Origin of the sequence: Heyndrickxia sp. FSL W8-0423 (genome assembly GCF_038009395.1) — a bacterium.
Lineage (GTDB): Bacteria > Bacillota > Bacilli > Bacillales > Bacillaceae_C > Heyndrickxia > Heyndrickxia sporothermodurans.
This window is the reverse complement of sequence record NZ_JBBPBE010000001.1, coordinates 230,686-288,356: the sequence shown is the minus strand read 5'-3', so window position 1 is coordinate 288,356 and position 57,671 is coordinate 230,686. Positions and strand designations below refer to the sequence as shown.

The 57,671-nt window shown below is 36.8% G+C and carries 55 protein-coding genes (1 of these 55 running past the window's edge); 38 read left to right on the top strand and 17 right to left on the bottom strand.

Annotation, left to right across the window (positions count from 1 at the left end; translation table 11 throughout):
• Nucleotides 1-317: 317 nt before the first annotated feature.
• From MKY81_RS01325 to MKY81_RS01310, 4 genes are all read left to right on the top strand, one after another.
• Nucleotides 318-1,892 (top strand): hypothetical protein, encoded by a 1,575-nt coding sequence (locus MKY81_RS01325; RefSeq protein ID WP_328018627.1) that lies wholly within the window; start codon nucleotides 318-320, stop codon nucleotides 1,890-1,892.
• Between the two features lie 232 nt (nucleotides 1,893-2,124).
• The gene (locus tag MKY81_RS01320) at nucleotides 2,125-2,562 is read left to right on the top strand and encodes a hypothetical protein (protein ID WP_341116325.1); all 438 of its coding nucleotides are present in this window, start codon (nucleotides 2,125-2,127) and stop codon (nucleotides 2,560-2,562) included.
• A 159-nt stretch (nucleotides 2,563-2,721) separates the two neighbouring features.
• Entirely contained in the window at nucleotides 2,722-3,003 is a 282-nt protein-coding gene (locus MKY81_RS01315) for a hypothetical protein (RefSeq protein ID WP_325947608.1), read from the top strand.
• A gap of 127 nt (nucleotides 3,004-3,130) precedes the next feature.
• Nucleotides 3,131-3,304: a hypothetical protein gene (locus MKY81_RS01310; protein WP_341116322.1), complete on the top strand. Its 174-nt coding sequence runs from the start codon at nucleotides 3,131-3,133 to the stop codon at nucleotides 3,302-3,304.
• A 36-nt stretch (nucleotides 3,305-3,340) separates the two neighbouring features.
• On the opposite strand, the gene MKY81_RS01305 is transcribed toward MKY81_RS01310, so the two are convergent.
• The 4 genes from MKY81_RS01305 to MKY81_RS01290 all read right to left on the bottom strand — a co-directional run bounded on the left by MKY81_RS01305 (nucleotide 3,341) and on the right by MKY81_RS01290 (nucleotide 6,468).
• Nucleotides 3,341-3,553 carry a hypothetical protein gene (locus MKY81_RS01305; RefSeq protein ID WP_108073315.1) on the bottom strand — a complete coding sequence of 71 codons (213 nt, stop codon included), beginning with the start codon at nucleotides 3,551-3,553 and terminating at the stop codon, nucleotides 3,341-3,343.
• 55 nt (nucleotides 3,554-3,608) lie between these two features.
• The gene (locus tag MKY81_RS01300) at nucleotides 3,609-4,898 is read right to left on the bottom strand and encodes a replicative DNA helicase (RefSeq protein WP_325947605.1); all 1,290 of its coding nucleotides are present in this window, start codon (nucleotides 4,896-4,898) and stop codon (nucleotides 3,609-3,611) included.
• Entirely contained in the window at nucleotides 4,891-5,499 is a 609-nt protein-coding gene (locus MKY81_RS01295; protein WP_341118724.1) for a DnaD domain protein, read from the bottom strand. The genes MKY81_RS01300 and MKY81_RS01295 overlap by 8 nt, the downstream gene beginning before the upstream one ends.
• A 492-nt stretch (nucleotides 5,500-5,991) precedes the next feature.
• Entirely contained in the window at nucleotides 5,992-6,468 is a 477-nt protein-coding gene (locus tag MKY81_RS01290; protein WP_108073320.1) for a sigma-70 family RNA polymerase sigma factor, read from the bottom strand.
• Nucleotides 6,469-6,754: 286 nt separating this feature from the next.
• Here MKY81_RS01290 and MKY81_RS01285 point away from each other — a divergent pair, with 286 nt between their 5' ends.
• The 6 genes from MKY81_RS01285 to istB all read left to right on the top strand — a co-directional run bounded on the left by MKY81_RS01285 (nucleotide 6,755) and on the right by istB (nucleotide 14,864).
• Nucleotides 6,755-7,261, top strand: coding sequence for a competence protein ComK (locus tag MKY81_RS01285; protein ID WP_325947602.1), 507 nt, complete (start codon nucleotides 6,755-6,757; stop codon nucleotides 7,259-7,261).
• A 178-nt stretch (nucleotides 7,262-7,439) separates the two neighbouring features.
• Nucleotides 7,440-8,318, top strand: coding sequence for a UTP--glucose-1-phosphate uridylyltransferase GalU (gene galU / locus MKY81_RS01280; protein WP_341116316.1), 879 nt, complete (start codon nucleotides 7,440-7,442; stop codon nucleotides 8,316-8,318).
• 508 nt (nucleotides 8,319-8,826) lie between these two features.
• Nucleotides 8,827-10,394, top strand: a protein-coding gene (locus MKY81_RS01275; protein WP_235813442.1) for an IS3 family transposase whose coding sequence is annotated in 2 segments (ribosomal slippage) — nucleotides 8,827-9,304 and nucleotides 9,304-10,394 — 1,569 coding nt in all. Because the reading frame shifts where the segments join, the coding sequence is not laid out codon by codon here.
• Between the two features lie 599 nt (nucleotides 10,395-10,993).
• Nucleotides 10,994-11,839: a glycerophosphodiester phosphodiesterase family protein gene (locus tag MKY81_RS01270; RefSeq protein WP_341116314.1), complete on the top strand. Its 846-nt coding sequence runs from the start codon at nucleotides 10,994-10,996 to the stop codon at nucleotides 11,837-11,839.
• A 704-nt stretch (nucleotides 11,840-12,543) separates the two neighbouring features.
• Nucleotides 12,544-14,112, top strand: a complete 1,569-nt coding sequence (gene istA / locus MKY81_RS01265) for an IS21 family transposase (protein WP_107920984.1) — start codon at nucleotides 12,544-12,546, stop codon at nucleotides 14,110-14,112.
• Entirely contained in the window at nucleotides 14,109-14,864 is a 756-nt protein-coding gene (gene istB / locus MKY81_RS01260; RefSeq protein WP_066232043.1) for an IS21-like element helper ATPase IstB, read from the top strand. The genes istA and istB overlap by 4 nt, the downstream gene beginning before the upstream one ends.
• Before the next feature lie 8 nt (nucleotides 14,865-14,872).
• On the opposite strand, the gene MKY81_RS01255 is transcribed toward istB, so the two are convergent.
• Both MKY81_RS01255 and MKY81_RS01250 read right to left on the bottom strand, forming a co-directional pair.
• A complete protein-coding gene (locus MKY81_RS01255) occupies nucleotides 14,873-15,310 on the bottom strand; it encodes an SRPBCC family protein (RefSeq protein ID WP_341116311.1) in 438 nt (145 codons plus the stop codon).
• 72 nt (nucleotides 15,311-15,382) lie between these two features.
• Nucleotides 15,383-15,874 (bottom strand): CoxG family protein, encoded by a 492-nt coding sequence (locus tag MKY81_RS01250; RefSeq protein ID WP_341116309.1) that lies wholly within the window; start codon nucleotides 15,872-15,874, stop codon nucleotides 15,383-15,385.
• 647 nt (nucleotides 15,875-16,521) lie between these two features.
• Here MKY81_RS01250 and MKY81_RS01245 point away from each other — a divergent pair.
• The 15 genes from MKY81_RS01245 to MKY81_RS01175 all read left to right on the top strand — a co-directional run bounded on the left by MKY81_RS01245 (nucleotide 16,522) and on the right by MKY81_RS01175 (nucleotide 32,261).
• The gene (locus MKY81_RS01245) at nucleotides 16,522-19,233 is read left to right on the top strand and encodes a glycoside hydrolase family 70 protein (protein WP_341116307.1); all 2,712 of its coding nucleotides are present in this window, start codon (nucleotides 16,522-16,524) and stop codon (nucleotides 19,231-19,233) included.
• A gap of 132 nt (nucleotides 19,234-19,365) precedes the next feature.
• Entirely contained in the window at nucleotides 19,366-19,953 is a 588-nt protein-coding gene (locus tag MKY81_RS01240) for a hypothetical protein (protein ID WP_066235064.1), read from the top strand.
• Nucleotides 19,954-20,444: 491 nt separating this feature from the next.
• A complete protein-coding gene (locus MKY81_RS01235) occupies nucleotides 20,445-20,591 on the top strand; it encodes a hypothetical protein (protein WP_181294620.1) in 147 nt (48 codons plus the stop codon).
• Nucleotides 20,592-21,217: 626 nt separating this feature from the next.
• Complete coding sequence (locus MKY81_RS01230; protein WP_341116304.1) at nucleotides 21,218-23,017, top strand: AHH domain-containing protein; 1,800 nt, start codon at nucleotides 21,218-21,220, stop codon at nucleotides 23,015-23,017.
• Entirely contained in the window at nucleotides 23,014-23,502 is a 489-nt protein-coding gene (locus MKY81_RS01225; RefSeq protein WP_066231620.1) for a hypothetical protein, read from the top strand. The genes MKY81_RS01230 and MKY81_RS01225 overlap by 4 nt, the downstream gene beginning before the upstream one ends.
• 265 nt (nucleotides 23,503-23,767) lie before the next feature.
• Nucleotides 23,768-25,315, top strand: a complete 1,548-nt coding sequence (locus MKY81_RS01220) for a hypothetical protein (protein WP_341116301.1) — start codon at nucleotides 23,768-23,770, stop codon at nucleotides 25,313-25,315.
• Nucleotides 25,316-25,326: 11 nt separating this feature from the next.
• A complete protein-coding gene (locus MKY81_RS01215; protein ID WP_328018657.1) occupies nucleotides 25,327-25,842 on the top strand; it encodes an Imm6 family immunity protein in 516 nt (171 codons plus the stop codon).
• 530 nt (nucleotides 25,843-26,372) lie between these two features.
• A complete protein-coding gene (locus MKY81_RS01210) occupies nucleotides 26,373-26,954 on the top strand; it encodes a polymorphic toxin type 15 domain-containing protein (protein WP_268884525.1) in 582 nt (193 codons plus the stop codon).
• Between the two features lie 14 nt (nucleotides 26,955-26,968).
• The gene (locus MKY81_RS01205) at nucleotides 26,969-27,523 is read left to right on the top strand and encodes a T6SS immunity protein Tdi1 domain-containing protein (RefSeq protein WP_202757906.1); all 555 of its coding nucleotides are present in this window, start codon (nucleotides 26,969-26,971) and stop codon (nucleotides 27,521-27,523) included.
• 527 nt (nucleotides 27,524-28,050) lie between these two features.
• Entirely contained in the window at nucleotides 28,051-28,350 is a 300-nt protein-coding gene (locus tag MKY81_RS01200) for an HNH endonuclease (RefSeq protein ID WP_341116295.1), read from the top strand.
• 25 nt (nucleotides 28,351-28,375) lie between these two features.
• The gene (locus MKY81_RS01195) at nucleotides 28,376-28,831 is read left to right on the top strand and encodes a YrhA family protein (protein ID WP_202757904.1); all 456 of its coding nucleotides are present in this window, start codon (nucleotides 28,376-28,378) and stop codon (nucleotides 28,829-28,831) included.
• Nucleotides 28,832-29,213: 382 nt separating this feature from the next.
• Nucleotides 29,214-29,432 carry a hypothetical protein gene (locus MKY81_RS01190; RefSeq protein ID WP_236004277.1) on the top strand — a complete coding sequence of 73 codons (219 nt, stop codon included), beginning with the start codon at nucleotides 29,214-29,216 and terminating at the stop codon, nucleotides 29,430-29,432.
• Nucleotides 29,426-29,779, top strand: coding sequence for a DNA/RNA non-specific endonuclease (locus tag MKY81_RS01185; RefSeq protein ID WP_327991664.1), 354 nt, complete (start codon nucleotides 29,426-29,428; stop codon nucleotides 29,777-29,779). The genes MKY81_RS01190 and MKY81_RS01185 overlap by 7 nt, the downstream gene beginning before the upstream one ends.
• Nucleotides 29,780-29,798: 19 nt before the next feature.
• Nucleotides 29,799-30,254 (top strand): immunity protein YezG family protein, encoded by a 456-nt coding sequence (locus MKY81_RS01180; protein ID WP_202757903.1) that lies wholly within the window; start codon nucleotides 29,799-29,801, stop codon nucleotides 30,252-30,254.
• 1,116 nt (nucleotides 30,255-31,370) lie between these two features.
• Entirely contained in the window at nucleotides 31,371-32,261 is an 891-nt protein-coding gene (locus MKY81_RS01175; RefSeq protein WP_341116289.1) for a glycerophosphodiester phosphodiesterase, read from the top strand.
• Between the two features lie 10 nt (nucleotides 32,262-32,271).
• Here MKY81_RS01175 and MKY81_RS01170 read toward each other — a convergent pair whose 3' ends face one another.
• Nucleotides 32,272-33,507 carry an MFS transporter gene (locus MKY81_RS01170; RefSeq protein ID WP_341116288.1) on the bottom strand — a complete coding sequence of 412 codons (1,236 nt, stop codon included), beginning with the start codon at nucleotides 33,505-33,507 and terminating at the stop codon, nucleotides 32,272-32,274.
• A 184-nt stretch (nucleotides 33,508-33,691) separates the two neighbouring features.
• Between MKY81_RS01170 and MKY81_RS01165 the strand changes: the two genes are divergently transcribed.
• The 5 genes from MKY81_RS01165 to MKY81_RS01145 all read left to right on the top strand — a co-directional run bounded on the left by MKY81_RS01165 (nucleotide 33,692) and on the right by MKY81_RS01145 (nucleotide 39,473).
• Complete coding sequence (locus tag MKY81_RS01165; protein WP_107920630.1) at nucleotides 33,692-34,729, top strand: ABC transporter substrate-binding protein; 1,038 nt, start codon at nucleotides 33,692-33,694, stop codon at nucleotides 34,727-34,729.
• Entirely contained in the window at nucleotides 34,689-35,879 is a 1,191-nt protein-coding gene (locus tag MKY81_RS01160) for an ABC transporter ATP-binding protein (RefSeq protein ID WP_341116285.1), read from the top strand. Before MKY81_RS01165 ends, MKY81_RS01160 begins: the two co-directional genes overlap by 41 nt.
• Entirely contained in the window at nucleotides 35,876-37,576 is a 1,701-nt protein-coding gene (locus tag MKY81_RS01155; RefSeq protein WP_341116283.1) for an ABC transporter permease, read from the top strand. Before MKY81_RS01160 ends, MKY81_RS01155 begins: the two co-directional genes overlap by 4 nt.
• 463 nt (nucleotides 37,577-38,039) lie before the next feature.
• Nucleotides 38,040-38,621 (top strand): DUF4878 domain-containing protein, encoded by a 582-nt coding sequence (locus tag MKY81_RS01150; RefSeq protein WP_108071046.1) that lies wholly within the window; start codon nucleotides 38,040-38,042, stop codon nucleotides 38,619-38,621.
• A 552-nt stretch (nucleotides 38,622-39,173) separates the two neighbouring features.
• Nucleotides 39,174-39,473 carry a hypothetical protein gene (locus MKY81_RS01145; RefSeq protein WP_108071032.1) on the top strand — a complete coding sequence of 100 codons (300 nt, stop codon included), beginning with the start codon at nucleotides 39,174-39,176 and terminating at the stop codon, nucleotides 39,471-39,473.
• Between the two features lie 104 nt (nucleotides 39,474-39,577).
• Here the strand turns inward: MKY81_RS01145 and MKY81_RS01140 are convergent, their stop codons facing one another.
• From MKY81_RS01140 to MKY81_RS01095, 10 genes are all read right to left on the bottom strand, one after another.
• The gene (locus MKY81_RS01140) at nucleotides 39,578-40,324 is read right to left on the bottom strand and encodes a carboxymuconolactone decarboxylase family protein (protein WP_341116281.1); all 747 of its coding nucleotides are present in this window, start codon (nucleotides 40,322-40,324) and stop codon (nucleotides 39,578-39,580) included.
• Nucleotides 40,325-40,338: 14 nt separating this feature from the next.
• Nucleotides 40,339-41,406, bottom strand: a complete 1,068-nt coding sequence (locus MKY81_RS01135; RefSeq protein ID WP_108071028.1) for a zinc-dependent alcohol dehydrogenase — start codon at nucleotides 41,404-41,406, stop codon at nucleotides 40,339-40,341.
• Between the two features lie 19 nt (nucleotides 41,407-41,425).
• Entirely contained in the window at nucleotides 41,426-42,625 is a 1,200-nt protein-coding gene (locus MKY81_RS01130; protein ID WP_108071026.1) for a thiolase family protein, read from the bottom strand.
• On the bottom strand, nucleotides 42,622-43,281 hold the full coding sequence (locus MKY81_RS01125; protein WP_108071024.1) for a 3-oxoacid CoA-transferase subunit B: 660 nt from the start codon (nucleotides 43,279-43,281) through the stop codon (nucleotides 42,622-42,624). Before MKY81_RS01125 ends, MKY81_RS01130 begins: the two co-directional genes overlap by 4 nt.
• Nucleotides 43,278-43,961 carry a CoA transferase subunit A gene (locus MKY81_RS01120; RefSeq protein ID WP_108071022.1) on the bottom strand — a complete coding sequence of 228 codons (684 nt, stop codon included), beginning with the start codon at nucleotides 43,959-43,961 and terminating at the stop codon, nucleotides 43,278-43,280. The genes MKY81_RS01125 and MKY81_RS01120 overlap by 4 nt, the downstream gene beginning before the upstream one ends.
• 167 nt (nucleotides 43,962-44,128) lie before the next feature.
• Nucleotides 44,129-44,806 (bottom strand): cyclase family protein, encoded by a 678-nt coding sequence (locus MKY81_RS01115; protein WP_108071020.1) that lies wholly within the window; start codon nucleotides 44,804-44,806, stop codon nucleotides 44,129-44,131.
• 29 nt (nucleotides 44,807-44,835) lie between these two features.
• A complete protein-coding gene (locus MKY81_RS01110; RefSeq protein WP_108071018.1) occupies nucleotides 44,836-46,173 on the bottom strand; it encodes a short-chain fatty acid transporter in 1,338 nt (445 codons plus the stop codon).
• A 20-nt stretch (nucleotides 46,174-46,193) separates the two neighbouring features.
• Complete coding sequence (locus tag MKY81_RS01105) at nucleotides 46,194-47,135, bottom strand: 3-hydroxyacyl-CoA dehydrogenase NAD-binding domain-containing protein (RefSeq protein ID WP_108071016.1); 942 nt, start codon at nucleotides 47,133-47,135, stop codon at nucleotides 46,194-46,196.
• 236 nt (nucleotides 47,136-47,371) lie between these two features.
• Nucleotides 47,372-47,722 carry a DUF3870 domain-containing protein gene (locus MKY81_RS01100; RefSeq protein WP_108071014.1) on the bottom strand — a complete coding sequence of 117 codons (351 nt, stop codon included), beginning with the start codon at nucleotides 47,720-47,722 and terminating at the stop codon, nucleotides 47,372-47,374.
• Between the two features lie 267 nt (nucleotides 47,723-47,989).
• On the bottom strand, nucleotides 47,990-48,886 hold the full coding sequence (locus MKY81_RS01095) for a LysR family transcriptional regulator (RefSeq protein WP_107920627.1): 897 nt from the start codon (nucleotides 48,884-48,886) through the stop codon (nucleotides 47,990-47,992).
• Nucleotides 48,887-49,077: 191 nt separating this feature from the next.
• Between MKY81_RS01095 and dat the strand changes: the two genes are divergently transcribed.
• From dat to MKY81_RS01055, 8 genes are all read left to right on the top strand, one after another.
• A complete protein-coding gene (gene dat, locus MKY81_RS01090) occupies nucleotides 49,078-49,914 on the top strand; it encodes a D-amino-acid transaminase (RefSeq protein WP_107982090.1) in 837 nt (278 codons plus the stop codon).
• A 197-nt stretch (nucleotides 49,915-50,111) separates the two neighbouring features.
• Entirely contained in the window at nucleotides 50,112-51,131 is a 1,020-nt protein-coding gene (locus MKY81_RS01085) for an asparaginase (RefSeq protein ID WP_325947294.1), read from the top strand.
• A gap of 19 nt (nucleotides 51,132-51,150) precedes the next feature.
• A complete protein-coding gene (locus tag MKY81_RS01080; protein WP_107982092.1) occupies nucleotides 51,151-52,743 on the top strand; it encodes a glutathione ABC transporter substrate-binding protein in 1,593 nt (530 codons plus the stop codon).
• 71 nt (nucleotides 52,744-52,814) lie between these two features.
• Nucleotides 52,815-53,732, top strand: a complete 918-nt coding sequence (gene gsiC / locus MKY81_RS01075) for a glutathione ABC transporter permease GsiC (protein WP_107982101.1) — start codon at nucleotides 52,815-52,817, stop codon at nucleotides 53,730-53,732.
• 21 nt (nucleotides 53,733-53,753) lie between these two features.
• Nucleotides 53,754-54,662 (top strand): ABC transporter permease subunit, encoded by a 909-nt coding sequence (locus tag MKY81_RS01070; protein WP_108071012.1) that lies wholly within the window; start codon nucleotides 53,754-53,756, stop codon nucleotides 54,660-54,662.
• A gap of 18 nt (nucleotides 54,663-54,680) precedes the next feature.
• On the top strand, nucleotides 54,681-55,661 hold the full coding sequence (locus tag MKY81_RS01065; RefSeq protein WP_341116267.1) for an ABC transporter ATP-binding protein: 981 nt from the start codon (nucleotides 54,681-54,683) through the stop codon (nucleotides 55,659-55,661).
• Nucleotides 55,662-56,621, top strand: coding sequence for an ABC transporter ATP-binding protein (locus MKY81_RS01060; RefSeq protein ID WP_107982095.1), 960 nt, complete (start codon nucleotides 55,662-55,664; stop codon nucleotides 56,619-56,621).
• Between the two features lie 44 nt (nucleotides 56,622-56,665).
• A protein-coding gene (locus MKY81_RS01055) for a sigma 54-interacting transcriptional regulator (RefSeq protein WP_341116263.1) crosses the window boundary here: on the top strand, nucleotides 56,666-57,671 show its 5' portion. 740 nt of this gene lie beyond the right edge of the window; only the first 1,006 of its 1,746 coding nucleotides appear in the window; its start codon is at nucleotides 56,666-56,668; its stop codon lies off the right edge, out of view.

Sequence of the window (57,671 nt, the reverse complement as noted above, 5' to 3'; positions counted from 1 at the left end):
CGACTGTTCAAGGAATTAGTTCAGACATTTTTCCAAGAATTTATGGAAGCATTTTTTCCTCAGGAGTATACTGCTATTGATTTCAATTCTGTGAAGTTTCTCTCGCAGGAGGTTTTTACAGATTTCCCGAACGAGAAAGCCCACTCCTTTAGGGGTGGGATGAGAGAGAGGTCAGATTCGAAGTGCCACGAAAACAGAAGTTTTTTGGTCCTTCAAGTATCTAAAAAAATCGTAAAAACATGGGCATGTCCCTTGTTTTTTTATATTCAAAATAATATAATTATAGAAACATATGTTCGAATTGGAGGTGTTCACAAATGGCAAAAACATCTTCACCGAGTTTCGTATTATCGTTAGAGTTAAAGAAAAACCCTCTTTTATTTTCCGTAGCTTTTGATGAATTAGAAATTTGTAGAGTAATATACAATACGGTATTGGGCAAGTATTTAAAATTAGAAAAACAAATGAAACGGGAAAAACGTTATAAAAAACTTATTCGTCAATTAAAAGCTGTTTCGAAAAAATTAGAGAAAAATGAACAAAATAAAGCTTTGATAAAAGATAAAAAACATATTCAAGATGAATTAAAAACATTAAGAGAGAAATACCACCTAACGGAATATTCCTCTCACGTATGGGTGAAGCCGGTTCGTGAACACTTCGGAAGCAAAGTTAATTCAGCTGTTGCTCAAAAAATAGCGACGAGAGCCTGGCATACTTTTAGCAGAAAATTGTTCGGGAAAGCTAAAAAAGTTCGTTTCATTCAAAAGCATGAAATGGATAGTTTTGAGGGCAAAACCAACAAAACAGGGTGGAGATACATCGATGGAAATATCGTATATAAAGATTTACAATCGCCATTAATCGTGAGAAAGAAAGACCAGTACGCTTTAGAAATCATTCGTCATTTAAAAATGAAAACAGAGTTTTCTTATAAAGTAACCTCTGAAGGTGATACAAAAACTGTTCAGGATTTTTATCATGTCAAATATGTTCGTATCGTCAAGAAAGAAATTCGGGGAAAGGTGCGTTTATTTGCTGATCTAGTCATTGCTGGTTATCCACCGACAAAAAACAGAAAACTTGGTAAAGGAAAAGTAGGCTTAGATATTGGTATCTCCACCGTCGCTGTTTCAGCTTTAACGAAAGTTTCATTGGTAAATTTAGCCGAGCAAGTAAAAGAGATATCCCGTGAAATTACGCTAACCCAAAGAAAGATGAACCGTTCAATGCGTGCCACAAATCCACAAAACTTTCATTTTGATGGGACCATCAAAAAGGGTAAGAAATACTGGGTGTTTTCACCCCGTTATAAAAAGCTTCGCGCGAAGTTAAAAGAGTTCCATCGGAAACAAGTGGTTATTCGAACAGTATCTCATCGAACATTAGCGAACAGACTGTTAGAATTAGGCGATACTTTCTATATTGAAACAATGAATTTTAAAGCACTGCAAAAGCGGAAAAAGGAAACTGAAGTTTCTGTAAAGACTGGTAAATATAAACGTAAAAAGAGGTTTGGAAAATCACTAGGACATCGAGCACCGGCAATGTTTGTTTCTATATTAGAAGAAAAGGTAAAACGTCTTGGAGGTTCATTTATTAAAGTTAATACTCATAAATTTAAGGCCAGTCAGTATTGTCACGTACGAGATAATTATATTAAAAAAGCTTTGTCACAACGTTGGCATCAGATAGATGAAAACACGAAAATTCAAAGGGATTTATATTCGGCATTTTTGTTAATGAACTCAAACGCATCTGGAACGAAAGCCAATCGAAAACGTTGTCACGAAACGTTTCCTATATTTCAAAATCTACACGATTTTGCAATAAAAGAGATTATAAGTCAAAAAAAGATGATCTTTAATTCAGGCATCATCCTAAATAATTAAGTGAATTTAAATTTGCGGTTTGATACAACCGAACTCGTGAGAGCCGAAAGATGTTGTCGTTAATGGAAACGAATGTTTCTTTGACAGCGAATGTTCTGGAGAAAATTGTCTCAGTATCTGCAACCCTAGATGTCAAGCATACATTTTGTATGATCTGTGGCTGCCGGTCAGATGAAAGCAATAGATTCAGAACCCCATTGCTTTAGCTGTGGGAGTATCAGACTTAATAAAAATGAATTGGCGACACTTCATCCAACAAACGAACCCTGTAATCGCGGCTCTTCTCAGTAAATTGGGTTACAACAAACAAGAACGGGTGCAAGTAAAACTTGAATTTTTGCGTATGATAAGCCGCATGGAATTAAATCCAGCAAAAATGGAATTGATCTATGGATTTTTCGAAACATATCTTCAGTTAAATGAAGAGGAGGAAAATCAAATGCAGGAGAAAATCACCAAACTTCCAGAAGAAGCTAAATTAAAACTGAAACTACCAAATTCCTATTATGAAAAAGGAATTGAAAAAGGCATTGAAAAAGGAATTGCAAGGGGAATTGAAAAAATAGTAACCGAAATGCTGAAGAATGGCCTATCCGCAAAATATATATCTGAACTAACAAATATAAGTGAGGAAAAAGTTAAAGAGATTCAATCTAAAAACGAAGTCTAATGATGACGTGAGGAGTCTAAAGGGATAGAAAAGTATGGTTGGGACAGTGTAAACATTGTCCCTCTTAAAATTGATTGAGATGACACCTACGTGCATAAATCTGTAAGATACAGGAAAGAAAAGCAGAGGAATCTACCTGCATCAAACGGATTCGAGCACATGGGAACGGAAATTAGGTTCCTCATCTACCCGCAACGAACGGATTCGTCCACATGGGAAGGGAATGGCGTTCATCATCTTCCCGCAACGAACCGATTCGTCCACTTGGAACTTGGTTTTCTTCCTCCATCTTCCCGTATCACACAGATCTGTAAGATACGAGAAGGAAAAACAGGGACATCGATGCCTGCGTGGATGAATCCAGAAGATACAAGTAGGAAAAAGAAGAAAGCCCACCTAACGTGCACGAAGCATTTAAGTACGGGCTTTTTATATCTGTAATGAAGTGACTAAGATCTACTCCTCTTTCAAAAAAACAATTGCAAATATCAAACCAAAAGCTTATAATCTTAATATGTTCTTTATCAAGAACAACCTAAGCAAGTAAACATTCGCAAAGGAGCTAGTTGTGAAAATGAATAAAGTCAGCACATACTATGAAACTGTTTTGCCAATCAAAGAAAAATCAACGAGTGAAAATGTTCTTAATAAGGAAATCGAATTTCGGACACTCGAACAATCGTTGAATCGAATCGAAACGAAATTAGATGTTTTATTTAGTTTGATTAGTAAAATGAAATGAAGTTTCCTAGAATACTAGCATTACAACCCTTCTTAGTTACTCAAAATAGATAGAACCGCGTTTTGCCTCATACTCAGATAATTGCTCACATAAGCTTTTTTTAAACCGATCCTGTAAAAAATACGTAATTTCATTTAAATCATCATCCCAAGATAAGACACCTTTTTCATTAATAGCTAATTCAAGAAATAATATTAACGTTTTAAAACGATATTTTAGAGCCATTTTATAAGCTTCTTCAAGGTTCATTATAATTATCCTCCTTTTGAAAATCAGCGGGACAAGAGACCGATTCACGATCCCGCTAGGAAATGTTTTCGCGAAAAATATTCGTTTCTTTCGAGAAGTTTAATGTAACTGTTCCTGTTGGTCCGTTTCGATTTTTTGCAATGAGAAGCTCGGTCATGCCGCCTTTTTTTGATTTTGGATGGTAATATTCCTCACGGTAGAGAAAGAGAATCAAATCGGCGATTTGTTCGATGCTCCCTGATTCACGAATATCACTCATCGTTGGACGCTTGTCCTGGCGTTGCTCAACACCGCGATTTAATTGGGCAATCACAATGACGGGAATATTTAAGTCCTTTGCCATTCGCTTTAAATCCTGAATAATGTCAGTCACATCTCTGTGCAAATTTCCTGATGGGTTCGGATGTTTCAGCAATGTGAGAAAATCGATTGCCACGACATGCTTTTTCTCAGGATGTTCTCGTATATTTCGCTTAGTGGCCGCACGAATCGTCTGCACAGTGTATTCGTCACGAATATCAATCGAAAGCGAAGCGAGTGTTCCCATTGCCTTCGTATACCGCGACCATTCCTCGCGAGTAAACGATTTGGTTGGATTTCTCAATTTTTTAAGATTCACATTCGCTTCCATGGCAAGAAACCGATCAATCACCGAGCCAATACTCATGTCAATGGAAAAAAGTGTAGCAAACAACTCATCCTTCTTGCAGCCATTAAGAAAACTATTCAAAAGAAAGGCTGTTTTTCCCATAGAAGGCCGTGCGGCAACGATAATCAAATCCCCATTTTGCCACCCATCTGTCCGTTCGTTCAAACAAAGGAATCCAGTGTGAACCCCGCTTAATCCGTGCATCGGAGTCTCCCGATGGTACTTATACCGTTCATGTAACAACTCTTGAAACGTAGCCGACTTTTGCGTAATCGTTGACTCCAAATTTGTCGTTGCATCAAGAAACGAATACAAATCTTTTAGCAAATGGCGTTCCTTCGTTCTTTCTAAAAAATCACTCGCAAGCTGATTCACATGCTGGACTGTATGAAAATCAAGAATGGATTGCTGGTATGAGTTGAAAGCAGATAAACTTGGAACACTATTCATAATTTCCGAGATATGATTCATACCGCCAAACCGTGCCATTTCACTAACGCCAAGCTTCGCAAACGATATGACACTTATTCTCTCACCATCGGATTGCATCTGTTTCATCAACTGAAACAGCCGTTTGTTATGAGAATCCAGGAAATGCTTTGGCTGCAATAAACATTCTTCCATAAGACTTGAATCGTGTAAGAGACAAGCGAGGGCAAAGCATTCATTCTCGTATTGAAACGTATATTTATCCATTTCCAATCAGCTCCTTTTGATTTTGATTATGTAAGTTTACTAGCAACCCTTTCGCATATGACCACGGTTGTTGCTGAGAAACAGCCTGTTTCATCGCCTCCAAGACGACACTCTCGCCTAGCACATCTACCCAATTCATTAATTCCTCCATTCGATTGGGCGGCAGCCAATCGAAATGGGCTTCGTAATACTTAATGACATCAACATACATTTGATAAGCGATCTGTTTGGTTTTTAAATGTTTAGGAATGGTCACGTTGTGTGCCGAGTTTTCCGCCAATTTCGGCGTGTATTGTGACAAGACATGCCTGTTGGATGGCTTGTTTTGTGACAAACTCGACTTATTATGAGATAAGCTTGACCTCATCCGTGACGACCTATTATGTGACAAGTTGGCCGGACTTCTATGTTCTTCAATGGCCGATTTTGATCCGCAGCCAACCTTGAATTCTTCCTTTTCTTGCAATTCATGAGAGGGAGATCTTTCGTTGTCTCCTTTTGAATGATCCTGAACAGCATACTCCGAGTGATAAAAAGGGATGATCGTAAACACAGTCGCTTGGGTACCGCGTTCCCTATATGTAATTAATCCCTTTTCCATCAGCAACTCCCGAGCCGAATAATACGCCGTTCGCCCCAAACCACTCAACTCTTGAATTTCCGACCTCGCAGCCGCAAACGTATTTCTCCAACCTGTCCGATTATTGATATGCATCAACGTATGCCAAAGCGTAGTAGCCGCCGAAGACAACGGATTCCTCCGCACCCAATCAAAAAACGCATTCATCTCCCGAATATAATTCATCCTTCCTCAATCCCCCTATACATTCCTACATCCTCACATTCTATATACAAACGAACATGGAAAAATGGTACCTGTGTTACACAAAAATGTAACTAAATGTCACTTTGGTGTCAGGCACCGCCTGTGGACATTTGTCCACAAGCGGTGCCTGACACTCTTTTTACTTGTCTAGCGCAAGCAGCCTAGCCCCTCGAGGTCAAATGATCTGAGGCAATAAAAGTCAAAGAGCGGACTTTTTTTGCCTCAGATCATTTGCTTGTCGGGGCTGTTCGAGGCGCTTTCGCTTTTCTATTTTATCTTCCTTTTCAGTTCTTTCATTGCTTTGTTCCGCCATTTTTTAACGGCGGAGTAGGTGACGTTTTCTTTGATGGCGATTTCGGTCATGGTGAGTCCGTAGTAGAAGGTTAGGATGACCCATTTCTTTTGTGTTGCTGTGAGTCCGTTACAGTAAGTGAGCAACGTAGTGAGTTCAAGTGGGTCTTCCGATTCGTCGATTAGAAATTCCCAAAACTCCTCCTTCGGATAGGAATTTCGTTCGTCTCGTTTCCTCGCCTTCGCCAATTCGATTAGGATACGCCCCTTAATTGAAGTGTAGGAAAAACTCAAAAAAGAGCCTTTCTTTGAATCGAATTTCCTCCATGATTCCCACAGGGCGATCAGTCCAATCTGATAATACTCATCACGGTCCTTATAAATACTTAACGAATTCATAATGTGATAAATCATCGGTTCATACTGTTCAACCACTTCATGAAAATTCTCCACCCAAAAAACCTTTCCGGTCAGCGCGCCTTCCAATGTATTCCCGGGTTGGTTACATCATAGGGAGAATCTTTTATTCTATCTAGCAACAAAAAAACACGTTTCATAGGAAAATTTCGTCGAAACAACCTGTTTTAACGCATAAAACAGCTATTAAAAAGCGTACAAACGAGAAATAATGACATATTATTTATATTTTTAAAAATTATGAAGATTTTCATAAAATTATGGAACTTTTTGAAATGTTTTAGTATAATATACCTATAAAACGAAAAGGGGGACCTAGTGAATGGAAGTTGTTGAAACTTATAGAATTTCTCACACCACGATGGCACTTGAGGCATTCAATCACATTGAGTACAATACTAAAATTTATGATGTGGAAGGGATTTTTTATTCAAGGCAAACAATTCATCAATTGCTTGAACAGGCATGTGCATTGTATTGCACTGACTACAGAGGAAGAATCAATGCCGTTCGCGAGGCATTTAAGTATGACCGAAAGACACCTTTAGTCATTAGTCCCGAAGAAATGCTTTATGCAATACCAACACATTCTCCTAAGAACTATAACTGCAAATGGATATTTCCAGACCACGTTAAAGCAAAAGACTACATACCCGCATCTAAAGAATTACACATCTACTTTCATAATGGACTTAAATTAGAAGTAGACATCTCCGAACAAATATATGAAACCCAAGTAGAACGCGCACGCAATAGCCTTGTCTACTTCGCCAATTTACGAAAAATTCAACTCATTTATGAGAATCGAAGGAAGTATAAGAAGGAGTAAAAATTTTTGAAAACATTTTCATTATTAAAATACGAAACAGAGAGACGACTTGACGCTCTGTTTCGTATTTTAGTTACTCGACAATAAAAATTGCTTCCTTCCACTGCTAAATAGAGGTATGAAATATTTCCTTATGAATATCAATCTATTATAATCAAATAAATTGTGGGGGATATGAATGAAGAAAATACGGAAAGCGATTATTCCAGCTGCCGGTTTAGGTACAAGATTTCTACCTGCAACTAAGGCAATGCCGAAGGAAATGCTTCCAATCGTAGATAAGCCGACAATTCAATTCATAGTTGAAGAGGCAGTTGCCTCAGGAATTGAAGACATTATTATTGTTACAGGGAAAGGGAAACGAGCGATTGAAGACCATTTTGATAATGCCCCTGAGCTAGAGCAAAATCTAAAGGAAAAAGGTAAATTAGAATTATTAGAAACAGTACAATATTCTTCTAAACTTGCAAATATTCACTATATCCGTCAGAAGGAACCAAAAGGACTTGGTCACGCAGTATGGTGTGCCCGTAATTTTATTGGTGATGAACCTTTTGCTGTCTTATTAGGTGACGATATAATAGAAAGCCATACTCCTTGTTTACGTCAATTGATCAATCAATACGAGGAAACGTATTCTTCTATTATAGGTGTTCAAGAAGTACCGGATCACGAAACCCATCGTTACGGAATTATTGATCCATCAGCAAGTAGTGGTCACAGATATCAAGTAAACAACTTGATAGAAAAGCCTAAACAAGGAACAGCACCTTCTAATTTAGCAATTATGGGCCGATATGTACTGAATCCTGAGATATTTATGTTTTTAGATAAACAAGAGACAGGTGCTGGTGGAGAGATTCAGTTGACAGATGCAATTCAAAAGTTAAATGAAATCCAGCGGGTATTTGCCTATAATTTTGAAGGAAAAAGATATGATGTTGGGGAGAAATTAGGGTTTGTTAAGACGACTATAGAATTTGCATTGCAGAATAATGAAATTAAAGATGATTTGATCGAATTTTTGGTAGAAGAAGTGAAAAAGTATAAATTGTAAAAAACATCAAGAAAGGCAAGAAGGGAATTAGATTGGACAGCAAAATATAATATTGTAGATAAGTGTGGAGGTTGAGAACAATTATAATGAATAAAGGAGATACGAGGAATTATTGTTCTCTTGACTCTTTCACAAATTTTCCTCAATAGAGTTTTGAAGTTAGAAAAATAATCCCACCTTATTATAGAGTGAGGATTATTTAATACTTTATATATGTATTTTATTTAAATGCAAGAATTAAATAATATTTAAAAACCCAGAGTTGATTGCGAAAAATTACATGTTTTGTTATATTAACAGCAAGCATATCAAAAATATCAGAATTTTTTAAATTAAAAATACACAAAAAAAGAGAAAATGAGGGCAAGGCTTTTGAATTCACTAGTTTAACTGACTCAAAAGAAAAAGTTAAAGATAAGTTTAGATGAACATGGTACCCCCTCTGTTAGGATAGATGTCGCAGACAACTTTAGTGTATAGTTTAATTAACACACGGAGGTTGATCGACATGAAAAGTAGAAATGGAATACGTTATTCGCAGGAACAAAAAGAAGCAATTGTTAAACGCATGATGCCACCGAATAATGAATCAGTGGCGAAAATTGCGAAAGAAGAAGGTATTACAGAAGTGACGTTGTACAAGTGGCGTAAGGAAGCGCGCACAGCTGGTGTAGCAACACCAGGAAATGGACAAACAAGCGATAAATGGAACAGTCAAGATAAGTTCTTGGTTGTGATGGAGACTTTCGCCATGAACGAGTCGGAGATAGCAGAGTATTGCCGTAAGAAGGGACTGTATCGTGAACAGATTGATGCATGGAAAAGTGTTTGCCTTCAGGCAAATGGTCAGGCATTCGATCAAGCGAAGCAATTGAATGGAGCATTGAAGGAAGAACAAAAACGTGCCAAACAATTAGAAAAAGAACTACAAAAGAAAGAAAAGGCGCTGGCTGAAGCTGCGGCATTATTACTATTGCGAAAAAAGGCCCAAGCGATTTGGGGGGACGACGAGGAAGAATGATTAGCCCATCAAATCGCGCATTAGTAGTTGAACTTATCCAAGACGCCAATCAAAATGGTGCGCGATTAGCGAAGGCTTGCGAGGAGCTTCATATCAGTGTTCGTACCTATGAACGTTGGGTGGCGGAGGGTGGAGTGAAGGTTGATCAGCGTCCACTGACGAAAAGACCCGTACCAAAAAATAAGTTATCTGAGAAAGAAAAAGAAGAAATACTAACGGTTGTCAAACAGGAAGAATACGTTGATTTACCACCGACACAAATCGTACCAAAGCTTGCGGATAAAGGAACTTATATTGCGTCAGAATCTACATTCTATCGTGTGTTACGTGAAGAAAAAATGCAACATCATCGTGGTCGTAGCCAAAAGCCTGGTAAAAGAATCCCCGAGAGTCATCTGGCAACATCGCCGAATCAGGTTTGGACATGGGATATTACTTGGCTTGGTGGGCCAGTGAAAGGTTTGTATTATCGACTCTACTTAATTCTCGATTTATTTAGTAGAAAGGTAGTTGGTTGGGAAGTTTGGGAAACAGAGGAGGCAAAACACGCTGAAACGCTCGTCAAAAAAGCAGTCATCAATGAAAAAATCCAAGGATCGCCACTCGTGTTGCATTCAGATAATGGTAGCCCAATGAAAGCCGAGACATTCATAAGTTTACTAGAGAAATTGGGCATTCAAAGCTCCTTTTCAAGACCGCGTGTGAGTAATGACAATCCTTACTCAGAAGCGATGTTTCGGACACTCAAATATCGACCAGATTTCCCACACAAAGGTTTTGCATCGCTTACAGAAGCAAGGAAATGGGCACAGCAATTTGTCCATTGGTACAACGAGATACACCTGCATAGTGGGTTGAATTTTGTGACGCCTGTACAGTGTCATACGGGCGAACACGTAGCCATATTGGAAAAGCGAAAAGACGTATACGAAGTAGCGAAGGCGAAGCATCCAGAGCGTTGGGCAAGAAGTACAAGAAATTGGGCACCAAATAAACAAGTAGCGCTCAATCCAATGAGAGATAAGGGGCAAACCGAAGCATTGAGGAAACCGTAATTCCCCATTTTCCTGGTGATTTGAATCGAAATCACGCTTTTCGTTTCGATTCAAATCACCAGGCCAGCAAGCGAAGCGCGGTAGCCTTGACTAAACTGGGATTCATCCAATCTATCAAAATACTAAAGTAATTAAATACGACAACTATATTGACAAACACCGGTCAGCGTGTTAATAAAGTCCATTATGATTGTGTCATCATTTTTTAATGGAACATGACATGTGCCACAGCATATTTTAGACATTTCAATTTCACCCCTCTCCCTTTGTCCTAGAAGTATATTATACTAAAAAATTGGATAATTGCCCCATATTAAATGAGAGTTTTTGCAATCTATAATAGTTTACGATAAATCATTTTAGGCATCTGAGTTGCCGCTATTCCGCTTATTTCAGAAACATAGCAACAATACTAACTCCATAATAGAAAAAAACAAGTCTAAGAGGTTGTTTTTAATAGATAGGGGGTCAATAGATTGGAGGACGATTTAAAAAAAGAGCAATCCTATATCAAGTCATATATATAGTTAAACAGAAATAACAGGAGAGCCATACATTAAAATTGTTTAAATGTAAATTTCATATGGTAATATAGTAATATGAAAAAACTACTACTCATTCCAATGATCATTGTTATTATAATTACTTGTGTCAACGTTTTTCAAACTAGTAGCAAAGAGGTTAAGTCCAAGATTCCGACTGTGATTGCTCACCGCGGTGCTTCTGGATATGAACCCGAGCATACGATACCTGCATATGATTTAGCCAAAAAGATGAAAGCAGATTATATAGAAATCGATTTAGATATTACTAAAGATGGTCATTTGGTTGCATTTCATGATGGTTCTGTGGATCGAATGACTAATGGATCAGGTTATGTTAAGAATATGACACTTGCTCAATTGAAAAAGCTTAAGATTGATACTTCTAGTAAATACAGGAACCTTAAAATTCTTACATTCGATGAGGTTGTTAAACACTTTGGTAAGTCTGTAAATTATTATATTGAGACTAGGGAGCTTGGTCATAAGTTGGTGATGGAAGAAAAGATGCTTAAAATTCTTCGAAAGCATCATATTATAGGAAAAGGTGCAAGGAAAGGTCAAGTAATAATTGAATCCTTTAGTTCAAAAAGTTTAAAAAAGGTACACAAATTGGCTCCAGAAATACCATTAGTACAACTAGTTATGATTAAGGATAAGAAAACAAAAGTTACCAATAAACAAATAAACGAATGGGCGAGATTTGCTGATGGGGTTGGAATTAATTCTCAAAGAGTCACGAAAGATTTAGTGAATCGAGTACAAAAGAAGAAAATGTTTATTTATGTATTTTTTATTAAGAACGAAGAAAAAGAAACACAAAGAATGATTAAATTAAAGGTAAACGGAGTCTTTTCCAATTATCCAGATAAAATAAGAGAGAAAAGCTTATTGAAAGGATGAGCTTTTTTATTTTGGCTAATTAATAGTTAGAATAGATCGTGAGTATAAAAACCATGTAACAAACTGCAAAAAATATGGCATTCCCTTTGACCAGTATGCATATGGCATGTTTGTATCAGTAATGGCTCCACTGTCAAAGCAAAGGATTTTATGAAACGTGTTGATAAGAATATTTTATTTCTTGTTAATATCATAAAGTCCAATCTAGTGACACTATTTTGGAAATAGCAATAAAATATAGTACAACCCAAGCAAAAATAAAAAGGTTGAATAAATTAAACAGTAAATATTTAATTAACGCTGGAAAAAACTGTGGGTATATTTTGATTGTCAGTTACAAATATTAATACTCCACCAAGATTCCACAAAAAAGCCCTTCTCATCAATCCGAGAGGGGCTAAGACTCTTTCTTTATACTAAAGACCCAAGTATTTCAAGTTTTCATGCTCTCTGCATACTTTTTTAATTCTCTTGCACGTGACCCAATAAACCTTTTGTGACTGATAAACTAGATTTAACAGTTTCCGATAAATAATATTTTACACTTTTAAACTTGGATGGTTAGATTCTTTGTCCTCCTGCCCTAGGGCAGGAGGACAAAGAAAAATCAGAACTTACTAACATCCGTTCCTATTAAAATATTTCTCTATCACTGTTATATTTTATTCGTTGATGATGATTTACAGTGATGGAGGACATGAAAGGTGGACAAGTTTGAAGTGTATGTAGACATTCGTCAATTATTAAAGCAAGGGTTCAGTAAAGCAAAAATAGCCAAAAAGTTAGGAATTTCCCGACCTACTCTGTATCGATACCTTCAAAAGGATCCGAAAGAAATGGCAGACTGGGTAGATTCCCTCCAAGTCAGGTCGAAAAAATTGGATCCATATAAGGATAAGATTTTATCCTGGCTCAAAGAGAATCCAGACATGTCGGCTGCCCAAGTGGAAGATTGGTTAAGAGAGAGAGATTCTTCCTTGGAGATATCGGAGAGCACTGTCAGGGGCTATGTCAGGAAACTTCGAGAAGATTATGATCTTCCAAAAGAAATTCGTGTTCGTGACTATGAAGCTGTTCCAGAAATGGCCATGGGGGAACAAGCACAAGTGGATTTTGGAGAAACCATACAGGAGACCCCTGAAAGGAAGAAAGCAAAACTTTATTTCATAGCTTTTGTCTTATCGCATTCACGTTATAAGTATGTAGAATGGCTAGATAGGCCTTTTACAACAAGAGATTTGATAAATGCCCATGAAAATGCATTTAAGTGGTTTGAAGGGATTCCACATGAAATGGTATATGACCAGGATTCAGTCATTGTCGTCAGTGAAAATGGGGGAAACCTTATTTACACAAAGGAATTTGAAGTGTACCGCCAACAGCGTGGTTTAAAGGTAAGGATTTGTCGCAAAGCAGATCCAGAAAGCAAAGGGAGAATTGAAAATGTAGTCGGATATATCAAGAAAAATTTCGCCAAGCATCGGATATTTACCAATATCGATCGCTGGAATGAAGATTCGTGGAAATGGCTTAATCGTACAGGGAACTATAAAATTCATCAGACTACAAAAAAAAGACCGGTCGAAGTGTTTCAAGAAGAAAAACACCATTTAAGACCAGTCCCTAACCCGTTAGAATTCAGTAATGTAAAACCTGTATCTAGTATAACAAGAACGGTTCGCCGGGACAATACAATCCGATATCAGTCCAACCGATATTCTGTTCCTCTAGGTACATTTAATAAACAAGAAAAGGTATATATACAAAGAACCGAAGAACATCTGCTTATATATGCATCTCCCAATGGCCCGTTAATGGCCGAACATAAAATTTGTCATGGGAAAGGTCAATTGATTCAAGACCGGCAACATACTAGAGATAGATCAAAAGGAATCGACGCCTACATGGATACAGTAGCCAGTTATTTTACCGATTCCCATCTGGCACAATGTTTTCTGAAGGAAATCAGGGATCGATATCCTCGATATATACGTGATCAATTACAGATCATCATGAATCAGCTAAAAAGGACGCCGCAAGAAATATCTAACCAGGCCTTGGAGGAGTGTGTAGATAAAAGGCTTTTTTGTGCAACAGATTTTGTCGATATGATTCAGTATATCAAACGGCAACGACCATTAAATGTTACAGATGTCCGTAATGAAGAGGGTAAAATTAAACCATTCCATGGTCAAAATGCGTTTATTATTCAAACCTATGCCCAAAAAAGAGATGTAAATGAATATATAGCTGTATTGGAGGGAGAAAAATGAGCCCATTAAAGAAATCGGAAGAGCTTTTAAAAACCCTCCATTTATCAGAAGCAGCCCATTCTTTGTCTCAGTTTGTCAAACAAGCTGAGACAAACGAATCAACCTATCTTTCCTTTCTTTACAGCATTTTGGAATATGAGCAAAAACGAAGAGAGGAAAAACAATTGGAAAAAAGGCTGAAATGGGCAGCCTTCCCTTTTCAAAAAACACTGGATGAATTTCATTTAGAAGAACAACAATCATTAAGTCAAAAGCAATTGAATCATCTGAGAGAATTAACATGGATTGAACAATTATATAATATTATTCTGCTTGGACCGCCAGGCATAGGCAAAACACACTTATCAGTTGGATTAGGATTAGAAGCAATCAATCAAGGTCATAAGGTTATGTTTATCACCATGGGAGAGTTGGTTCATGCCTTAAAAACGCAGGAAATTTCAAGGAAAGCACAGACCAAAATGAAAAGAATCCGTACTGCGGACTTAGTCATCATTGATGATCTTATGTTTATGGCAATGGATCAGCATGAAGCGAACCTATTTTTCCATTTAATCAATGACTTATACAACCGATCCTCTATAATCTTGACCTCCAATAAAGCTCCAAAGGAGTGGGGTGAGTTATTAGGGGATCCAGCGATAACGACAGCCATTTTGGATAGGCTTATCCATCGGGCAGAAGTCATTCACTTAAATGGTGATAGCTATCGAATGAAACATCGAGCTACTATTTTTACTGAAAAAGTGTAAAAAATAAATTATCGAAAATTGTAACATTCTACTTGACGGTCACACCTTTTCATGTATTGTTCCAAGAATAATTTATCTGCAATTATACCTAATATACCGAGAGGGGATTTATACTCAAAGGTATCAATCATAACTGTTCCATTTTGTGCCTTTATAAACTGGTGGATATGAGTAAAAGAATTGAAAGCTCCTTTTACCATAATATCAACAAATTTATTAGGCTTATCCATTTGTATTACTTTCGCTGTCAATTTTTGTTTAAAACCAAGGTGTGTTGCCTCCCAAGTTACTGTGTCACCTTCTTCTAATAACCCCGTTGTTACACCACTAATCGCTTTTTCTTTAGTTTTAGTTGTTGTTTTTGTATGAATGTCTACGTTTCTCGCAAGATCAAAGCATACTTCCAAAGGTGCGTATATAAAAATTTCATTTTTAATTACAGGCATTTTATTTTCTCCTTATAAAAGCCAAGAAAAATGCTCTTCTCATTTGAAGGGAGATTATATTATCCTTGTAAACTATGAGAATACCACAATTTTACGAGCAATAGATTCCGTTAAACGAGATGCTACCTTTGGAACAGCCCATTTAATAATTGGTGTTAACACTGCTCCCGATAATCCACCCGCATTGACGTTAACGGTGCAAGTCATTGTTGTTTTACCATTACCTTCTTCTGCAGTAAAGTGACCGCTTCCAGTAAAATTATCTGATAAACCTTTTAGTTTAAACATAATATTTGAAGGTTCATTCCATTCAGTAATATCTACCTGTACCTGTATTGTTTTCTTAATCCCTTTGACTTTACCTTCAAATGTCCAAATCGATTGCCTATCATTTATGATTTTATGTTCTTTATAGCCTGGTACTGTCGTTGCCCATTTTTCAAGATCGCTGACATAATCCCAAACTGCTTGTACATCTACTGGAATTTCTACTGTATGTGTGCCCGTTGCCATTAAGATCCCCACTTTCACTTTGTATGTATGAGTAGTAAATTTACTTTTCACAAAATAATTATTACATAAAAAGCATTAACTTACACACTATTATTTGCACTGATAATAGAATTGAATTTAAGTAAAACACTGGTCATCGACTTAATAATTTTTTCAAAATGTCCTATCGATATATAATATAAGCGAGACAATACAGCGGAAATCAGAAAAGCATATGAAAAAAATACAAAGTTAAACCAAAGTGGAAAGATAAAAGGCCAGTAGCATATGGCGGAAATACTATTATATGGAAATCCCTTAAGATAAGCATTCAAAAATCATTACTCATTAAAATTTGCATATTATTCAATTTGGCAAAAAACTGTATGAATCAAAGGGATGATTACTTAATCCACATAAAGGACTATGTGAAAAGCTTGAAATATAGTTTTCACACATTGCCTTTGTATTTTGAGAAAAAGGAGGGGGAGCAGGCTCGATCATATTACGAAGAACGATGAGCATTTGCCTTTAGCAAAATTAAATTAGAAAGCATAGGTACAGTTCTTTTGCTTCAAATGGCATGAGAACCATACATATGCTTGTTTTATATCTTCACTTTTCCATATATTTATAGTATATTTTATATGGTTAATTTGTCATGAATAGAAAGTCCTTTAAAAAGAAGGGATTTTTTTAAAAAAAGAAGGGGGAACGACATGACCAGAAAGTCTCTTAAACTAGCATTTATTGCAGTATGTTCATTTTTACTAATATTCAGTAGTGCTAGTTTCTTACCGAAAAAAGCGAAAGCTTATACATCCAATACGAATTTGGATAATCGCGTTATTTTTCAAAGTTTTAGTTTATATCAACCATACGAAAGCAATATGTATGATGAGCTATCTAAAAAAGGAAGTTTATTAAAAGAATGGGGAATTACCGATGTTTGGCTTCCTCCTGCATACCGTTCATTTAATATGGCAAGATACATGGAAGGCTATGCGATTGCTGATCGTTATGATTTGGGTGAGTTTAATCAAGGGCCAAATAATACAAAAGCAACAAAGTATGGTACAAGTGATGAATTAAAAAGCATGATCGACACACTTCACCAACAGGGTCTTAAAGTTCAGGAAGATCTTGTGCCTAATCAAATGTTGGGATTAAGCGGAAGAGAAGCAGTGTATGTAACAAGAACTGATAATAATGGAAATTTATTCAAAAATCCTTATACAACAGGTATTACGACTAGAATTCGAGGCGATCTATATTTAGCATATACTAAAGGTGGAGGACAAGGCCAAGCGAAATATGGATATATTAAGGAATGGAATAAAAAATATTTTAACGGGACATCTTTACAAGGTCAAGGTATCGGCCGTGTGATGACGGATGATAACGGAGTTCCTTATCGATATTTTGGTCCTAATAACAGCAAAAACTATTTACCAGAATGGTTAAATGAAGCTGCAGCAGTTAATAAAATTAACACGGTTGATGGATATTTGTCAGTCGATGGTTGGTATGCAGCAAAAGACGCAGCTACAACAGATCAATATTGGAAACCAATGCTTATTAACTATGCGAAAGATAAAGACTATCTTCCATACATGAGCAAAAATGGCTTTGCAACTGTGGAAGAGATTGTTAATGGTGATAACGGAAAAATTGCTGATTTAACCAATGCATATCTTCAATCAAACCCGAAATATGGATATGGTACTGAAGAAAAGACTTATAAAAATGATAATTCAGGGATTGACGATCAAGATCAGTTCTTATTTGTAAAGAAAAATGGAGGAACCCTGCATAATATCAATAATACTATCAGTGGAAATAATGAATTCCTAGTAGGAATGGATATTGATAATTCCAATCCAACTGTTCAAAAAGAGCAGATCCATTGGATGAATTGGTTACTAGATACGTATAAATTCGATGGCTTCCGAGTGGATGCGGCTAGTCATTACGACAAACAGGTTTTACTTGACTTGGCAGATGTTATGAAAGAGCACTTCGGTTCTAATGAAGAAAATCATTTAAGCTATATTGAATCCTATTCTAGTGCAGCAAATGATTTTGAAAATAAAAACAGTAATCCACAGTTATCAATGGATTATGCTTTATATTATACGTTCCAAAATGCACTTGCCAAAGGAACAAACAAGCAAAAATTGTCAACGTTGGCAACGAATTCAGTTGTTGATCGAAATGGTTCAGGATCTTCGAATGCCACTCCAAACTGGTCATTTGTAACTAATCATGACCAAGAGAAGAATCGTATCAACAATGTTATGTTGAATTTATATGGCATTAAAACTGGAGAGAAATATACAAACACAACTCCTAAATCTTTTGAAAATCTTTATGATAAAGACACAGAGAAAAAAGCGTTAGCAATCTATCAAGACGATATGAATAGAGTGGATAAGAAGTATGCTCCACACAATGTTGTCAGCCAATACGCTTATCTTTTAACCAATAAAAATACCGTACCAACCGTTTACTATGGAGATATGTACCAAACAGACGGTTCATATATGTCTAAAAAGACTCCTTATTATGACGCTATTACAAAACTGTTAAAGGTTCGTAAAGATTATGCATACGGAAACCAAAAAGTAACGAACTATACATCAAATACATCACCTAAAACAGCGGGCCAAGACTTGATTTCAAGTGTAAGATATGGAAAGGATCGCAATACAGGCGTTGCAACTGTTATTGGCAACAATCCAAAATTAGATACAACTATAAAAGTAAATATGGGATCCTCACATAAGAATCAAGTATTCAAAGATGCAACTGGATTCCATAGTGAAAAACTTGTAACAGATAGCAAAGGTGTATTAACGATACATGTAAAAGGAACAGCGAATGCACAAGTAAAAGGTTACTTAAGTGTATGGATTCCAACGAAAGACAAAGTTCCGACCCTTACTTGGAATTCCATAAAGTCTGTATACCAAGGAAAGACTGCTAAAGTTAGCGTGAAACTAACAAACTCGTCTTCAAAAATCAAATCAACAAGCTATGCTTCATCCAACAAAGCAATTGCCACTGTTGATAAAAACGGAAATGTAAAAGGTAATAAGAAAACTGGCAAAGTGACAATCAATACGACAATTACTACAAAAGATAACTTTGTCCTTTACTCATCGAAACAAATAGAAGTGAAGGCAAACCAAGTCACACTTAAAGCCAATAGTGCCAAAATCAAAAAAGGAAAAACAACAACAATTAGTGTAAAATCATCAACAGACAAAATAAAAACAGCATCATATAAGTCTTCCAATACAAAAATTGCTACAGTATCAAAAGCAGGCAAAGTAACTGGAAAAAAAGCAGGGAAAACAACAATCACAGCCACTTACAAAACACAAGGCGGCTATATCGTAACTAAGAAGTTCACAGTAACAGTTAAATAGAAAACGGAGAGTCGGTTCTTTTGTTTCATAGAAATCGAGAGAACCGACTCTCTGTTATTGTACATAAAATTATTAATCGTGTAGTAATATATTACCTTATAATAAATCGTTAAAATTAAATTTGGGGATATTATGAATAAACTACTATTAAGTATGCTGGCCGGAGGTTTGATATTATCCGGTTGTCATAAGTCAACAGAATCCTTAAGCAGCAAAAATAATCCACAACATGAGAATAAAACTAACTCTACCACTAAGGAGGAGGCAGAAACTATCGGTGATGAAGCACTGTATCCACCAACCGAAGGGATGGCAATAGATTCATTAATTCAAAAAAACATTAAGATTGGTGACAAAGCAGAGGAGCTTAAAAAAGTAGCCCCCGATCAATATAAACCGCAATTTGATGCATACTCATTTAGTCTATCAGGTGATTTATATGGGCATATATCAAATAATATTATTCATACCTTAACAGTAAGACTAGATAGTGACCCGATTTCTTTAGATGAAGCAACAGATATAGTTACTTCTATATTGCCTGATGATGCAGAACTCCAAGATACACGTGAGGAGACACCATACATCTTTTATTATTATAAAAGTGAAAATCTTCCTTCACCTTCTAAAATTGAAGTACAAATTGGTGCTATTGGAGGAAATGTAAAGGTAATAGGTTTTACCTCTGATATTGGTACAACTGTTAACTATAATAATTAATTGGAGTACAGATAAGAGTGAAATCTTGCTACAGAGGTTGGCGAGTGTAAAGTTAAATGATAGTAATTGTTGACTGTCATCAACCGTAATATTTTGAATTTATAAAATGAGGGATTTTTCTGATTTGCTTTAAAGTAAACGAATCGTCTTTACAATTTCAATAAATTTCCAAGTCGGCAAACAATCCGCCATCTTATCACAATTAATTGGATGATATGCCCTACAAATTGTCTTTGGTTTATATCAATCTGAAATTCGGTTTACATACAAGTTGGAATAACATCTAATTGGGTTGTCAAGCACTATGTCCAATACTTTGGTTTGGTAGATTACCGCTCTTTTGGTTTCGTAGCGTTTGTCAATTATAGAATTTTCAAAAATTGATAGTCTGAGATACTGAAATTTTGTGATAGAATGGACTTGTAACTTCATATTCGTGAGGGTGGTTGGTTGTCGCACTTCTTTCCGTTTAAGGAAAGGAGGTGATGATCATGGAAACAATTCTTGAATTTCTTCGTGAAATTCTGAAAGGATTTATGCGTGAATTGGGTGCATATTTCTTTCGGAAAAAAGTTCTAGAAAACAAGAAAACCGCCCTGCGCCGTAGGAAGCATAAGGGTGGCTTTCGAAGAAAATAATTTTCTTTTGACAACTACCACCCTGACGGCAGAAGTTGCAAGAGAGAAGTGTTACTAGCACTTCTCTTTTTTTATTATATATCCATTATACATAAAATTATTCCTAAAGAGAAGACTGGTTTTACTTAAATAGGATTAAGGGGCACTAATCTCTTACTTAACTCAAATCTTTAAGTTGCTCATTAATTAACTCCCTTTGTTTATTCAACATCGGGTATTAAAATACGTAAACAGAAAAAAGGATCTACCAAGGATAAGGAAGGAAATAAAAGTAAATATCGATCTATAAAAGTAAAGCAATAGATACAAGGGGACTTGTCTAAAAATTTGACAATGTCCTCTTTTTTTGTGAAGTCAAAGGAGGGAAACTTCTTTCAGATGTTACGCCCTCGGTCTTGAGCAACAAGAAATAAAGCTTGTTCAACAAGAAATGCAATTAAAAGCATGGCATGTGCATTTTTCTAATCCCAAATACCTACCCTCCTTTTTCCCTATTTTATCGTCACTTTTTATATTGTAAAATTTTAGAAAGTAATAATATGTAGGATATGGAAATCTAGGAAAGTGTGAAATTTCCTTATTTGGTTCATTCTAGAAATCTAGTTTAAAACGACAGGGGTTTTTTTATGGACGTAAAATATATCCCATCAGATTGGGAAAAGATGAAAGAAGGAATTGGAGACTTAATTGGATTAAGGCGCTGGGGTAAAGGGATGATTGATGACCTTAAAGCTATCACAGAAAATCTAGAAGATGCAGAATCAGATATTGCAAGCCTTGACAGCGATGGAGTCATTTCCTTTCACCACACAAGTCAAAAGGATAAATTTCAACAATTATACGAAGACTTTGAAGTGCTTCATCGTTTTACTGGAAAAGTTGGGGATATCGTTGACCGTACGATTGATCAACCATTCTATGAAGATATCGATGCATTTGTCGAAGCGATGAGAGATTTATCAATTTCAAATTATACGACGAAGAACCGGGTTGGTGCAACAGAAGTGAAGGTTGTCTACGGGGGATATGGCCAGCAGAATACTTTAGAAGTTCCAAAGACAGAAGTAAGTATCGATGATCTATTTAATGGCGATAATTTTTATGCTGAACAAATCAAGCTCGAATACGATGCCTGGAAAGAGCTAAATCCCGATCAGGATTTTTCGCAAAAAGAGTATCAACTCGCAGCTGTAAATACCCGTGCCTTCGAGTACGAATCGATTCGAAACCATCAAGAAAGCAAGGAATTTTGGGGACAAATTGCCGCACTCGTCGTCATCGTCGGTGTTTCATTAGTCTGCCCGCCTGCAGGTATCGCCTTAGGAGCCGCTTATGGAACATTCGAATTAAGCTCGGCCGTTTCCGGAAAGGATTGGATATCAGGTCGAGAGCTAGGCACTGGAGAACGAGTCTTCCGAGGAGTATTAAGCCCGCTGGATATTATTCCTGGGGTGAACAGTATTACAAAATTCAGCGGAACAGTGAAGCTTGCTCACCTTGGAGATATGGGGATATCGTCCATTAAAACGGGAATTAAAAGCAGTGTCAATAATGGAGTAACTAAGGTTAGAAGTTTGGTTGAAACTGCTGAAAAGATGTCTACCCCTCGCTTAAAAAGAGCCACTTCAGCGATAAAAGATGTATCAAATAAGCTGAAAAATAAGTTAATAGACGATACAATAGAAGTAGGGAGATTCATAGATTCAGCCACCACATTTACAAAAAATATCTTCTCGACCCGAAAACCATTAGACCTCGCAATGGAGGGATTTGGAAATACTGGAAGTATTCGAATGCCTGTGGAGAATACGCATGCGGCTGAGAATTATTTTGCGGCTAAGCTTGGTAAGAGTTCTAGTGAATCTACTAGACTTATTCCAGGTACCCCTGGAAAGGTAACAGGTGGAAGTTCTTCAAAACTTGGTAAGAATATGTTCGAGGAAATGGGGCTCCCCCGAACAACTAAACGTTCTCCTTATCAAGCGCAACATATTATTCCTGCTGAATTTAACGAACATCCAATACTTCAAAAAATAGGAATGGACATGGATCATGCTTCTAATGGATTTTTCCTTCGTGTTCCTGATGAGTACGTAAGCTCAACTTCCCGGCACCAAGGTTATCACTCAGTTTATAGTGATTTTGTTGAACGGAAGTTAGATGAAATAGATATAAATCAAGATATTAGTATTATTGAAAAACAAGTTTTTGAGTTACAACAAAAGCTAAGGAAGCTTCAAGAAAAGGGATTGCCACTATATATGACGAATGATTATTTACAGAAAGAATTGAATATTTTAAAACAAAAGGGCTTAGATGATTATTTGCTTGACAGAGCCAACAATAAGAATAGAATTAGACCTGTTTGGGGTAGAGGTGGAGGAGCAACAATAGACTTATGGGAAAGGTGGTTTAATAAATTATGAAGTATGGAACTCATACTAAATTAGTTGAAGAAGTTATTCAATTTGCAAATTCTATGCAAGAAATTCAAAAAACAGTTGTCCCTCAAGATGTTTCTACTATTAATGATATTATTGAGGCGAAAAAACTCGCTTTTTATGAGGTTTTTGGTGAGGATGAATATACTTGGTCAGATATAAGGCAAATTGAAATGGGAAAAGTTAAGGGTAAATTATATAAACTAGATCCTAGTCAAAAACCTAATGGTTTGGAAGAAATATCAGAAGAGATTGCTAATGGGCTTAGAAATCATCTCCCGGATTCGTATAGTGATTTTTTTGAGAATGTTGTGGTAGATTTAAGAAATTGTGCGATAAATCGCGCAATAAATGGCCAAGTTCAAAATTTTTACGAACAAATTTTCAATATATACAAAGCCGGTGGTTTTCCTTGTGGCTGGAATGGTGATTATCCAGACAACGGTGAAATAATTGTTTATTTTGCATAAATTTGTGTTCTAAAGCAGTTATGCTTAAAAATAAATAAATAATTAAAGCACTTGATTACTATAAAAAGTAACCTATAGAGTAGACGCTAAAAAAAAGTCCTATAGGGTACTTTTTGGATAGATGGGGACGGTTCTTTTGCTTTCTTGAAGCAAGAGAACCGTCCCTTTGCTGTCCCAAGAGAAGTCGGAAATATCGTGTCGATCGGACAATTGATCAACCATTCTATGAAGAGATAAATTTCAACAATTATACGAAGACTTTGAAGTGCTTCATCGCTTTACTGGAAAAGTCGGGGATATCGTCGACCGTACGATTGATCAACCATTCTATGAAGATATCGATGCATTTGTCGAATCGATGAGGGATTTATCAATCTCAAATTATACGACGAAGAACCGGGTTGGTGCAACAGAAGTGAAGGTAGTTTACGCGGGATATGGCCAGCAGAATACTTTAGAAGTTCCAAAGACAGAAGTAAGTATCGATGATCTATTTAATGGCGATAATTTTTATGCTGAACAAATCAAGCTCGAATACGATGCCTGGAAAGAGTTAAATCCCGATCAAGATTTCTCTCAAAAAGAATACCAACTGGCAGCTGTAAATACCCACGCTTTTGAATATGAATCGATTCGAAACCATCAGGAAAGCAAGGAATTCTGGGGACAAATTGCCGCACTTGTCGTCATCGTCGGTGTTTCTTTAGTATGTCCGCCTGCAGGTATCGCCTTAGGCGCAGCTTATGGGACATTCGAATTAAGCTCGGCCGTTTCCGGAAAGGATTGGATATCAGGTCGAGAGCTAGATACCGGAGAACGAGTCTTCCGTGGACTATTAAGCCCGCTGGACATTATCCCCGGAGTGAGCAGTGTCGCAAAATTCAGCGGTACAGTAAAGTTTGCTCACCTTGGAGATATAGGGATATCATCCGTTAAAACGGGAATGAAAAACAGTGTCAATAATGGAGTGACCCAGGTTAGAAGTCTGGTTGAAACAGCCGGAAAGGCGTCTACCACTCGTTTAAAAAGTGCAGCTGCCGTGATAAAAGATGTACCAAATAAGCTGAAAAATAAGTTAATAGACGATACAATAGAAGTAGGAAGATTCATCGATTCAGCTGTCACACATGGAAAAAACATCATCTCGACCCGACAACCATTGGACCTCCCTATGGAGGGATTCGGAAATACTGGAAGTGTCCGAATGCCTGTGGAGAATACGCATGCGGCTGAGAATTATTTTGCTGCTATGCTTGGTAGGGGGAATGGGGTTAGTGGTAGTAAGGGTACGGGTAATAGAAAGATCCAATTGGGTAAAGAAGAGTTGGATGCGCTACGGAAAAAGTGGAATGTTCCGGAAACTAATACTATTGCAGTTGGAAAAACTGATGTAAAAGGACTTGAAGATTTGATTTTTGAAGGTGGATCACCGAAAGTTAGGAAGGAAGCAGGTCTTCCAGATTTAGATGTATCATATCCTAATAGACCTATTAAATCTTCAGGAAAAATACCATCTGCTACAAGACATGCTGAAGAAGGTGTAGCGAATCAATTTGTTGAGGCAGTAGAGAAATTAGGTATACAACCTAATGATGTGGTTGGGACTTTAAAACTACATCAATCTAACCCCTCAGGGGTATGTCCAACTTGTCTTAGTGGGTTAGGAAATCCTAAAAAAAATCCAGGTGTAATAAAACAATTAAGTTTAAAATATCCTAACTTAATTATTGAGGTTACCTCACAGGTGGTAGAAGGTGCTAAAGTCAACGGAAGATTAAATTTTAGAGTAAAAAATGGTATATATATTGATTAGGAGTGGGTCAAATGAATCGATTTGATAATTTGAATGAGGATGCCAAAGTAGTATATCTATTGTCGTTATCTGACTTAATTATCGACAAAATTTCTAAATCTGAAGGATTTGAAGTAGCGGTTGAGTCATTAGAAAAAGCTTGGGAATGGCTGAAATTAAAGAATATTGATGCATATAGCCTTTATTTATATTTGGAAAACATGGATGAAACAGATATTATGACTTATATGCAACTCGAGGATGATAAGGATAAAGAGAAAGTATGGATATGTATAGGAAATGCGTTGGCATATACAATCTGGGAGGCGTATCAATATGAAAAAGAAAAATATCTCCCCCAGACTATTGAAAGTGTTGATTATGAAACTGTTGAGAGTTTCATAACAAATTTTGAAAAGGTATATGAGAATAACAACTTGCCAGATAAATTATTACACTTTCTTGAGGAAAATTATCCAAAAAATGCTGATAAAAAGTTGGATTTGGCTTCAGTTAAAACTTTTATTAATGAATCTATTGATAAATAAATAATCAAACATTCCAATAACCAAAAATGTATAATTATTTAGCAATCTAATCACACTTGTTATACTTTTAAAGGCTGATTCCTATGTAATGCTAAGGAAGAATGAACCTTTAGGTAACAGGTGTTTTTGTTTTTTATGAGTTATTTAAGCTTTGGACGACATGAATGATGCTTTACTGAAATTCAAGGGATGGATAAAACTGGAGTAAACTGTATTATAATTTCAGCACGGTACAGTAAAGCTTGATCATTTACGGGGGAGCGGGAATTTCATCGTTAAAAACTAGGATGAAAAAAGTACCCAATCTCAAAAAATATTGTCAAAACAGTCGGAAATCTGACCACCCCTGCTTAAAAAGCTTGGTCTCAATGAAAAAGATGTCGAAAATAAGCTGAAGTAAGTCAATAGACGATACAATATAAGCACGAAGATTCATCGATTCAGCCATCACACAAGGAAAAAACATCACCTCGACCCGACAACCATTGGACCTCGCTATAGAGGGATTCGGAAATACTGGAAGTGTCCGAATGCCTGTGGAGAATACGCATGCGGCTGAGAATTATTTTGCGGCTAAGCTTGGTAGGGGTACGGGTAATGTAAAGCATTTAGATGATGTACCTAGAATAAAAGAAATTGAAGTCAATTTTAAAAGAAATGTTAAACATGACTCCGAAGAGTTTGCGAGACAATTAAAAGACCAAGAAAAAGGTATGAATGAACTTACAGTTGATGAGTATATAAAAAATCGTGAGAAGTATATTGAACAAGGGCGTGCAATTGAAGGTAACGCTGCACAACAAGCTGCTCGAGAAAAAGCTTTAAATAAAAAAATAGAAGAATTATTTGAAAATGGTATGTCTTGGGAAGAAGCTGAGATAAAAGCAAATAGTTGGTTGAAAACGCAAGCAGCACTTCACAATCCAGACCAAATAGCTGGAGGTAATCCGCTAAATATTGGTGGTATGGGAGATAAAAGAATAAACTCATCAATTGGATCCCAATGGAAATATAGAATTGATATTGTGGATGAACAAATAGGCGAACTAGCTAAATTAATGACACCTGAGCAGCGAAAGAATACCTATTTAAATGTTAAGCTTACACATTAGAGGAGGTTTGTAATTTGAGCTTATTCAAAGATTTTAAGAAAGTAAGTGAAGTAGAGGAGTATACAATTAATAAATATAAAAATATGCTTCCAGAAGCTTTAATTGAAGCATGGAAAACATATGGGTATGGTACATTTATGAATGGGTACTTAAAAATAATTAACCCTGATGAATTTAGCTCTTTAGTAAATGACACTTATTTAAGAAGCAAAGGGACAATACCTATTTTCAGTACATCTATGGGTGATGTTATACTTTTTGAAAAGGATGAAAACCAAGAGTCCTATCTTGTAATGATTAACTACCGAAAAGGTAAAACAAAAGTGCTAGCTTCAAAATATTCCTTGTTTCTTAGATTTTTAGAGGAAGAGGCGTTTAGACAGAAGGCTTTAGATTGGCTTCCGTATCCAGAAGCAATAGAAAAATATAAAGAACCAGAGTATGATGACTGCTTTGGCTATACACCTTTACTAGGTTTAGGTGGAACAGAAAAAGTTGAGAACCTAAAGAAAGTAAAATTGAAGGAACATATTCTTATTATTACTGAATTTATGGGGCCAGTTCAGTAATGTTCAAGACTATGTTACAGAATTAACTATAAGCACTTGATTGCCTTATTGGGCAACAGGTGTTTTTTTGTTAGAAATTTTAACTTTGGACGACATTGGACAATGCTTTGCTTTACTCAAATTCATAGCTCTTGAAGGTAGTACCATCATAGAGAATCGTTTTAGCACTATGGAAACTGAACCAGAAAGAGTATGGCAAGATGACATTTTATTTGAATGAGGTACTTATAATACTACGGGACCACAAATTAAACAGAATGACAATGCTCGTGGCGATAAACAAATGGAGTAAGCAGCATTACAAAATTTGGAGTCACAATAAAGCTTGATCACTATTCGGTGTACGGGGTACGGGTGAAGTGGTTACCACAGATAGTCGTCCTGATTTTGTTGGTAAATTAAAAGGTGAGGACGTTATACTTCCTAATGTTAAAACAGAAAAGGTTACCTTTAATAAAAGAAATCCTATTGACACAGCTCAATTGTGAAAGGATTTTAATATGGTCAGGAAAGATTTGATGAAGTCTATGGCTAATAATCCTGAAAAAATAAAGGAATTAAAAAAGGCTGGAATTTCAGATAATGATATTGAAGATATGATGGAATATGGACTAGTTCCTGACGGTTGGCAAGTCCATCATAAAATCCCTTTGGACCAAGGTGGTACTAATGATGTGGAAAACTTAGTGCTAATAAAAAACCATCCATATCACAAGGTTATTACAAATGAGCAAAATTCATTAACAAAGGGTATGAAACCTGGGGACAGAAAGAAAGTGGATTTTCCTATTCCAAAAGGAGACATTTACCCTCCTAAGAAGGATTAAATAATATTTAGAAGGTGATTATTATATGTGGAAAGAGCAAGTTATTCAGATTTCCAAAATAAGAGAGAAACGAAATAGAAAACTCAATTTACCTGCCAATGAAAACGAGTTATCAAGATTTCGTAAATCTGTAGAAGAAAAATTCGGTGAAGATGTACTACCACAGCAATACTATGAATTTTTACAAACAGTTAATGGAATTGAATTTAATGGACTTAAAATTTATGGGATTGACCAAAACTTTTTGGATTCTAAGCCAATAAATCAGGTGGATAGTTTTTTTGATGCCAATGAAACATGGGAGTCAATTAAAGACGACGATGAGCTAATTTTTTTTGGCGATTCAGATATAGCTTGGTATTGTTATAATGTTTCTAAGAAAAGTTTTGTTGAACTAGATAAGCCTTCAGGTGAGCATATGGAAACATTTTGCGATTTTGATAATATGATTGAATCCGCTTTATCTGCAGCACTTAGTTAAATATACGATCTGACGGCAACTTTTTGCAGATGGAGAGGGAGCGTAGTATACAGAACCTGAGCAACGGTTAACTGTTTAAAGGTATGAGATAATAGCAAATGAATCTGAATAGTTATGATTGGAATTGGTAAAGTAATTGAAGATTACAAATGATTATTTCTGACCTTGATTGGCTCATGCCTTTCAAGGTTTTTTGCTTATTACATAAATGGTTAATATTTGACAAAGGATGTCGAAAATAAGCTGTAGTAAGTTAATAGACGATACAATAGAGATAGGCAGATTCATAGATTCAGCCATCACACATGGAAAAAATATCATCTCGACCCGACAACCATTGGACCTTGCCATGGAGGGATTCGGCAATACTGGAAGTGTCCGAATGCCTGTGGAGAATGCGCATGCGGCTGAGAATTATTTTGCGGCTAAGCTTGGTAGGGGTACGGGTAATCGTTTGGCTGGAGAAAGTAATGTTAAAACATTAGTGGAAAGAGGAGAACAGTATACAAACGGAAGGAAAAATCGATTAAAGCCTAATATTAGGTATAAAACTGAGAGTATGACTACTTCTATGAAACTGATAGTGCAGGTAGGATTGTAAAATTTGAAACAGAAAAATTACAATTAACAACTAGAAAAGATAGATTGTCACACAGTAAAAATACACCAGGAAAAGTAAAGGGGCAGGACCATGCAGGACATTTGGCAGGTGATAGATTTGGAGGCTCACCTAAAATTGAAAATTTGGTATCCCAATTATCTGATGTTAATTTGAAGCAATATAAGAAAATTGAAGATGAATGGGCTACAGCTTTAAAGGAAACCCCTCCAAAAGAAGTAACAATTAATCTAGAAGTTATATACTCTGGGAATAATGTGAGGCCGAAAAAATTCCTAGTAAAATACACAATTGATGGTGAATCGTTCTCTGAAGTCCTTTTAAACTAATCTAAGGAGTGAAAACTAGATGAATACTTTTGAAGATAGATTTAGTGAATTGCAAGCTGATATGATATCCATATGTATGGAGTATATTGAAGAGAGAGCGGATAAAGTATATGTTTACGCTTCATGTGAGGAAAGTACTATTTCGAGCAAGTATTTTTATTTAATTAATAATAAGTATGTAAAGCCTCATAAAGTGAATGATGCATTGGCGAATGGGGATGAAAGATACAATGTATCTTCGGAACGCCAGTTTATGGTATTAGATATCTTAAATGAAGATATTGAAAAAATTAAAGAATTATGTTTGGATTATGAAAAAGACATGCCTACTGAAATGAAGTTAATATATGATGTTAAGAGTGGCAAATTCAAAGCTGAATACAAGTATGATTTAGTTTATACTAATCATGAAACTAAAACGGCTCGTCAGATTGCTGATGAGTGGTTTGATGAGATACAAAATAATAAACTTTAAGGTTTGATTGTCAAGCCGTTTTATTATTGAAACTATAAAGCACTTGATTGCCGATTAGGAAACAAGTGATTTTTGTTTTTTCTGAGACAATAATGCTTTGGATATCATGAATGATGCTTTACTGAAATTCACAGCTCATGGGTTACAAATTAAAATCTATGATCCACAAACAGAAAAAAGGAAGATTCAAAAGCAGCGTATGCGTCACAAATTCAAAAGTATGATGCACAAAAAAGAATCTATGCGTCACAAACTAAAATCTATGCTCCACAAACTGAAATCTATGCTCCACAAACAGAAAAAAGGTAGATCCTAAAGCAGCGTATGCGCCACAAACCCAAAAGGATGATGAACAAAAGAGAATCTATGCTCCACAAATTAAAATCTATGATCCACAAACAGAAAAAAGGAAGATTCAAAAGCAGCGTATGCGCCACAAACCCAAAAGGATGATGAACAAAAGAGAATCTATGCGTCACAAATAGAAATCTATGATCCACAAACAGAAAAAAGCTAGATTCGAAAGCAGCGTATGCGCCACAAATCTAAAAGGATGATGAACAAAAGAGAATCTATGCGTCACAAATAGAAATCTATGATCCACAAACAGAAAAAAGCTAGATTCGAAAGCAGCGTATGCGCCACAAATCTAAAAGGATGATGAACAAAAGAGAATCTATGCTCCACAAATTAAAATCTATGATCCACAAACAGAAAAAAGGTAGAATTGAAAGCCACGTATGCGCCACAAACCCAAAAGTATGATACACAAAAAAGAATCTATACGTCACAAACCGAAATCTATGATCCACAAAAAAAAGCTAAACACTAAAGCGACATATACATCAAATTTCCCAATTAACCAGATAGTACAAAGCGCACTTTCAAGTATTCTATCATTTGGTAAAATAAGGTTAGATAAATACTAGGGAAGAGATAAAGAGAAGAAACCCAAATTGCGGTTGGGTTTTTTCATCTCTTTGGACTAGTTGATGAGGGGGTTGAGAGATAGAACTGTGAAGTGAAAAATGTCAATTCTATTAAACGATCAATGGATGTACACAACTTTGATGTCATTGGGACTGCTCTAAAAAATTTATTAAAGGAGAAGATACGATGAAAAAGTTTGGAACGAGTTTTGTCATTCTAATGGTATTTATGGTTATTTGTACATCTGGATTAAATGTTGCATACGGGAAGGGAAACGGAAAAGATCCATCTTTGAATCCTAATCGTATACTCAATGTAGCCCACCGCGGTGCTTCGGGATATGCTCCGGAACATACACTAGTATCCTATGAATTAGGAGAAAGATTGAAAGGTGACTATATTGAAATAGATTTGCAGATGACACAAGATGGAAAGTTAATTGCAATGCATGATGAAAAGCTCGATCGGACAACAAATGGTACGGGCTTTGTAAAAGATTATACACTAGCGGAAATTAAACAATTAGATGCTGGTTCATGGTTTAATGAAAAATACCCTGATCTAGCAAAACCTGAATATGTCGGCTTAAAAGTACCGACTTTGGAAGAAATTATTCAAAAGTTTGGCAGAAGCGGAAGATATTATATTGAAACAAAATCACCTGATGTATACCCCGGAATGGAAGAAGAATTGTTAAGGATTTTAGATAAATACAAATTACTTGGACAAAATGCACCATCTAGTAAAGTGCTTATTCAGTCCTTTAGTCCTGAAAGTTTAATCAAAATCCATTCGCTTAACCGAAAAGTGCCTCTTATTCAACTTATTTCTTATTCAAAACCAGCGACAATCACAGATGAAGAACTGAATAACATAAAGCAATACGCAATAGGAATTGGACCGAGCTACACAAAAATTGACCAGAAATATGTAGAAAAAGTTCGTGAACACAACATGCTAATCCATCCTTACACCGTTAATACGAGAGAAGATATGGAGAAATTACTAGATTGGGGCGTTACAGGGATGTTTACGAATTATCCTGACCTTCTTAACGAGGTATTAAAAAATAGGTAGCATTATCAGGTCAGTTATCATTATCCCTGACCTGAACCTTTTGGACTCTTATCCAATAAGAAGCTAAAATAAGTAAAATAAAAGCACTCCCAAAATAAAGATAACTAAATCCAAAAGGGATGGTAATAAGAAAATAACTGAAAAAGGGTCCAATAGCAGCCCCTATATCTTGAGAAATCGTATAATATGTAAGAAATGAAACAGCATTCGTCTGTTTCGCGACATCTGAGGCGACTGCATCAGATAATGTCGTTAAGCTGGTTGCGCTTAGCATAACTAGTAGACTAACAAAGATCCAAATATAAATAGACATGGAAAAAGGAAGGATCCCTATTACAACAGCGGAAAAAATGAAAGAATAGATAAAAAGGGGGAGCCTTCCTTTCAATCCATCAGAAAGTGCACCAACCCAACCGGCTACAAATGGCTCCCATATCCAACGTACTGCCTGAATCAGACCTGATAATGCTGTTACGGTAAAAAAAATTCCGGCAAAACGAATAGGTTCATTAAATAAGTCATCTATTAACGGACTTAAAGTAGAAGTTAGGATTCCTTGAAAGAGCAATGAAACAAAAAAGCCGCTTATAATGATGGAAAATGTTCCTTTTGGAAAATGAACGTTTGGTAAGGAAGGAGCAGGGCTATTTTTTATATTTCCTTTTGAATCTTGAATAGTAGTCACGGTGTGAAATAAATAAAAAAAGGCGAATAAAGTACAGACACCTAAAAGCAATGCCACATATTTAAGACCGATAAATGGCGTGAGTATCCCGCCAATAAGCATACCAAATAAGCTTCCTAAACGATAAAGTCCATTATATATCCCCATTGTTTTGCCCCGATTTTTGTCTGTAGTAGAAGCAATAACGGCCGCCAATCCACCGATCCGAAAGAAGGACCAAGCAATTCCCCACATTCCTCGTAAAATAAGCCACCCAACAAAGCCGGTGATCATTCCATAGCCAAATGTCGTAATCGTTCCCAAAATGACTGCTATGATTAACCCCATCTTTAGTGAGATTCTTTGATAGACCCAACCGATTATAGGGTTAAATGGTAGTCTTATAAATCGGTTAATTGATAATAATATTCCAACCTGCCAAAGTGAGTCAAGACCGACTTCTCTCCAAAAAATAGGTAAAGCGATATAGAGCATGGAATCCCCAATTAAGCAAATCGCTGTTACGAGTGAAATAGAGATAACAGCAGGTGGTGTGTCCTTGAATTGTAGTTTTTTTAACATGTGATCACCTGTTTATAATTTTGAATATTCACTATTTTAGTGATAGGTAGACTATTTGTAAAGGATAATCGTTCACTGAGACTAAAGTATCAAACTACTACTTATTTACATGATTAGAAAACTCGCTACATATAAATTTATTAAATATTGGGAAGAGAGTTAATAGAAACTAAGGGGGATAGATATGAGGAAAAAATTATTGCTTGTCTCAGCTTTTATTTTAATTGTAAGCGTATTCTTGCTTTCGGCATGTGCAGGTGAAAGCTCTTCTGGAGGTGGAGGGAAAGGTGGAGATCGGATCACTCTTTATTCTCCGGAAACCCCGGATATGTCGAAGGAACTTGCACAGAAATATGAAGAAATAAATGGCGGGAAAGTGGATGTTCAATATGCAGGTACCAATGTTTTAGTGAACAGAATGATGGCAGAAAAAGATAACCCACAAGCTGACGTATGGTATGGAGGAGGGGGTAGCCTTCCATTTGAAGCCGCTGCAGACAAAGGAATTATTACATCTTACATACCAGAAAGTGCGGAAAAATGGGATGTTACCGAGGATGGGATTAAATTAAAGCATCAGGACGGGAAATATGTTGGTGTAGAAATGTTCGTACTAGGTTTTTCCTATAATACAGAGCTTGTGAAACCAGAAGAAGCACCGAAAACTTGGGAAGATCTACTTGATCCGAAATGGAAAGGGAAAATTCAATTCTCTAATCCTGCCGCATCCGGAACCTCAACATTAATGGTTCTCAGCTATATGATGCAACATGGTGAGAAAGAGGGTTGGGAATATTTCAAGAAATTATCTAAACAAGCAAATTCTATTCCAGATTCTGGTTCAGGTCCTACGAAAGCCGTTTCAATGGGTGAAGCCTATATTGGAGTTGGCTTTGATTTTATGGCATATGAACAAAAGGCGAAGGGTGAAAGTGTAGATTTTGTTGTACCGGATAAAACTCCTATTCTCGTAAACCCGGCTTCATTAGTTGAGAAAGGGCCAAATCCTAAAGGTGGGAAAAAATTCATAGATTTCCTGTTAAGTAAGGAAGGTCAGCAAATACTAGCTAACTGGTACCATATTCCTCTTAATCCGGATGTGAAATCGAAAACTCCACTTACTTTAGAAAAGGTGAAGCCTCATGCAGTTGATTTAGATATTGATTGGGTGAATGAGAATTATGACCGTATTCGAAATGAGTGGAAAGAAAAATTTCAGTAATAAAGGAAGGGAGCTCATAATGGGATCAGTGAAAGTAGAACAACTTACGAAAGAGTTTTCAGGTGTAAAGGCACTTCATGATATTAATTTAGATATCCAAGAGGGTGAGTTTTTTGCCCTTTTGGGGCCATCCGGCTGTGGGAAAACGACAACTATGCGTTGTATTGCTGGATTCGAGCAGCCAACATCAGGAGAAATTAAGATTGGTGATCAAGTTGTTAATCAAATTCCGCCAAATAAGAGAAGCTGTGGAATGGTCTTTCAAAGCTACGCGCTTTTTCCGCATATGGATGTATTTGATAACGTTGCCTACAGTTTGAATATTAAACAACTGAAAGCCAGTCATCCATTGAAGCGCTTATCTATTTACATTAGGATGTTTAATAAAAAGTTGTCCAAATACCCAAAGGAGATGGAGGATCGTGTTAGACAAATTCTTGAATATGTAGAACTCGATAAATACGCCAATAGGCTGACGAGTGAATTATCAGGAGGACAGCAACAACGTGTGGCATTAGCGCGAGCATTGGTAATGGAGCCAAAAGTCCTGTTAATGGATGAACCATTATCCAATCTCGATCAAAAGCTCAGACATACGATGAGAACAACCATTAGAAGAATTCAACAAGATTTAAAAATAACAACCATTTTTGTTACACACGATCAAGAGGAAGCAATGAGCATGGCAGATAGAGTCGCTGTTATGAAAGATGGACAAGTCATCCAAATTGGTACACCAACGGAATTATATAGCCAGCCTGCTTCGCCTTTCATTGCAGATTTTGTAGGAACATCGAATATTCTCCCTGGGAAAGTGATCTCTTCTAAAGCAAATGAATCCGTTGTGCAAATCAACGGAAAACAAATAAAATCGACATTTCAAACGGACAAAGAAGAGGTAAATGTGATTATTCGTCCTGAAAATATTACGATCCTGTCAGAAGGAACTCCGTCCAGTGAGTCCGATGTGAATATTTTTGAAGGAAAAATAAATCAATCCACCTATCTCGGAGCAGCTGTAAGATATGAAGTATTGGTTAACGAAAGTACTTTAATCGTTGACACTACCTATTTTTCAGGTAGAGAAATTTTAAAAGAAGGTACAAAAGTACAATTAGCGGTGTCATCTGAAAGGGTGTTACTCATATGAAGAAACGGAAGACACTAAGTGGTCTTACTCTTGTTAAAATATTGCTATATACATTTTTTGGACTATTTCTCCTCCTTCCGTTATTCTCAGTCTTTTTAGTTAGTTTTACTGGTCAGCCAATGAATATTCTAGGGGCGCTAACTAATTCAACTATATTGAGCTCTACCATTGATAAATTGAAAGGTTTTTCACTAGAGCATTATAAAGTGATTTTTACGAATAAGGGTTACTATGATGCGTTGCTTAATAGCTTATGGTTAGCTTTACTCGTTTCCGTTATTGTCATCATCGTTTGTATCCCGATTGCTTATGGCATCGCTCGAACAAAAATGCCACTCAAAAAGACGATCAGTGCATTATGTACGATCCCATTGATCGTACCGACATTCATTTCTGCTTATGCCTTTATTATTATGTTTGGCCGATCAGGATGGGTAACTTATATTTATCAAATGCTAGGTGGAGAGGGACTACTAATCAATCCTTATTCAATGATTGGAATTATTATGGTGCAAGTCTTTTTCTTTTTCCCATATGCTTTATGGCCAATGGTTGCCGCATTTAAAGTAAGTGATCTTTCACTTGAGGAAGCATCGAGAAATTTAGGTGCAAAAAATTGGCTTACATTTATAACTGTGACGTTTCCATTAGCTATTCCTGGTATTTTATCAACCGTTTTAATTATTTTTGCGGTGAGTTTCTCCGATTTTGGAAGTCCGATTATTTTAGCGCCAAAAGATTTAAACCTATTAGTCGTCGAGGCGTATCGTGAAATTGCTGGATTTTTCAACTGGGCGGGAGCAGCCATACTAACAGTTGTCATGATTCTAGTTGCCGCATTCTTTTTCTGGCTGCAAAACCTATTTACGAAAAATAGAAATTACGGATCGGTGTCCGGAAAGCCAAAACTACAGAAATTAAATGATAATAAAGTCCTTACACGTGTATTATCCGCATATTCTGCCGTGATTGTGTTCGTTCCTGTGTTTGCGATGTTATCTATTTTCGTACAATCCATTGCGACTACTTGGGGTAAGGATCCGTTGCCAAATGGTTATACATTGAAACATTACCAAACGATTTTCACTAGTTCATTAGGCAATATTCAAAATAGTATCGTACTGGCAATCGGTGCTTTATTATTAAGCGTGATCATTGCTACGTTCATTTCATATTTTGTAGTAAGACAAAATAATGCAAAGTTGGATTTCATGACCTCGATTCCTTTAGTTGTTCCGGGAATTGCTCTAGGCATTGCCTTAATTCAAACATTTAATACGGCCCCACTTCAGTTAACAGGAACAGCACTCATCCTCATTATCGGTTATACGATACGACGTCTGCCATATATGATTCGTTCAACCATGGGGACGATGAGAGCGATTAAACAGGATATTGAAGAAGCGGCCATTAATCTCGGCGCCTCTCAATTAACAGCTGCTTTAACGGTTATCGGACCATTAATGTTACCAGGAATTGCAGCCGGTTCTATTTTGGTTTTTGTTACGGTCATTAAAGAAACAAGTATATCGATATTACTCGCTCCTGCAGAATGGGCACCTATGAGTCTAGCGATTTTTCAAAATATACTACGTGGAGAGTACTATTCTGCAGCTGCAATGTCTGTTATTTTAGTAATTTTAGTGCTGATTTTGCAAGCGATTGCTAATAAATTGACGAAAAAACAACGAAGATAAAGGGAGTTTGTATGTACCGGGAGCGAGGAGCGGGGAACTATTTATAAATTTTTACTAAATATGTATTTAATCTATACCCGCAAGAAAACGACAAATAAGAACCGCCCGCATCGGCGAAAACGAAAGGGCGGCTCTTCTCGTAATTAATTTACCTGAACACATACCGTCTTGCGATAGGTAGTGTTCAAACCAGGGAGTTCTGAGCTCCTTGGTTTATTTTATGTTTATACACTTATAGTATATTCTACATAATAAAAAATATAGGAATTTGCACTGCTCTTTTTTTTCGCAAGCATGAAAAAGGGGTATCGTTCCTTTAATGGTAATACTGTGCATTTATCTTTTGCTAATAATTTTCCCGAAATAGTAAAAAATGTGGTAAATTTAGTATTGTACTAAAATTATATAGACATATAAGGAGAGAAACATTTTGGGGAAATTAAGCAAAAAATTAATCGCAATCATGCTCGTTGCAGGATTGACAGCAATTATGTTAACCGGGTGTGGTTCACCAAAACCAGCGGATACGGTAAAAGACTTTTTGACTTCCATACAATCAGCTGACTATAAAAAGGCAATGAGTTATGTGGATACAAAATCAGATAGTGATCTTTCCGCACTAAATGAAAGTAAAGATGGGCTAGATGGGAAAGAAATATTGAAAGCAATCGCTAAAAATTACAAATTTGAAAATCCTAAAGAAGTATCGAATAAGGATGGTAAGGCAAAGGTAAAAGTGAAAATTACCTCTGTAGACATGCAAGTGGTCTTTACTCAAACGATGAATGACGTGATGCCAATGGCTTTTGCCGGTGCGTTCAATGAAAACGAAGAAGAAGCCGATAAGACAATGGAAAAACTCATGTCATCAACACTTATGAAAAACCTTAAATCCAAAGATGCAACAATGGCAACCCGTGATGTAACCTTGAATTTGAAGAAAGACAAAGATGGAGAATTCAAAATCGTTTCGGATGATAATTTGCTTGAAGCTGTTATGGCGAATTCAAAAGAGATTGATAAAATGTTTGGTGAAAAGAAATAAGGAAACAGGGGGACGGCTCGCACGTCCCCCTGTTTTTTTACCAACTTCTTGGAAGGAAACTCAATACCGATCAATAAATTGTGAGGGTGGTTGGTTGTTGCCCTTCTTTCCTTTTTAAGGAAGGGAGGTGGATAAATGGCGTCTTAAGATGCGTAGAGAAAAGGAATCCTGGTCGTTAAAGAGGAAGAATGAAGCCGAAGATGCGTAAAGAGAGTGAATCTTGGTCGTCAAAGAGGAGGAATGAATCCCAAGATGCGAAAAGAAAGTGAATCTTGGTCGTCAAAGAGGGGGAATGAATCCCAAGATGCATAAGGAAAAGGAATCTTGGTCGTCAAAGAGGAGGAATGAATCCCAAGATGCATAAGGAAAAGGAATCTTGGTAGTCAAAGAGAAGGAATAAAGCAGAAGATGGGTAAAGAAATTGAATCTTGGTCGTCAAAGAGGAAGAATGAATCCCAAGATGCGAAAAGAAAAGGAAACTTGGTCGTCAAAGAGGAAGAATGAATCCCAAGATGCGTAAAGAGATTGAATCTTGGTCGTCAAAGAGGAGGAATGAAGTCCAAGAAGCAATTATCGTTGCATGAAATCAGGTTCAGTATTGGCATTGGTTGTTTTAATCGTCAAAGAGACAAGAAAAAAGTAACCGTCCAGCTCACGACCAAAGGAGAAATAACTGCAAACGGCACATATAATCGAGTGCTTATCGAATATTTGCAAAATGGACCAACACAAGTAGCGAAAAAACTATTAAAGAATGCAATAAAAAATAACCCGTATGTGGTTGATTATTTACTACAGAAAAAGAAACTCTCTCTATATAGCCCTGCTACATATAGTTTAGGAGACATCTAAGGGATAAATTCACAAAAAAGGAATGAAAAAATTTGAAGAAAAGTAAACAAAAAAAGCACCTGATTGCTATTTTAGGTAACAGGTGCTTTTTGTAAAATAAGAATTTATTTAAGTAAATCTGCCCCTTCAAACCATGCTGGTATCCCAGCAGTTAAAACAGCTGTAAGGTGACATTCTGCTAATTCTGCCTCTGTCGCACCGCATGATCTTGCGCCTTCTGTATGGATTCTGATACCTTCAGGGTAGCGTTCCGATGTGTTAATTCCAACCAACACTAGTTCTTTGAGTTTACGAGAAACTTTACCATCTGTTAAATTTACATTCCGTAAATTTGTGTAATGAAGAAGTGCATCTGGATGGTATTCTGCTAAATCTGTTACCCATTTTGGTTCGCTTCCGAACATCGAGCGATAATATTCTAAGCAGTCATTAAGATTCTTAAATTCATTTTTATTTACTGATTGAATTTCAGTTTCCTGATGATCCATAGAATAATCGTTTTCCTTCATGTAATTAGCTGCAAATGCGAGGGATTTAATCCCTTCTAACCATGCAGGTAAGCCACGTGAAAGAATACAAACAGAAAGTATTTCAGCTAATTCTTCAAGGGTTGCCCCAGCATCAACAGCACCTTGTGTATGATAAATCATGCTTCTTTCATAGCGTCTAGCTGCATTAATCCCTACTAGGATACATTCTTTTTCTTTTCTGGATAGTGCACCATCCTTCAAAATCCCATGACGAAGTTCAGTATAGGCTTCAAGGGCTTCGGGATTATAAGTGTTCATTTTAACAACCCAATCGGGTGCTTTTCCATATACCTTTGTAAAAAAATCAATGGCATTTGTCACTATATTTCACCTCTTTAAAATGATTTAAATGTAATTACTGTTTTCCCGGGAGCACGATCTAACGAATTTTGAAATCCTTCTTTTGCCCTATCATAAGGAAATACACCTGTTATTAATTTTTCGAATGGAAACTTTGGATTTGCTGCATATGAAACGGTTTTATGAAAGCTATCATTAGTGATACCGTAGCTTCCTTTAACTTGGATTTCCCCTCGAACAATTTGGTCCATTGGAAGGGAGAACTCGTTATTTGAAATTCCGACTAGAACGATTTCCCCACCCTTTTTTAGAACGGTGATTGCTGTTTTAGGTACGGAATGATGGCCGGAACTATCAAAAACAGCATCATAACCCAATGGAGTACATTCAAGAAGGTCATTGGTTCCCTCTTCTCCAAGAATAATAGTTTCATCTGCTCCAAGTTCTTTTGCCTTTTCTAATCTTTGTTCATCACCTGTTATCCCTGCAACCACAATTTTCTTAGCATTAAGACCAGAAAGAATGCTTACGATTGCTAGACCAATAGGTCCCGGTCCAAAAACGACTATTGATTTTTCTTCAATATTATCAATTTTTTCTACTGCCGTTACACCTACTGCAATGGCTTCAAGGATAGCTGCTACTTCATCGGAGGTATTGTCATCGATAAGAACAATATTTTTTTCGGGAACAATTAAAAATTCCGACATACCGCCATTTTTTCTAAACCCATATTGTAGCGATTGCGGTGGACGTTTTTGAACAAAAAACTCCCCAAAATCACAACGGTTTTCTTCCCCTCTTAAGCAAAATTCACATTGTCCGCACGGAATGTAGGGGTTTACAATGACTCTTTTACCTTTATTCGAGGAATCCGATCCCTCGCCTACCTCTACAACCGTTCCTGAAATTTCGTGCCCAAATACAAGTGGGTAGTCAATCCAATCATAGCCACCATGACCTGCATACATATGTAGGTCACTGCCACAAATCCCAACAGCCGATACTTTTACAATAACCTCGTTTTTACCAACATTACCCAGTTCCAATTCTTTAATCGAAATATCATATGGTTCTGCCGAATTTTTTACAATTGCTTTCATTAGTGAGCACTCCTTTTATTTATTGTGGACATTTTTTGAGGATTGTCGCAATACCTTGGCCTCCTGCAGTACATAACGTTGCCAAACCGTATTCAGCACGTCTTTTTATCATCGCATGTATTAATGTTACACAGATGCGGGCACCGCTGTTTCCAATGGGATGGCCTAGTGCAATAGCTCCTCCATTTACATTTACTTTATCAATAGGAAGTTCAAGCTCTTTAATGACTGCCAATGACTGTGCCGCAAATGCTTCATTTAATTCTATTAAATCTATATCACTTAGTTGAAGATTAGCAGATTTTAGCGCCTTTTTTGAAGCCTCAACTGGTCCAATCCCCATTCTATCTGGGGCTACTCCTGCTACCCCTAGACTTATAATCTCAGCCAAAGGAGTTAAATGATATTGATTAACGATATCCTCTGAAACTACCAAAAGCATAGAAGCACCATCGTTTAAACCAGATGCATTTCCCGCGGTTACCGTCCCATTTTCTTTGAAAACAGTCTTCAAATTTGCTAGTTTTTCAAGACTGGTTTTTCGAGGATGTTCATCCACTTCGAATATAATGGAAGGTTTCTTTCTTTGTGGGACCTCTATAGGAATAATTTCATCCTTAAATTCCCCGGATTCAATAGCATTTGCCGCTTTTAATTGGCTATTCAATGCGAATTTATCTTGTTCTTCTCTACTTATAGAATAATCTTCAGCCAAATTTTCAGCTGTATATCCCATCGTTAATCTTCCGTACGGATCCTCAGGCTGTGAACCCGGTTGGCTTTCCTTATTAGGATCAAGTAATTCAGCGTTTCCTGCTCCATATCCATATCTAGCGTTTCTTAAGTAATAGGGTGCCGTACTCATACTTTCTACACCGCCAGCAATGACAACATCATTAAATCCACTTGCAATCGACATAAACGCATTTTGTATGGCTTGCATCCCTGATCCACATTGGCGATGAACCGTATATCCCGGTAATGATTCAGGGAGTTTTGCCTTTAGAAGCGAGTATCTTGCAATATTGGATTGATCCTGGCTTTGTTTTGCTTGACCGATAATAACCTCATCGATTTTCTCCACAGGCACAAGATTTTTCTTAATCAGGTCATGATAAAGAGGTAATAATAAATCGTCGGGAGTCATGTCCTTTAAAGTTCCTCCCATTTTTCCAACTGCCGTTCTTTGTGCACTGACAATATATACTTTACGACTCATCGTACTTGCAACTCCTTTATTATTTCAAAATCAAATTCCGTGTGTTGTTTTACTGTTTCAAGAGTAGTGTCAGGCATTAACTCAATTAATTGCCATACGTCATTTTTTCGCTCAAATACGGCAAGCTCTGTAATAATCATGTTGACTTTGCGATTTGAAGTGATTGGATAGGTACATTTTTTAACCAATTTGGATTCTCCATGTTTATTCGTGTGATTAGTAGTGACAATGACTTTTCTTGCTCCGACAAGTAAATCCATCGCTCCGCCAACACCCATAATATTTTTTCCTGGTATTGCCCAATTGGCGATAAGACCATCCTCGTCTACTTGCAATGCTCCTAAAATAGCGACATCAACATGAGATCCACGTATCATAGCAAATGAAGTAGCACTGTCAAAATAAGATGCACCAATATGTTCTCCGACAGGCAATTTACCGGCATTTACTCTCAACGGATCATATTCACTTTCATCAGGTAATTCCTTAACACCTAGTAGACCGTTTTCAGTATGAAAGTAAATGGATTCTGATTTAATGTATTTTGAAACTAATGTTGGAATCCCTATTCCGAGATTAACAACGGAATTTTCCTTTAATTCAGCAGCTGCACGCTTTGCAATTAGTTCTTTTGATGTTAATTGTGTTTTACTCATCTTGAAACAACCCCTTCCTTAGTTAAAATCTTTTCACTTAGAACAATCGCATCAACAAAAAGATGGGGTGTGACAATCTCTTCAGTAGAAAGATCACCGTTTTCAACAATTTCATCCACTTCAGCAATGACATATTTGGCTGCAGTTGCCATCATAGGATTGAAGTTGCGTCCGGTTTTATAGTAAGTTAGGTTACCAAGTTTATCAGATTTATAAGCCTTAATTAATGCAATGTCGGCTGTCAAGGCAGGTTCAAACAAATATCGCTCACCGTTAATTTCGCGAACCTCTTTATCTTTTCCTAATTCAGTGTCTACTCCTGTTCGAGTATAATAGCCTCCAATACCTGCACCACCTGCACGGATGGACTCGGAAAAGGTCCCTTGGGGAAGTAATTGTAAATCAATTAGCCCTTCATTGTAAGCATCTCCCACTTCTCTGTTACTTGTAAAATAGGAGCCAATCGCTCTTCTGATCTTTCCCTGTCTAAGAAGAATGCCAAGTCCTTTTCCCGGTTCCCCCAAATTATTGCTCATAATGGTTAACCCATCTGCATCATGGCGTGTAAGTTCATCAATTAATGTTAGAGGAGCACCAACTAATCCAAATCCTCCAACCATTAATGTTTGACCTGATTTTACTTGTTGAATAGCCGTCACGGCGTCAGTTATTTTAGTCATTATCCAATTTTCCCCTTTCTGTTATTTAAAAGATAAAAAAGCCCAGTCTACTCCAGAAAAGAATGTTCTTCTCTAGAAAGACTAGGCAATCTTAACTTAAATGGAAACTTTTGATTCCCACAATTAAGATTTTGGCTTCCTATTTACATATTATTATGTTGGTTATCTTACCATTCCTCAATTGCAACTGCACGAATTGGGGAACCTGTCATACCTTTTAAGTTCAGTGGTGTTCCAATAAAATAGAATCTATTTTTAGATAGCTTATCTAAGTGAACGATGTTTTCCATAATTAATATGTTTCTACCTAGTAATTTTAAATGGACATCTCTACGCATATTTTCGTTAATGTCTGCGTTTGGGAGATCTAAACCGATTGCTTTTATTTTATTTTCAACAACCCAGTCTCCCACAGTGCCATCTAAAGCCTTACAATCAAAATATCCATCTCCTTGCCATTCTCCTGCCCAGCAACGGAAGAAAACGATGTCTCCTTCTTTAATTTCTAACTCATTCTCCGTAACCCTTGCTTCAACCATTTCACGTGTTACAGGTTGGCTTGGGTCCTTATCGGATAGGTCAATTAATACAGCCTCTCCCATTGTGGCATCTAGTGGAATATCTTCAATAGTTAAACCGTCATCAAAAAAGTGATAAGGTGCGTCCATATGTGTTCCACCATGGTCGGACATCATAAATACCTTACTATTGAATCCTTCACATGGTGCGACATACCTTGCTTTAGATTTTGCTTTTGTTTCGTAATCCATTACCACCATTTTTGGATGGGATGGAAAGGAAACTAATCCGTCATATAACAAAACAGATAAATCAATAATTTTCATTAGAATAACCTCCGAATCTATCTATATATTTAGCCTAGATATCCCCAGGCTAGAACAGCTACGATATACACAATACCAATCCAGAACATGGAAACTACGGTGTATCCCATAACATCTTTAAGTTTTAATTTTGATAGTGCTAGGGCTGGTAAGATCCAGAAAGGTTGAACCAAATCATTCCAAGCGTTACCAAGCATTACAGACATCGATGTTTGCCCAAGAGATGCGCCTAATTCTTTTGCAGCGTCTATCATAAATGGCCCTTGGACAACCCAGTGTCCACCGGCTGATGGTGCAAAGAAGTTGATGACAAAGGAACTCACAAGTCCCCATAATGGAAGTGTAGCTGCACTTGACATATCGACAAACAATTTTGAGATTGTTGTAACTAGACCTGAAGCAGCCATGATCGCCATGATTCCTGCATAGAATGGATATTGAAGAATAATACCCGCAATGGTTTTAATCCCGTCGTTTAATTTAGCAACATAATTAGCCGGTGTACCCAAAAGAATGATACCTAAAAATAGAATAATGAAATTGATCATATTTAAATCAAGTGACTCACCGGAAACAAAATGATAGATCACATAGATGATCCCAACTAATCCGATTAGAAGGCTTAGTATACGGCTATTATTTAATTTGTTTGCGAACGTATCATTCGCAAGAACACTCTCAGCTGATGCTGCCACCTCTTTTTCAGCTTCAATAGATGGGTCATATTCAATGATATCTTCCGCATTTTTCGGATGAAGCCAAGCGTTTAGAAGAGGTAATGTAATAATAACTACTAAACTTGTAATAATCATAGGTAGTGAAAAAATTGTGTGTGATAATCCAACAACGCCCATTGCCTTTTCTAATGGGTGTCCTGGCGTAGAGATTAAAACAGGGATACTTGCTGAAATTCCTAGACCATACATTGTAAAACCACTGTATGCAGCGGCAATAATTAAAGGATAATGGACACCCTTAACTTTTGACGCTAGTTTCTTTGCCATTATTCCACCAATGACAAGTCCAAATCCCCAGTTAAGATAACTACCAATAGCACCAACTAATGTTGCGACAATGATGGCTGTTCTTGGTTTATGAACCTTATTAACAATTTTTGTTAGTAATTTATCAACGATTGGAGCGCTTGCCAGTACGTACCCCATTGCCAAAATGACCGCCATTTGAGTGGTGAAGGCAAGTAAATCCCAAAATCCATTTCCCCAGGCTTTTGTTGTAGATAGAAATCCTTTCCCCTCAACTACCATTGCTAGAATAATAGTTAATAAAGTTAACCCAATGGCAAAAACAAACGGATCCGGTAAATACTTACGCATTAAGTTTGTGAAAAATTTTGTCACCTTTGACATATCCCTACCCCCTTAAGATATTAACTTTTTGAATTCATCCAACGTTTGAGTTCAAGCAGTTGAGCGTTTTTTCTTTTTAATACGGATTCCGAAGGTTCATTCCATTTATAAAAACCTTCTCCTGCTTTGATTCCAAGTTCACCATTTTCAACCTTAGAAGCCAACAATTTAGATGGTGTACTACAATTTTCCAAATCTTTATATAGATAGGAAGCAATATCGTGATGGATATCTAATCCATTTAAATCTCGTTGTTCTAGTGGACCGGTAAATAATAATCTCATTCCAATGCTATACTGAACGACTGTATCTATATCTTCGGCTGATGCAACTTCGGACTCAAGAAGAGAGATCGCTTCTCGAGCTAGAGCATGTTGAATGCGATTTGCGATAAATCCAGGTATTTCTTTTTTCACTAATACCGGCTTTTTACCAACAGATTTTAGAACAGACATTACTTCATCAATTGTATCCTGTGAGGTACATTCACTCTTAACCACCTCTACTAACGGAATAATATCAGCAGGCATAAAGAAGTGAGTTCCTACAGCTCTTTGTGGGTAAGCTAAAACGCTTACAATTTCATTAATCGAGAGCCCTGATGTATTTGTAGCTATGATGACTTCACTGCTACAATAGGATTCTATTTGTTTAAAGACTTCATGCTTTAATGATAGTTTCTCAGGAACGGCTTCTATAATAAAATCCGCACCAGATATAGTAGAGATGTCACTTGAAACGGTTAATTGTTCCATCACTGGATTAATCATGTTTTTATCAAAAAGATCATAAAGTGAAAGTTGGGCTAATTGATCGGCTATTTTGACTTTGGCACGCTCCAAAGCATCTGGAAATGGATCAATCAAGTGAACGCTTATATTATTTTGTAAAAATAATTGAGCAATACCACTACCCATTGTTCCGGCACCAACAACGGTTACATTCTTTATTCCAGTTGGCAAATTATTCCCCCCCTAGTACAAAAAAAGGCATAAAAAATAGCTTTTCCCATAGAGAATAAAGGTAATAATACCTTATTTTCTAATGGAAAAGCTATGTTTCCTTAAGTGGATATGAAAGGGTCGCTTTCATAGGTTAAGAAAATGGCTTTTCGTACGAAAATACTTTATTAACACAATTTTTATTAATATATTTAGAATTTTATCAAGATAACGAATGACCTGTCAATATATTTTTGCTATTGGATTTTTTTGGAATGACGATCCATTTGTTCAACGTACCTCTGGTAGGCTGTTTTTAATGCAACGACAACAGAGTGGGTAGATGGTGCAAAATAATGTGCTTCTATACGTTTGATTAAGTCATCGATGCCATTAGACAAATCATAGCCTACTAGTAACCTCCGAAAGAAGTTTTGTGCCAAATCCGTAATTAAAGTAAATTCAGCATCTATAATAACATTAGAATTCATATTAATTTCCAAAACAATTCCGGAGTGTTTATATTGTTCAAACATTGCTGTCCCTTGAGGGGCCTTAGCATATCCCGTGACCAATACTGTATCAAGATCTACTAATTCTTTTCCCATTCGAAATCACCTCTATTTTATTTTAACTTATAAAGAATGTAATTGTAAGTCAAGGATTTTGATATGCTTTAGTAGATTAAGTCATAGTACTTTTCTTTGCGAGTCTATTTTTATGAGAAAGAATTCTTCTTCAATTTATACTGAATTTCTTCAGTTTAGTTTATAGTATAACGCAGACCGAGATATCCCTAAATGCTGTAGCGGAGGAACGAGCGTCCTAGATTAATAGTTAAAGAAGAACCGTCCCTTTGTTTTCGTCCCTATTTATCAAATCCTCCACTGTGAAAAATACTTTAAAAGGAAATCAACGAATATTTCAGTGACATCATCAAAAGGGGTATCTTTTAAGTGGATTAAATCATAATCCCGCTTAATGTAGGGCAGGTCAGATACCTTCTTTTCTAATAGAGTTCCTTTTTTTAGCTCCTTTTGAATGGCGGACCTTGGCAATATAGCTATACCCATTTTTTGTTCGACCATTCTTTTTACTACCTCAATATTATCCACTTCCATAATGACATTCTGCGGAAGGTGCAAACGGTCAAAAGCATTATGAATAAGAGTCCAATCAATGGATTGTTGATTATAAAGGATAAATTTCTCTACTGCTATTTCTTCCATTGAAATGTCATTTTTACATTGGAATGGGTGTTCAGGATAGACGGCTAAAATCATTTCATCATTAAATAAATGTACGGTATCTATTTTTGGATGTGTAACCGATCTGGTAATACCAAATTTTACTTGATGTTTTAATACCATATCTAAAACTTGAGGTGAATGCCCAGTAAGGAGGTTTATCTTGGTTTTTGGGAATTTATCGTGAAATTCTTTAATGACAAATGGCAAGAAATTGAAAGCTGCAATAAAAACCGCTGAAATCTCAATTTCTCCCTTTAATTCGGATTTTGTTCGTTCAACGGCTTGTTTTCCAGCTTGAAGATTTTGAAATACATTTTTAGCATAAGGAAGAAAGGCCTCTCCTTCTTTAGTCAAGGTTACATTGTTTCCCGCTCTATTAAATAATTTGCAGTTTAATGCAGATTCTAGTGATTTAATCCGTGTACTTACAGTTGGCTGGGTTGTATATAAAGATTCTCCCGCCTTGCTAAAACTTGATGTTACTGCAACAAAAAGGAATGCCTCAATTTGTTCGATATTCATCCTTATACTCCCCCCCTATAAAATTATTTTATAGCAATTATCGTAAATATTTATTGGATTTACAAAATAATTTGCCATTTAATTAAAATATATTTCAATTAAAAATATAAAAAATTGTTGGAATACTTCATGACTGATTCTATCATCATTATTTCAAGTGGTCCATTTAATCTAGAAGGAGGAATAGGAGAATGAGCATCGGATACGCAAATGGCAGATATGTTCAATTAGATGAAGCGGTAATTCCCATTGATGAAAGGGGACACCAATTTGGTGATGGTGTTTATGAGGTTATAAGAGCGTATAATGGAAAGCCTTTTATGTTAGATCAGCATATCCAACGGCTTATTAATAGTGCTAAAGCAATAAGATTGCCAATCGACCGAGATGAAAATGGCTATAAGTCCCCTGTTTTAGAAGCGATTCATAAATCGAAATTAAAGGATTGTGACATTTATCTGCAAATAACAAGAGGAATTGCTGCAAGAAAGCACTTATTTCCGGATGCACCTGTATCCACAACGATGACGGTGAAACCTATGCGAGTAATCGGGAATAATGTAAGGGAAGATGGTGTCAAGGCTATTTTACACGAAGATGAAAGGTGGAAAAATTGTTATATAAAATCGTTAAATCTTTTGCCTAATATCCTCGCAAAGCAAGCTGCTCATGATGTTGGCTGCTTCGAAGCGATTATGGTAAGGGATGGGAATGTTTCTGAGGGCACTAGTTCCAATGTTTATATCGTTAATGATAACGTAATTTATACAACACCGCTTTCCAAACAGATTTTACCCGGAATTACACGAATGGCTGTAAATGAGATTTCCCATTCTTTAGGTATTGATTTCGTTGAAAGATATTTTACTCCCGAAGAAATGCTCGAAGCCGATGAAGTTTTTATAACTAGCACCACTTCGGAAGTACTATCTATTTCGAATCTTGACGGAAAAAAGATTGGTAACGGAAAAGCGGGGAAAGTTGCATTGAAAATCTTTGAAAAATTCATGGAAAATGTTTCAATGTAAAAACACCAATTATGATGTAAAAAGGATGGGGAATTAAGCAACTTTGGAATAAAAAGGGTGTATTAGGATACGGAATATTCCCCTTCTTAATCAAAAAAATAATAATCTATTAAATTTTTTGTCAATTTAGGTTGAAATAGGTTGGAATATGTTGTAGGATTATTAAAAATAGACAGAACATTCGGAAGGTGGAGAAAATGGAAGCAACAGAATTGGTACAGGTATTTCGTGGGGATTTGGTTGAAAGCATTCATAAAGGACATATTGCGGTAGTCGATTATAAAGGGAGGCTTCATAAATATGAGGGGGATCCTTATCGGAAGGTATTTGCACGTTCCTCGATGAAACCACTACAGGCTATCCCTGTTGTTGAAACTGGTACCGCTGACCATTTTGAATTTGATGATGCTGATTTATCTCTCTGCTGTGCATCACACAATGCAGAAAAGCAACATACAGAACGCGTTCTATCCATATTAAAAAGAGCCGGATTGGATGACCATTCACTTAAATGTGGAACCCATCCATTACGCCGGGAAGATGTATTTAAGGAACTTATTCTTGAAGGAAAAGAGGTTACGCCACTTTATAATAATTGTTCGGGTAAGCACAGCGGCATGATTGCTACTGCAAAATATATGAATGAACCTGTCGAATCGTACTTTGAGCTAAGTCATCCAGTACAGCAGCGAATTCTGCATTCCATTAGTGAAATGGCAGATTATCCGGTTAAGGATATCGAGCTTGGTGTAGATGGCTGTGGGGTTCCTGTCCATGCTTTACCGCTTGAACGCATTGCATATGCATATGCAAGGATGACAAGACCTGAAAGGTTAGATGAACAACGGGGATCTGCAGTGAAGCGAATTACATCTGCCATGATGTCTGCTCCTGAAATGGTTGGAGGTACGGATCGTTTTTGTACGAATTTCATGAGGGCTGTACAAGGAAAGATGTTTGGTAAGGCAGGTGCAGAAGCAGTTTACTGCATTGGAGATATTCAAACTGGCCTAGGTATTGCTATCAAAATAGAAGATGGTTTTGGGAGAGCTACAGAACCTGTAGCAGTAGAAGTATTGAGACAGTTAAATTTGCTAACAGATGAGGAATTATCAAAATTAGTGAATCATCATAAGCCAACTGTGCTTAATGCAAGGAAAAAGGTGGTAGGGGAACTCGTTCCAACCTTTACATTGAAAGATGGAAAGGAACTTTAAATAAATGGAGGAAAAAGATATGAGGAAAAAAGGGTTTGGAATCATTACTGCAATTATTTGTTTATCACTTATGCTTTTTGGATGTTCGAATTCTTCTAGTTCATCATCCGGGGATAAAGGAGCGGGTAAAATCGTTAAAAAGGAAGGAAAGGATATTACGGTTGCCGTTGCATCAAACTTTGTAAGTTTGGATCCACATGATTCAAATGATACATTAGGTCTTTCTGCCGAAAGAATGATGATGGAAGGTTTAGTAGGATTCGACAAAGAAATGAATATTGTCCCGGTTTTAGCAGAGAAGTATTCAATAAATAAAAATGCGACAGAATTGACCTTCAATCTTCGAAAAGATGTTAAATTCCAAGATGGAACCCCTTTTAATGCAGAAGCTGTGAAGGTGAACATCGATCGTTTATCAAATCCTGATAATCATCTTAAACGTTACAGTCTGTTTGAGTTAGTAAAAACAACAAATGTGGTGGATGAATATACAGTAAAAGTGACATTAAAGAAACCTTTCGGGGCGATGTTAAATAACTTTGCTCATCCATCATCTGCTATGATTTCGCCTGCTGCACTAAAGAAATATGGAAAGGATATTGCGCGGCATCCAGTTGGGACAGGCCCGTTTAAATTTGATGAATGGGATCAAAGTGATCACTTGAAACTTGTAAAGAACGAAGCTTATTGGAAAAAAGGGTATCCAAAAGTAGATTCTATCACGTTTAAACCTGTACCGGAAAATGGTTCACGTATAGCGATGTTACAAACAGGTGAAGCAGACTTTGCTTATCCTATTCCGACTGAACAAGTCAAATCAATTGATGGAAAAAATGGGATTGTTGTTGAAAATGATCCATCCATTATTGTTTATTATCTATCGATGAACACAATGAAAAAGCCATATGATGACGTTCGCATTCGTCAGGCAATGAATTATGCGATTAATAAAGATGCATTTATTAAAGTGGTCTGGAATGGATACGGGGAACCTGCATCATCAATAATCGCTCCAAAGGTAGGTTTTTATTCAAAGCAAGAACCTTATACATTTAATTTAGAAAAAGCAAAAGAATTAATGAAAGATGCTGGAGTTGAAAAAGGATTTACCGCCAAAATTTGGTTAGGTAATAGTTCCACTTCGATTAAGGCCGCTGAGTTCATCCAACAACAACTGGCACAAATTAACGTAAAAGTGGATGTAGTACCAATGGAGGCAGGAACGTTGTCTGAAAAACTTAATAGCCCTCAAAAACCTGAGGATGCAGAAGTTGAACTTTATTTTGGTGGATGGTCACCATCAACTGGTGATGCTGATTGGGGCATTCGTCCATTATTTGGAGGAAAAGATGCATTTCCACCACTTAATTACAATACCGCTTATTACAATAATGACAAAGTCAATGAAGCTTTGAAAGCTGCGTTACAAACATCGGATTCTAAGGTACGCGAAGATGCGTATAAACAGGCGCAAAAGCTTATTTGGGATGATGCACCATGGGTAACCCTAGCAGTACCGCAAAATCTAGCAGGTAAGAAAAATTACTTAGATGGAATTTACCTATTACCTGATGGATCATTAAGTGTCAATGATATAGAAATAAAACAATAATTATTCGGGGGGCCTCTAAGCGGATGTCAAAGTGAGGTTCCCCTCATTTTTACGAGAAGGTAGGTGTTATGATGGTTCGCTATCTTATTAAACGTTTATTAACTGTTATACCAATCCTATTTTTGGTATCGATCTTTATTTTTCTATTCGTTCATTTAATACCAGGTGATCCTGCCAGGTTGGTAGCTGGTCCTGATGCAAGTTTATCAGATATTGAACTTATCAGAAAAGATTTAGGATTAGACAAGTCATGGTTAGAACAGTATATCAATTTTATCACCAATATTTTCCACGGAGATCTTGGGTCGTCCTTAAAAACAAAACAGCCCGTGTTACATGAAATCGGAATCCGATTTATGCCTACATTTTGGTTAACATTATGGAGTATGGTATGGGCTGTTATTATTGGAATTATTATCGGTATCATTTCAGCGAAAAAGAGAAATAAATGGCCGGATTATGTAGGAATGTTCGGTGCCGTCTCGGGCATATCACTTCCTTCCTTTTGGTTAGGATTAATTCTTATTCAGTTTTTTTCGGTAAAATTGGGCTGGTTACCAACAGGAGGTCTTAAATCTTGGGAAAGTTACATTCTTCCTTCTTTAACATTGGGGACAAGTGTTGCAGCGGTCATCGCAAGATTCTCTCGTTCATCGATTATGGATGTTTTGAAGGAAGACTATATCCGAACCGGTCGTGCAAAAGGTCTAACGGAAGGAAAAGTGATAATAAGTCATGCATTGAAAAATGCGTTAATTCCTGTAGTGACGATGACGGGATTGCAGTTCGGTTTTTTACTAGGTGGATCGGTCGTTATTGAGACTGTATTCAGCTGGCCGGGTCTAGGTAGACTATTAATTGATTCTGTGAGTTTTCGAGATTACCCGGTTATTCAAGCTGAAATGCTATTATTTTCACTGGAATTTATTTTAATCAATTTAGTAGTGGATATACTTTATGGCTTTTTGAATCCGCAAATACGTTATTAGTAAAGGAGGCTTGGTGAAAAGATGCCTGAACTACAAGGAAATACGAGCATAAATCAACAAGTGGTGAATCCGTCTTTGGCAAAATCAAAGTCATCGCCATTTTCGGAGTTCTTAAGGAAGTTTAGGAAACAACGATTAGCTTTTATTTCGGCTATTTTTATCGGAATATTGATTGTGTTAGCGATTATTGGTCCATATATAGTTCCGTATAAAATTGCGGAACCTGACTACAATCATGTACTTGAAGGATCATCTTTTAAACACTGGCTTGGAACGGACCCTTATGGTCGTGATATTTTCAGCAGAATTATTGCAGGGACAAGAATCTCATTATTTGTAGGATTATTCTCAGTATTTTTAGGGGCTATCATTGGAACGGTATTGGGGTTGATCAGTGGGTATTATGGGAAATGGATTGACGGAATCATTATGAGATTTTGCGATTTATTATTCGCCTTTCCGGGGATTCTGTTAGCGATTGGGATTATCGCTATACTAGGGCCGGGACTTGAAAACGTCGTAATAGCTGTAGCGATATTTGGTATCCCTACTTTTGCGAGGATTGTACGATCCAGTACTTTAGCGATTAAATCAACCTTATATGTTGAAGCTACTCGATCAATAGGTGCAAAACCACGCCGTATTATTTGGAAGCATATTTTTCCCGGAACGGTTACCAGCATTGTGGTTAACTTTTCGATGAAGATCGGAAGCGCGATTTTGACAGCTGCGTCTTTAAGTTTCTTAGGACTTGGTGCACAACCGCCATCACCTGAATGGGGTGCGATGCTTAGTGGAGGTCGTGATTATTTAACGATGGCCCCGCATATTACCTTATATCCTGGTATTGCCATTTTCTTAACGGTACTAGCCTTTAATTTATTAGGTGACGGTCTGCGTGATGCGCTTGATCCTAAGATAAAGGATTAATGAAAGGAGGTTTAAGAGATGGGAGCAGAACTTCTAAAGATTTCGGATTTAAAGACACATTTTTTTAGTGAAAAAGGTGTGGTTAAAGCGGTTGATGGGGTCACCATTACTGTTAATAAAGGGGAAACCGTAGGGATTGTTGGAGAATCCGGTTGTGGGAAAAGTGTCACTTCCTTATCTATTATGCGTCTATTGAAGGATACACCGGGGAAAATTGTGGATGGTGAAATATCCTTCGAAGGAAAAGACTTGACTGGATTATCGGAAAAAGCCATGCGCTCGATCCGTGGTAATGAGATTGCGATGATCTTCCAGGAACCGATGACATCACTAAACCCTGTTTATAAGATTGGGAGACAATTAGTTGAATCCATCCGTTTACACATGAAAAAAGATGCACATGCAGCAAAAGAACATGCCATAAAAATGTTAGAGCTTGTTGGAATTCCACGAGCACGGGAAATTATGAAGGAATATCCGCATCAGCTATCCGGAGGAATGCGTCAGCGGGTTATGATTGCGATGGCCATGTCCTGTAATCCGAAGCTTCTAATCGCAGATGAGCCAACAACTGCCTTAGATGTAACCATTCAAGCACAAATATTGGATTTGATGAGAAAATTACGTGAAGAAAGTGATTCTTCTATTCTATTAATCACACATGACCTTGGTGTGGTTGCCGAAATGTGTGACCGCGTGGTTATTATGTATGCCGGAAAAGTGGTAGAGGAATCCGATGTGAATACAATTTTTGAAAATCCTAAACATCCCTATACGAGAGGTTTATTAGGGTCTATTCCAAAATTAGGCATGAAGATTGATCGCCTTCAATCTATCGCAGGTAATGTCCCCGCTCCGGAAGAAATGCCGAAAGGGTGTAAGTTTGCCCCTAGATGTCCATTCGCAATGGATAAGTGCAGGGAAAAGGAACCACAGTTGCGAAAGGTAAATGAAAATCATACAACGAGATGCTGGCTTAATGAGAAGGAGGAGGCTTAAATGAGCGCTTTAGTTGAGGTGAAAAATTTAAAAAAACATTTTCCCGTCAATAAGGGATTCTTTTCAAAGAAGTCATCTGTGGTCAAAGCAGTGGATGGTTTATCATTTACGATTGAGAAAGGTGAAACTTTAGGTCTTGTTGGTGAAAGTGGCTGTGGAAAGTCTACAACAGGAAGAATGATTATGCGTCTAATTGACCCAACGGATGGACAAGTGTTTTTCAATGGTGAAGATATTACTTTAATGTCCGAGGATAAATTACGTTCATTTCGAAAGGATTTTCAAATGATATTTCAAGATCCTTATGCCTCTTTAAATCCCCGAATGAAGGTTGGAGATATTATTGAGGAACCACTGATTGTTCATGGAGTGGAGAAAGAACAACGCAAACAAAGAGTTGAATCCTTATTAGAAATTGTCGGATTAACGCCATATCATGCTGATCGATTTCCTCATCAATTTAGCGGAGGTCAAAGACAAAGAATAGGAATTGCGCGGGCTTTAGCTGTGAACCCGCAATTAATTGTTGCAGATGAACCGGTTTCCGCATTAGATGTTTCGATACAATCACAAATTTTAAATCTATTAAAAGATCTTCAGCAACAATTTGAACTAACCTATTTATTTATTTCCCATGATTTAAGCGTGGTCGAACATATAAGTGACCGTGTGGGTGTGATGTATTTAGGTAGATTGGTTGAACTGGCCGATAAAGAATTGTTGTTTAAGGATCCACTCCATCCGTATACGAGGGCCTTATTGTCCGCCGTTCCGATTCCAGATCCAAAGGCAAAAAGGGAAAGAATTATGCTGACGGGGGATTTGCCGAGCCCTTCCAACCCACCAACAGGCTGTACTTTTCACACACGTTGTCCATTTGCAACCGAGAAATGTAAGATGGAGGTCCCTGAGTGGAAAGAAATAGGTGAAAAACACTATGTTTCCTGCCATTTATATTAGATAATAGGAAATAGATAGGATAAATGGTAGGGCGGTGTGTTTATATGGCAGAAGCAAAATTGCATCTTATTTCGATAGAGGAAAAATATCTTGCAACCATTACTAGGCAATTAAAAGAAGTATTTCGTAATTTAATCCATCTTTCCCCAACTACGATTAAAGATTTGCAAAACAATACGATAGACCCGGGGGATGTGGTGATTTTATCAAGTGATATCCTTTTTGGCTTTGCTTCACAATTTATCCCCGAGGGTTGTCCATGTATTATTGCCAAAAGGGAAATCAATTATGGGAATATGAAGGAAGTTATTGACTTACCGCCTGGTAGAAACATTTTAGTTGTGAATGATAATTGGAATAATACGAAAGAAACCGTAGAATCGCTAAGAGAAACGTTTTTTGAGCATAACTATTTTCCCTATGATCCAACGAAACCTTTTCCATCCGCTATTGATTATATTATTACACCAGATGAGGTAGACCTTTTACCGAAAGGATTGGGGAAGGTTATCGATATTGGGATGCGTCTTTTGGATATAGAGGTATTTTTCGAGGTGAAGAAACTGCTTTCATTGGAAATTGAATCTTCCACTTTATATAAACGATATACAAAATCGTTAATTTTATTATCCAAGGACCACACTTTTGACGAATCAAATGATAACAAGAAAATTATTAAAGACGTACGTGAGGTTGCGGGTTATCATTTTTCTGATATGATCGCGGGTAGTTCATTAATGAAGGAACCAATAAGACAAGCAATGACTTTTTCAAAAATAAGTGACCCGATTTTTTTATACGGGGAAGCGGGAACAGGTAAAAATATGATGGCACAAGCCATACACAATGATTCCCAGTACAAACACGGACCTTTTGTCGTTTATCATTGCGGTTTTCGTACCCATGATGTTCTAGAACGGGAGTTATTTGGGATTGAAAATGGTCATGATGTAAAAATGGGATTAATTGAGAGAGCTCATGGTGGTACGCTTTATATAACGGCAATTAATGAGCTCCCGGTGTTTTTGCAGAAACGTTTGGTAGAAGTCA

Coding starts and splice junctions, on each gene's coding strand:
- MKY81_RS01325 (WP_328018627.1), top strand. CDS start 318: ATGGCAAAAACATCTTCACCGAGTTTCGTATTATCGTTAGAGTTAAAG.
- MKY81_RS01320 (WP_341116325.1), top strand. CDS start 2,125: ATGAATTGGCGACACTTCATCCAACAAACGAACCCTGTAATCGCGGCT.
- MKY81_RS01315 (WP_325947608.1), top strand. CDS start 2,722: ATGGGAACGGAAATTAGGTTCCTCATCTACCCGCAACGAACGGATTCG.
- MKY81_RS01305 (WP_108073315.1), bottom strand. CDS start 3,553: ATGAACCTTGAAGAAGCTTATAAAATGGCTCTAAAATATCGTTTTAAA.
- MKY81_RS01300 (WP_325947605.1), bottom strand. CDS start 4,898: ATGGATAAATATACGTTTCAATACGAGAATGAATGCTTTGCCCTCGCT.
- MKY81_RS01295 (WP_341118724.1), bottom strand. CDS start 5,499: ATGGAAAAGGGATTAATTACATATAGGGAACGCGGTACCCAAGCGACT.
- MKY81_RS01285 (WP_325947602.1), top strand. CDS start 6,755: ATGGAAGTTGTTGAAACTTATAGAATTTCTCACACCACGATGGCACTT.
- galU (WP_341116316.1), top strand. CDS start 7,440: ATGAAGAAAATACGGAAAGCGATTATTCCAGCTGCCGGTTTAGGTACA.
- MKY81_RS01270 (WP_341116314.1), top strand. CDS start 10,994: ATGAAAAAACTACTACTCATTCCAATGATCATTGTTATTATAATTACT.
- istB (WP_066232043.1), top strand. CDS start 14,109: ATGAGCCCATTAAAGAAATCGGAAGAGCTTTTAAAAACCCTCCATTTA.
- MKY81_RS01255 (WP_341116311.1), bottom strand. CDS start 15,310: ATGCCTGTAATTAAAAATGAAATTTTTATATACGCACCTTTGGAAGTA.
- MKY81_RS01245 (WP_341116307.1), top strand. CDS start 16,522: ATGACCAGAAAGTCTCTTAAACTAGCATTTATTGCAGTATGTTCATTT.
- MKY81_RS01240 (WP_066235064.1), top strand. CDS start 19,366: ATGAATAAACTACTATTAAGTATGCTGGCCGGAGGTTTGATATTATCC.
- MKY81_RS01235 (WP_181294620.1), top strand. CDS start 20,445: ATGGAAACAATTCTTGAATTTCTTCGTGAAATTCTGAAAGGATTTATG.
- MKY81_RS01230 (WP_341116304.1), top strand. CDS start 21,218: ATGGACGTAAAATATATCCCATCAGATTGGGAAAAGATGAAAGAAGGA.
- MKY81_RS01225 (WP_066231620.1), top strand. CDS start 23,014: ATGAAGTATGGAACTCATACTAAATTAGTTGAAGAAGTTATTCAATTT.
- MKY81_RS01215 (WP_328018657.1), top strand. CDS start 25,327: ATGAATCGATTTGATAATTTGAATGAGGATGCCAAAGTAGTATATCTA.
- MKY81_RS01210 (WP_268884525.1), top strand. CDS start 26,373: ATGCCTGTGGAGAATACGCATGCGGCTGAGAATTATTTTGCGGCTAAG.
- MKY81_RS01200 (WP_341116295.1), top strand. CDS start 28,051: ATGGCTAATAATCCTGAAAAAATAAAGGAATTAAAAAAGGCTGGAATT.
- MKY81_RS01195 (WP_202757904.1), top strand. CDS start 28,376: ATGTGGAAAGAGCAAGTTATTCAGATTTCCAAAATAAGAGAGAAACGA.
- MKY81_RS01190 (WP_236004277.1), top strand. CDS start 29,214: ATGCCTGTGGAGAATGCGCATGCGGCTGAGAATTATTTTGCGGCTAAG.
- MKY81_RS01180 (WP_202757903.1), top strand. CDS start 29,799: ATGAATACTTTTGAAGATAGATTTAGTGAATTGCAAGCTGATATGATA.
- MKY81_RS01175 (WP_341116289.1), top strand. CDS start 31,371: ATGAAAAAGTTTGGAACGAGTTTTGTCATTCTAATGGTATTTATGGTT.
- MKY81_RS01170 (WP_341116288.1), bottom strand. CDS start 33,507: ATGTTAAAAAAACTACAATTCAAGGACACACCACCTGCTGTTATCTCT.
- MKY81_RS01165 (WP_107920630.1), top strand. CDS start 33,692: ATGAGGAAAAAATTATTGCTTGTCTCAGCTTTTATTTTAATTGTAAGC.
- MKY81_RS01160 (WP_341116285.1), top strand. CDS start 34,689: ATGACCGTATTCGAAATGAGTGGAAAGAAAAATTTCAGTAATAAAGGA.
- MKY81_RS01155 (WP_341116283.1), top strand. CDS start 35,876: ATGAAGAAACGGAAGACACTAAGTGGTCTTACTCTTGTTAAAATATTG.
- MKY81_RS01150 (WP_108071046.1), top strand. CDS start 38,040: ATGCTCGTTGCAGGATTGACAGCAATTATGTTAACCGGGTGTGGTTCA.
- MKY81_RS01145 (WP_108071032.1), top strand. CDS start 39,174: ATGAAGTCCAAGAAGCAATTATCGTTGCATGAAATCAGGTTCAGTATT.
- MKY81_RS01135 (WP_108071028.1), bottom strand. CDS start 41,406: ATGAAAGCAATTGTAAAAAATTCGGCAGAACCATATGATATTTCGATT.
- MKY81_RS01130 (WP_108071026.1), bottom strand. CDS start 42,625: ATGAGTCGTAAAGTATATATTGTCAGTGCACAAAGAACGGCAGTTGGA.
- MKY81_RS01125 (WP_108071024.1), bottom strand. CDS start 43,281: ATGAGTAAAACACAATTAACATCAAAAGAACTAATTGCAAAGCGTGCA.
- MKY81_RS01120 (WP_108071022.1), bottom strand. CDS start 43,961: ATGACTAAAATAACTGACGCCGTGACGGCTATTCAACAAGTAAAATCA.
- MKY81_RS01115 (WP_108071020.1), bottom strand. CDS start 44,806: ATGAAAATTATTGATTTATCTGTTTTGTTATATGACGGATTAGTTTCC.
- MKY81_RS01110 (WP_108071018.1), bottom strand. CDS start 46,173: ATGTCAAAGGTGACAAAATTTTTCACAAACTTAATGCGTAAGTATTTA.
- MKY81_RS01100 (WP_108071014.1), bottom strand. CDS start 47,722: ATGGGAAAAGAATTAGTAGATCTTGATACAGTATTGGTCACGGGATAT.
- MKY81_RS01095 (WP_107920627.1), bottom strand. CDS start 48,886: ATGAATATCGAACAAATTGAGGCATTCCTTTTTGTTGCAGTAACATCA.
- dat (WP_107982090.1), top strand. CDS start 49,078: ATGAGCATCGGATACGCAAATGGCAGATATGTTCAATTAGATGAAGCG.
- MKY81_RS01085 (WP_325947294.1), top strand. CDS start 50,112: ATGGAAGCAACAGAATTGGTACAGGTATTTCGTGGGGATTTGGTTGAA.
- MKY81_RS01080 (WP_107982092.1), top strand. CDS start 51,151: ATGAGGAAAAAAGGGTTTGGAATCATTACTGCAATTATTTGTTTATCA.
- gsiC (WP_107982101.1), top strand. CDS start 52,815: ATGGTTCGCTATCTTATTAAACGTTTATTAACTGTTATACCAATCCTA.
- MKY81_RS01070 (WP_108071012.1), top strand. CDS start 53,754: ATGCCTGAACTACAAGGAAATACGAGCATAAATCAACAAGTGGTGAAT.
- MKY81_RS01065 (WP_341116267.1), top strand. CDS start 54,681: ATGGGAGCAGAACTTCTAAAGATTTCGGATTTAAAGACACATTTTTTT.
- MKY81_RS01060 (WP_107982095.1), top strand. CDS start 55,662: ATGAGCGCTTTAGTTGAGGTGAAAAATTTAAAAAAACATTTTCCCGTC.